The sequence below is a fragment of the Bacillus sp. ISL-55 genome, assembly GCF_018613155.1.
Classification (GTDB): Bacteria; Bacillota; Bacilli; order Bacillales; family Cytobacillaceae; genus Mesobacillus.
In genome coordinates, this window is sequence record NZ_JAGGQU010000031.1 from 95398 (window position 1) to 153068 (window position 57671).

Below are 57671 nucleotides of genomic sequence, written 5' to 3' on the forward strand. Positions count from 1 at the left end.
GTTTGGCCGATATAGCCCTTACTACATCCTATCGACACTTCTTCAAAATGAACAAAAAAACCGGCAGGATTATTATTCACATCCCACCGGTTTTTAACATTATTTTATAGCTGGTCTAGTTCAAGCAGATGGCCGCCGTCGAAGAAATACAAATACTTTTCTTCAACTGGCTGCTTCCATACTTGTTCGATTGCTTTGGCATACAGGCTGATCTGGATTCGATAGCGTTCTTCCAGGATCGGCTTTGCCTGTTCAAAGCCGCCTTTGTAGCGGTCATGGATGCCATCCGTTTTAAAATCAAGCAGGACTGTTCCTTTTTCATCCTGGAAGATGCAGTCGACTACCCCCTGGATGAAAATTGGCTCGTTTTCTCCCTGCCAATCTGGATATACCTTTTTTGACGGCAAAGACAGATAAAATGGAACCTCCCGGCTGACTTTTTCAGCTGTCAATAGCCGTTTGCCAACCTCCGTTTCAAAAAAGGCAAGTATCCATTTTTTATCTACAGCATCGCGTTGCTCCGGGAAAAGCAACTCTTTCTCCACCATCTTTTCCAGCTGTATCTCGAGTGAAGCTTCCGTTACTGGCTGGTTAAGATCGATATGCTGCATGACCATGTGCATCGCCGTTCCCCGTTCTGCAGGTGTTAGCTTTTTCTCCTGCATGAATCTTGGCCTGTTGAGGATTGGTTTTGAGAACCTCCTGACAATCTGCGTACCGCTCTCTTCATCCCTGGTTTCATGGTTGCGCTTCAGCTCGGTAACGGACTGTTTGGAACGGTGGTTTGCTGCTTCCTTGAAGTGATAAGTCCATGAAAGCTGCCTTTTCACCGTTTCTGCCAAATCTGATTCTTTATTTACAGGCTTTCCTGCTGCAACTAGGTCCATCAGGCTTTCGTGCTTTTCAGTTTTTTCGTCACCATATGAAGCGATTTCCTCTGCTTTTATGGTTTTGATTTTCCAGCGGGAAGGATGGTTTTTAATCTCCTCACCCAATGCTGGATGAAGGATACCTTCACTTCCCCGTATTGAGTCACAATCCTGGTGGCGGATCACCGCTGGGCCAATCCAGTCAATATAGCCCGAAGCTGACGCCCTTAAGTATTCATCCAGCAGCCAGTCCGGATGGCTTGCCTCGTCCTGCCATTTACTGATCGTTTTTTCAGCATCCTTGACTGATCCTATCAAGTAAAGCTTTTCCTTGGCACGCGTCAAGGCAACGTATAGTACTCTCATTTCCTCTGCCAGCATTTCCATCTTATGCTTGCGCTTGAAGGCTACCTGAGGCAAGGATGGATAGGAAATTCGCTTCTCAGGATTGATATATTTTGCTGCGAAGCCAAACTCTTTGTCCAGCATGTAAAATTTCTTCAGGTCCATCGTATTGAAATTCCGAGCAAGCCCGGCAACAAAGACTACCGGGAACTCAAGGCCTTTGCTGCTGTGGATCGTCATGATCCTGACCACATCTTCCTGTTCCCCAAGAGCCCTGGCTGCGCCAAGGTCATCTCCTCGCTCTCTCATCCGCTCAATGAATCGCAAAAAGCGGAAAAGGCCGCGGAAACTCGTGGCTTCATATTGTCTCGCCCGGTCATATAGTGCACGCAGGTTTGCCTGGCGCTGCTTGCCTCCTGGCATCCCGCCGGCAAAATCGAAGAACCGTGTTTCTCTATATAATTGCCAGATCAAATCAGAAACTGAATCCTGTCTTGCTGAAGTCCTCCAGCTCTTTAAACTTTCAAAAAAGCGACTTGTCCTCTCATGCAACCCTTCATTTTCCGGCAACGGCTTTTGAAGGCAGAACGCTGTCAGTGCTTCATAGAAGGAACCGCGTTTCTGGCTGACCCTGATGATGGCAAGCTCTTCTTCATCCAGTCCAACAATAGGGGATCTCAAGACTGCAGCGAGAGGGATGTCCTGATATGGATTGTCGATCACCTTCAACAAAGAAATCATGATCGCTACCTCTGTTGCCTGGAAATAACCAGTGGACAGGTTTGCGTAAATCGGAATCCCCTGCTGCTTGAACTCCTCCATGATTTGCGGCGCCCATGTCATCGAGCGGAGGAGGATGACGATATCACGGTAGTTGACGGGTTTTGAGGTCTTCGTCTTTGGATTGTAAACAACCCGGCGCTCTTCTACCATATCCTTGATATGCTTCGCCATCAGCCTTGCTTCGAGCTGGGATTGCTCCAGATCATCTGCGTCGAATTCATCTGCTGCCGTTTCACTATCTTCTGGAGAATCACTTTCTGATGATGAGCCCTCGCTTTTATCAACCAGGAGCAGCTCCACAGGAAACTCGTCATCCTCAGGATAAGGCGCTCCTTTTTTCAATTCAGCATTCTCATCGTAATGGATTTCGCCAACCTTGATCCCCATGATTTGCTTGAATAAATAATTGGTCCCATCAAGAATCTCCCTGCGGCTCCGGAAGTTCTTGGCCAGATCTATTTTCAAGCCTGTTCCTTCACCATTTGATGTGAACCTGTTGTATTTACCAAGGAACAGATTAGGCTCAGCCAGACGGAACTTGTAGATCGACTGTTTAACATCTCCAACCATGAACAGGTTTCCTGATACTTCACCTTCAGCAGTCACGAGCTGGAGGATCGCTTCCTGTACCATGTTTGTATCCTGATATTCGTCCACCAGCACTTCTTTGAATTTATTGCGATAGGCGAGTGCTGCCTCTGAAGGTTTAGATTCACCTGCAGACAATTCTTCTTCCGAATCCGATTTAGCTGTGAGAATTTCCAATGTATAATGCTCAAGATCAGAGAAATCAACGAGGCCACGCTCCTGCTTCACTTCTCCAAACCGTTTTGAGAATTCTTTTACAAGATCAATCAGGACAGCGATCAATGGCTTCATTTCCTGCATATCCCTCAAAAAGCTTTCAGGTTTTCGTGAAAACAGTTCCCCTCTCAAATCCTGGACGATTTTCTTTGCACGGTCCCTAAGCTTGGCTGCCTTGTCGACAAAATCCTTGTTGAAGTCATCACCGCGGCATGTTTTCGCCCTGCCAAAATTGGCCAGCTGAATCGCATCATAAAGCTCTGCCCATGATCGGTCTTTTGCAGCAAGCAAAGTATCAATCACATGCAGATCTTCTGTAAAATTAACCGCCCTTGGCGCAGGCCCTCCAGGCATCCTGGCAATCTCCATCCCTTTTTCCAAAAGCTGTTTCGCTCCCTGAAGCTGCAGCTCAATATCCGCAACAAGCACCTTCATGAAAGGCAGATCCTCCATTGCTGCGCTGTCTGCTGCATCATACATTGAAACAATTGAATCCAGATATGCATCAGGAGAAGGATTGGATCTGGCGAAATCAAAAAGGTCAACAATGATATCCTTCAATCCTTCATCGCTGCGGTCATTCGTGAACGCATCCACCAGGTTGAAAAAGTCCTGGTTATCTGCCTTTCCATATTCTTCTTCAAATAAATCCTCAATCACTTCGTCACGAAGCAGCTGTCCTTCAGTTTCATCTGCAATCCTGAAACCAGGATCTACATCGGTCAGGTAATAATATTTTCTGATCACTTCAAGGCAGAAGGAATGGAGTGTTGAAATAGACGCCCTGTTCAGCAGGCTAAGCTGCTTTTTCAAATGGGTCGAAGCCGGGTTGCTATCGATTGCTTTTTCGAGAGCTTCTCCAATCCTGTGGCGCATTTCTGCCGCGGATGCATTGGTGAAGGTCACGACGAGCAGTTCATCAACATCAATCGGATGGCTTTCCGAAGTGATTTTCTTGATGATCCGCTCGACAAGCACCGCAGTTTTACCTGAACCTGCTGCCGCTGCTACAAGGATATCCTGTCCAGAAGCCATGATCGCCTTCCACTGGTCTTCCGTCCAGGTTGCCCCTTCCGGTACTGGCGGTATATTTGTTTTAGCCAAGATCCTCTTCCTCCTCTCTTATTGATGCCTGAATATCCTGTTTCTTGATTTCTTCTAATCTATCATTTATACCTGGCAAGCCATCTTTCGCCTCAATCCCTTGATCTTGGCGTAGAGATGCTAGCAAATCTTCTTTTTTTATGACCGGAAGCTTCCTGAAATCATTCGATTCCACTCCCTGGTCAAACTGGCAGACCGGCTTGAAGGAACAGAATGTACATGGTGCCCTGTCCTTAAGCTTATACGGCGCGACATCGACGATTCCGCTGACGATCCTGTTTCCGGTCTCCACATACTTATGGCGGACAAATTGCCGCAAATGGTCAAAATCTTCCTTGCTGGCGACTTTGGAGCTTTTCAGAAGGCTTCCATCCTTTTTAAAACCTGCGGAAATAATCTGCGAACTGCCTGTATCCAGCCCCTTATCCATCATCCTGATGACATTCTCATCACCAAGCAGCAATCCATTCATTTTAAAACGTTTGAGGATTTCCTCTTCGATTTCATCAAGAGTCAGCATTTTCGATGCGTTGACAATAGGATTATGGACATGGAAATAAAGGACTCCCGCCGGGTCAGCAGGCTTGCCGACCAACAATGGCGAATGAGTGATGATGATGTCCAGGTAGGTGAGCATCTGCAGGGCCACACCATGATATACCTCAGTCAAATTGACATCCTTCACGCTCGATTTATAATCGACGACCCGCAGGTACATTCCCTGGTCATCCTCTGCTTTATCAACGCGGTCAATCCGGCCCATCAGTTCCATCCTGGTGCCATTTTTCAGCGAAAAAGCAAGCGGCGGCAGTTTTCCCTGGCGGCCGAAGCCAAGCTCCAGCCCTACCGGTGAAAATCCGCTGACCTTGGCATGCTCACTTAAAACAAGCGAAGCCCGGCTGATGATATTCTGCAGCTTCTGCCTGATATAATGATGCCTGTTCGAACTCATCAAGATCTCATTCTGCAGTTTTGGTGCCAGCTTTTGGACGGCATCCCTTGCCAGTTCTTCAGCCTGTGCTTTTGTAAGCTGGGCCCAACTGAGGTTTTGCTGCATGACGGTCTCGGCAATTTCCTTCAAAGCAGCGTGGAAGAGATCACCGATATCCGGCGCTTCAAGACGGAAGATCTGGCGGTCACGCAGCTTTAAACCATGCTGGACATAATGCGAAAATGGGCAGCTATTGAACAATTCCATCCTTGATACACTGGCCTGAATTTCATCACCGTATAGCTCCTTCGTGACTTCTTCAGACAACTGCTTCGTCCTGTTTTCGTAAAATAGACTTGAAAGAACCTTGCGTGCAGTATCAGCCCACAAATGATCGTTCAGATAATAATCGTACACATCCCACCAAAAATCATAGACTGGATAATTGCGCTTTTTCAATTGAAGCTGGGATGTCAGATAAGACAGAGCAACATTTTCACCAGCTGCGTACTCTATTTGCTCCTCTTCCGGCAATTCCGATGGATCCGGCAGGAAGAAATGTGTTTGATGTTCAGGGAAAAGATCAGAAATCCTTTTAATGAATGAAGATGGCATCAAGGCTTTTCCTTCTTCATTGGCGATCGGGTAACTGATATACAGTTGTTCCGATGGTGTCACAAAAGCCTTGTAGGCAATAAAGCTTTCGTCCAGCAGCTTCGTGCGGCTGCTTGGGGCAAGCTTTATGCCTTTTGACTGCAGGAGCTCCCGGTCATCATCCGCAAAAATTCCTTCCTCCGTCATTTTCGCAGGCAGGACACCTTCGTTGACGCCGATAACAAATGCGGCTTTAACGTCGGCAAGCCGTGTCTTTTCAAGGTCTGCAACCAATATTTGGTCAATCGCCGGCGGAATAAGGGAGAATCTCAGTGATTCAAGGCCAGCATCAAGAATCGTCACGAACTGTTTTGGCGCGACCTTGGTGTCACCAAGCATCTCGACGAACTGGTCAAGAAGGTTGATTACTGCATTCCAGGCTTGCTCATGCTCCCTCGCCTCTACCAGCTTTCCTTCCTGTTCAGCACCCATTCTCCATGACTCAAGCTTGGCTGGTATATCAAGCTCTTCCATGAATAGATAGACTGCTTCCGAAAGCTTCCTTCCCGTCTCAGCACGCTTCAAGCGGCGGGCCATCCGAAGCAGCGGAGAAGTAATCAACAGCCGCAGATCATTAAGTTCCTGTTCTGTCTGTTTTTCTGCATCTGTCTGGGCTAAACCGTCATACTCCAGGCCGCGGATTCTCCGGTATTTCCATCGTTCTTTTTTCGTCCATTTAACTCCCTGGATGCCATATGCAAGAACATAGTTCTCCAGCACATCCATCTGTTCACGCATCTTGTTTAGATTAACGCCATCCGGGAACAATAAGTCCGTTTTTACAGCCCGGAAAATCGGTTCATACCGCCAGTTACCCAATACCGTTTCAAGGCTGGAACGGACTAGCTCAATCAATGGATGATGGAGCATATTCCGCTTCTGATCAATAAAGTAAGGCAGGCCATAATCGTCAAATATCGTTTCAAGCACTTCACGGTATTCGCTGCCTCTCATCAGTACGGCAATATCGCGGTAACGGTAACCATGATCCCTTGCAAGTCCGATAATCTTGCGCGCAACTCCTTCAAGTTCAGCCCTTCTGTTGGCAGCCTGGGCGATATGGATGGCAGCCTCTCCGTTGTATTTGACAGCAGGTCTGGAATCGAATTCCCTTTCTAGATGCTTAAGGGAATCCTCCTGCCAGCGTCTCTGCTCGTTCAACACGATTTCTTCTTCCAGCTCATAGCCTTTTGTCCTGATCATTTCATGCAGTGTTGCACAGGTTTCTCCAGTTATCCTGAATAAATGCAGTTCGTCAGGCTGAGCATCTTTGAAACTCTGGTCGACGGGCAGGGCGATTGTCACCCGTTTACAAGTGCTCATCAACTGATCAATGATTATCATTTCAAGGGGTGTGAAACTGTAAAAACCATCGATGTATACTTCCGCATTTTTTAAATATTGCGAGGCAGGGATTTTCTCGGCAAGCAGTTTAAAGTAATCCTCTGAATCGATATATTTGCCGAATAGTTCATCTTCAAATTGACGATAGACTAACTCAAGATCATGGATTTTATCCTTCAGCGCTTTATTGCCTGCGGAGCTTTCCTCCATTTTTCCAGTGAGCTCATCCGGATTGATCGCATAGCGTTTGAACTCAATCAGCATCTGCTCCATCTGCTGGACAAAACCATTCTTATCCGCTGCCTTCTGGAAGATTTTCAGCTCGTCCTTTTTATCCTCAATGATTTTTCGGATCATCATGCTGATCCCTACGCTGTCCAAATGCTGGCGAGTGTACCCGCCTGTTTCCTGCAGGATTCTCCAGGCAAGGCGCGGAAAGCTGAATACCTGCGCCCTGATCATCCCCCCAAGCTCAGGGTCAGTGGACAATCTGTATTCGGAAAGGAATGACATTTGTTCCGGGACAAGATAAACTACCGGATCCCCCTGCGGGTCGGTTAGGAGCCTGTCCTTGATTTCATTTATGATCATCTCGGTCTTCCCGCTACCCGAGCGCCCGAGTACTAAACGTACAGACATCTGACTTCCCCTTTCTCTCTTAAAATATCTATCTCTGTATCACTTTTAAAATTGAAAAAGGCGCTTCAAATTTATGCGCCTTCTACCTACCAAACGATTGTTCTATATATCATTCATTATACCTTTTTTTCAGGCCATTTTGGAAGCAGGAAGCCCGTTAATTTTTCCCAAAACAACCTGCAAAATCAGCGGTGTCTGCATATCTTAGTGGTGGCAGGTGATATACATGAAATCCATGTCCTTTTTTCACAAGGCTTCCATTCTTCTGACACTTTGCGCCATCATGGTCGCAAGCAATATTTATACATTGATTCCAATTTATTCAGTCCTTGCAGATGACCTGTTGATTGCTGAATCCCACGTTGTCCTCGCCGGAGGGCTATTCACTTTTTTCTATGCCTGCGGACTGCTTTCATTCGGACCGGTATCCGATTTTACAGGCCGAAGGAAAATCCTCGTGTTCGGACTTTTGGCCTCCGCACTGACGACACTGGGCGTCGGCTTTTCTGCCGGATCTCTCAGTTTGTGGATTGCCCGTTCGCTGCAGGGGCTCACTTTGGCTACCTTCGCTTCAGTGGCTTTCGCCTACTCCTATGATGTATTCAATTTTCGCCAGAGGACCATCCTTGTTGTCCTGATCAATACCGGATTTTTAATCGCGGGAATCTTCGGGCAGGTTGCCAGTGACTTTCTTGCCGATGTTTTTTCCTGGAACAGCGTCTTCTTTTTCTTCTCAGTTGTCTATTTTATTCTATTTGCTGCTGCTTTTTTCCTGCTGAAAGAATCACCACCACAGATGGTAGAAAGCAAGCCTTTATGGAGAATATTTTTTCAATTGCTAAAAGATTCTCGCTTGATGAAATGCTATAGTATTACATTCTCACTGTTGTTTGCGATTATCGCTTTTTATGATGCAAATGGACGTTTTTTTATCGGTCCTGAATCAGATCTTCTGATGATCCGTCTTGTTGGGTTGCTTGGCGCATCTCTTTCCCTCTTCACGGGCAAACTGATGGATCGATGGGGCGAGCTAAGAACATTGATGTTCGGATTGGCCATCGGGTCAACAAGCGCGCTCCTGTTGCTTTTCTTCCAAAGCACCGGAGCTTTGATTTTCTTCTCGATCTTTTTTGTTTCTTCGATTTCACTCGTGATCCCGACCGTCATTACCTTGATTGGTTTCTATGGAAGCAGCCAGCGAGCCAAAGCATTGTCACTTTACTCATTCATCCTCCTGACCGGTGCCAGCCTCGCTCCGCCGGTCGCGGCCCTGCTTCCCTTCAGCGAAGTCATGATTCTTTTGTCTTCACTCTTCTCTGTAAACATTGTGCTTTGTATTTTGATTCAAAAAAAGGCATTCCAGTCAGCAAACGCTGGCTGAAATGCCTTTTTCATGTTTCTAGCTGCAGATTGGATATCCGACCGGAAAACTATATTTTGAAAGTGAGCCTTATTTCTTAAACTTATTTTCATACATCACAGTTTTAGCTGACTGGCTTCTGATTTTTACCTGCGATTTCCTTCAACAGTTTTTTATCGATTTTGCCTACATGTGTCTTCGGCATCTGGCCAATGGTATGGATCACTTTCGGTACTTTATAACCGCCCAGCTTCTCCCTGCAATGCTTTTTGGCTTCCTGCTCTCCAAAATCGGCTCCTTCTTCAAGAACGATGAAGGCAGTTACGACTTCTCCCCATTTTTCATCGGGTATGCCGACCACTGCCGCCTCACGGATAGAAGGGTGGGAACAGAGCCAATGTTCAATCTCCAGCGGATACACATTTTCTCCGCCCGTGATGATCATCTCTTTTTTCCTGCCGACAATATAGTAATAACCATCCCTATCCCTTTTTGCCAGGTCGCCTGTATAGAGCCAGCCATCCTTCAAGGTGTCTTCGGTGGCGCTCTTATTTTTCCAGTAAAATGAAAATGTATGATTCCCCAGGATGGCGAGTTCACCGACCTCATCCGATCCAGTCTCGTTGCCGTCTTCATTCAGGATCCTGATATTATGGAACAACATTGGCTTGCCGACTGAGCCTCTTTTTACATCCGCCTCTGAAGGGTCTATGTAAAAATTATTTGGGCCAGCCTCTGTCAGGCCATAACCCTCCTTGAAGGCGATGCCCTTCTGTTTGTAAGCATCATAGATTTCAAGCGGACACGGCGCCCCTCCTGATAAAAATAGCTTTATATCCTTGAATACTGCCTTTTGAAAGGAATCAGATTTTATAAGCATATGGTGCATCGTAGGGACAAACAGGACGATTGTGCACTTATGCTCAATTAAATTATTAATCGCACTTTCCGGTGTAAAATCATTGGCCAGGACGACGGTGCCCCCTGCCATCAGGATTGGAACGGAAAGAGCATTCAGACCCCCTGTGTGGAATAATGGTAAATATGTCACCGTTCGGTCTTCATTCGTAAGATTCCAGCTGGCGATCGTGGAAATGCTATTCCAGATGATTGCCCGTTGTGACAGAACCGCTCCTTTTGGTTTGCCGGTGGTCCCGCCTGTATAAATCATTGCCAGAGGGTCTTCTTCATCCAAATCCATTTCGCGCATTTCATGCTGGCCGGAGTCAATCAGCCTCGAGAATCGGGTACCATTTATTTGAATGCAGCGATTTTCCTCGCCCCAGATCATCGTCACTTCTTTTGTAAAACTTGAATGGAACGCAAGGATCGTGGGTTCACAATCTTTTATAATATAGGCTAATTCATCGATAGAAAGCCTCCAGTTCAGCGGCACAAAAATTGCACCAATCTTTCCACAAGCAAACAGCAAATCAAAATAACAGATTCCATTTGGCGCGAGCAAGGCTATTCTGTCTCCCTTTTTTACCCCTTCTGTTTGCAGCCACGCTGCGATAGCTTTAGCCCGATCATTGACTTCCCTGTACGACCAGTCCTGACCTGTACCTGCATCGACAACCGCAACGGCCCCCGGGGTCAAACTCGCTCTCGCTTCAAGCCAATCGAGCTCCCACCTCACCGCAATCTCTCCCTCTCTCGTCATGATGGGTTTATTTTAGGAAATGGGAGTTACAGGATAGTTACATAAAACAAAATCGCGAGCTCCCTGGTCAGCCCGTCAAGCGCTGAAGCTGGAGTAAGAAACTTTCAGGTAAAATTCAAAAAACACCACAGCATCTGCCATGGTGTCAAAAATTTATATGCCTCTTAACTCTTCTTCCGTAAATAATCCCATGCTTTTTACATGGTTCCTGGCTTCAGCATCACCCAGTTTGTAGACCATCGCGTAAATCTCCTTCATCGTAAAGTCATATTCAGCATGTTCACGGTCCGGGTCCTTGAAAGGATGAAGATGGGAATTTCCGTATGTTGCCCAGTCGGCTTTATAGTTTTCGGTGAGATACTCCCGCAAATCCTTGATTTCTTCACCTGTCGCCAGCAACGTGAATAAATGGCCCTCAGGCTCAGCTGGTGTGTCCAGAACCTCACCGCTTTCTATATTAAAGTAGTACGTCTGCTTTGTTTCTTCCATGTATAACACCCCATCCTTTTTTAATACTATTTACCACTTTTGGAGATAGGTTAATCCTAAAGAGATAATTCGGGGAATTGAAAAGGTTGGAAGTGCCATGCATCCTTTGGTATTTTAGAGCACCTTTATACCATTCGCAGAGGGAACAGTTAGTTTTAACACCGGTTAGGGGAGATTTAATACCAGTTGGAACAGTTTTAATACCAGTTGACGCATTTTTAATACGAGTGGGGTCGTTTTTAATATCAGTCGGGAGGATTTTCCAGGATTTGAGGATTTATTTTAACGGTTGTGAAGATTTATTTAACGGTTGGCTCGAATATTCATACGATTGGGATGATTTATTTAACGGTTGCAGCAAATATTCCCGGTTGGAACAATTTTATTCCCGGTTGGAGCAGATTTATTCCCGGTTGAAAGAAATTTATTCACGGTTGGAGCAGTTTTATTCCTGGTTGAATAATTTAAACTCCAATAGAATAGAAATCATTCCTTTCCCCATACCTACCCAAAATAAAAAAGCGCAGCAAGTGCGCTTTTTAAAATCACATCATGATCCCGCCATCGACATGGAGGTTGGTGCCGTTCACGTATTTGGACTCGTCTGAGGCGAGGAATAGGTAGGCATGTGCGATATCCTCTGGCAAACCGAGCCTGCCAAGCGGGACAAGCATTTTCATTTGTTCAATCACTTTGTCTGGCACCGCTGCGGTCATGCCCGTTTCGATGAAACCTGGCGCTACAGCGTTTACATTGATGCCTTTGCGGCCGAGTTCCTTTGCCCATGTTTTCGTCATCCCGACGACTCCGGCTTTTGTTGCTGCGTAGTTTGTCTGTCCCACGTTCCCATATATGCCGGAAACGGATGATGTATTGATGATTCTCCCTGAACCTTGCTGGACCATTGCTGGCACAACCGCTTGAGCGCAATTGAATACGCCGGTCAGATTGACATCAACGACCTTTTGAAAGTCCTCTGCCGAAAGCTTATGAAGCATCCCATCCCTTGTGATGCCTGCATTATTTATTAAAATATCGATTTTGCCAAAGTGTCCTAAAACGTTTTGGACCAACGAGTCCACACTGGCCCTGTCAGCAACGTTCACCTGAAAAAAAGCGACTTCATAGCCCTCAGCAGACAGTTCGGCTGCTCGTTTTGATCCTGTTTCCTCATCAAAGTCCGCCATGGCAACCCTCGCGCCTTCACTAGCAAAAGTTTTAGCTGCAGCAAGCCCAATTCCGTTCGCTGCACCTGTAATAATCGCTACTTTATCTTTCAATCTCATAAAAACACCTTCCTACTCTAAAAATCCTTCAATATGCTGCAATAGCTGGTCCAGATCATCCACTAATGGCGAGTGGCCGCAATCCTTCAATTCCACAAACCTTGCACGCCCTGCAAAGTCCTCAACAATTTCATCTGCCATCCTCTCAGTGACCACTAAATCTCTGTCACCCCGGAGCACAAGCACAGGAATCTGGATATCCTTCACCTGGCCTGTTCCATCCTTCAAGCCATTATTTAAAGCACTGATGTTGAAAGTATTAAGAGAATGGTAGACTTCAGCAAGATTGCGCTGTGTCAGCATATCATCAACATACTCGTCATAGAGACGATCTTCCGGCTGACGATCGGTATAAATCAACATATTCCACATTGCCTTTAAAAACCCTCTATTTTCCTGGTCATAGGCCGTCTGGACGGCAATCGTTTTACCAGCATCCGCCTTTACATCCTCATAAGTAACCAGACGGTTGTTAATATCCGGCAGACCTTCTGCACTCGTACCGAAGAACGGATACCCTCTCGTTGATGCAGATGCGAGCAGCACAAGTTTTTCACAATAACGTGGGTAATCTGCGGCGAACTGCATCCCTACTGCTCCTCCCGTCGACCAGCCAACAAGTGCAAATTCCTTCAGCCCTATTTCATCTACAAACATTTTTACATCATCGGAAAAATCCTTGATTGACATGATCGGCTTATGATAGCTGGATCCACCGAACCCCCGAAGGTCCACCGCAAAAACTTTATATTCAGGGTCAATCGCGTCAATCAACAAGTCCCAATGCTTGGAAGATGTCATATTGCCATGGACTAAAAGAACATTTTTGGTTCCGCCATCCCGCTCCCTATAAGCGAATGTCTCCCCATTTGGCAAGCCAGCCTTCTTCATTTCCACTGCCGTTTTTTCCATTACAGCACACCCTTTCCCCAACGTATGGTTGTTGCGCCCCACGCATAGCCTATCCCTGCACTGACAAGAACTGCTACATTCCCGTCCTTCAATTTCCCTGCCTTTTCTGCCAGTTCCAGCGACAGGATCTGGTCAATCTGTCCAATATGCCCATAGTCTTCGAGGTAGATAGAGTTTTTATCTGTAAGCCCTAGCTCCCTCAATACAAAATCATGTGCCGAACGCTTCATGTGTAACATCCCGACATAGGAGATATCCTTTTTGGAAAATCCGCTTTTTTCAATGGACCGAGAGATGACCTGCAGGAAATTTGCCATCGATTTTTGCTCGAGCCTTTCCTTCATTCCCTGTGGATCGAGAACATCAAGCTGGTACAGGCCTCGCTCCAGGGTCTCCGCAGAAATCGGATTTTTCGTTCCTCCCGCAACCACGACCACATCCTCGGAAAAAGAGCCATCCGTAATCATTTCTGTTTCCAGCAGCACATTCTCCTCATGGCCCTTTTGCAATAGAATCGCACCGCCGCCGGCCCCAAGATTATACATGAACCTTGTCCTCGGATTTTGGTAATCTATGAAATCACCATTACGATAGCCCCCAGCAAGGAGAACGGTATTGATCGCCGGGTCAGAGAGCATCATCCCTTTTGCAAGCTTCAGGGCCATCACGGTCGTTCCGCATCTTAGTGCCGTGTCAAAGGCCCAGGCATTCCTTGCACCGATTTCCTCCTGCAGCTTGATTCCTGCTGTCCATAATGGATACTCCTTGTATTCCTCACCAATATAGATGACAAGGTCAATGTTCATTGGATCCATGTTTGCTTTTTCCAATGCCATTCTTGCAGCTCTGATTCCCATCTCACATGTATGATCATCAGGACCTGGCACCGGCTTTTTCCTGATTCCCATTTTTTCTTCCACAACTTGTTCGGGAATTCCTGCCAACCTGGCAATTTCCTCTCCTGTGATATGGTTTTCAGGAAGGTAAATTCCCGTACTGACAATGCCAATCTGCATCTACTTGCCTCCTTCTAGAAAAGCGCAAGCGCCTTGGTCAGCCCCGACAAGCGCTGCCCGCCTAAAACGCCACGTCCTGTGGCTGGCGGGTCTAGCACATCCTGTGCCTCGGAGGGCCTGACAGTGAAGTCGTTCTTTGACTTCATTGGCAGGACTGAAGCGACCTCGAGCTGCTCAAAGCTAACGCTTCTCGCAAGATACTCGAGGAGGCACTCACAGCGATGAAAACTGGCTAGGCGCTGGAGCTAGACACTAATCTAAGTGCAAAAGTTTATACTTTTAAAAGAAAATCCATTCTATGAATCTCCAACAATTCCTTTAATAAATTCCATTGCCGACTCTATCGAATCAAACATGGCTTCCTTTTCTTCCTGCACATATGTTACTTTGACTCTCCAATATTTTGTGCCGCTGTCCATTTCGATGTCCGCGAGCTGGAAACGAAGGACGAATGATGTAACTTGCTTTGTTTCCATCACGTATCTCCCTGGCTGACAGTCTCTGATTCAACCGGAACAGATGCTTTCTTTTTCTTTCTGAATTTCAGTTTTTGCAAAGAACCGACGATGCCCATTGGGAAGAACATGACAGCGAGGATATAAATGATTCCGAAAAAGATGATCCATCTTTCGAAAATCCAGTGAACCTTTGCCAGTTCTGTCAGCCAGTGATGCGAAAACTCGATGATTCCCGCACCGATAATCGCCCCGACAAGCGTCCCGACACCGCCAATGATTGTCATCAGCAAGGCATCAAGTGTGATATCCATGGTAAAAACACTTGTGTTCACGAATCTTAAGGAAACTGCGTATAAAATCCCCGCAATACCAGCGATGACTCCCGATACGACACTGGCAATGACTTTATATTGCAAAACGCTGAATCCAAGCGATTCTGTCCGCTGCTCATTTTCCCGAATCGCCTGCAGGACTCTTCCAAGCGGCGAATTAGTGAATCTTTTTAATAAAATAAAGACAATGACCATCGAACCAAGGCAAATCAGGTAAAAGTCAGTCCGGTCCTTAAGGAAGTCCGGTACCCTGAAAGTGAAGCCATCATTTCCATAAGTAACAGTGCGCCATTTTTCGGCTAGCACTAAAAACAGTCCGGCGAATGCCATCGTCAGCATTGCGTAAAAATGACTTTTCAGCCGCAGTGTCAGCAGCCCGACAAAATAACTTACCACAGCAGTCAGCAGGATCGTGACCAGGACAGCAAGCAGAAAGTAGCTCGTTTCTGGTTCGAATCTTTTCATAAAGACACCAACCGTGTAAGCCCCGATGCCAAAGAACATCGCATGGCCGAACGAGACAATGCCCGTGTATCCGAGCAGGATGTCATAGCTCATTGCCAATACAGCAAAAATGAACACCTGAGAGAGAAGAATGAGCAAGCTTCTTGAATCATAGACAAAAGGAAGCACGGCCAGGAAACCGGCGACAAGCAAATATAAGATGTTCATGCGACTCGAAACCATTCTTGTCATCATTTCCTCACCCCTTTGCCCCGAATAAGCCCTGCGGCCTGAAAATTAATACCACTGCCATCAGCAGCATGTTAGCGGCCAGCGCCAGGTCTGGCACATAATAAGCCATGAAAGAACCTGACAATCCAACCAGAATCGCGGCCATCACCGAGCCTGTAAAGCTGCCCATTCCGCCAATAACCACTACGATGAATGCGAGGATCGCGAATTCCATCCCCATGTCGGCATAAATCACCCCGGAGTATGGCCCTAGCAGCATTCCCCCAAGGGCAGCCATGCCTGCCCCAATCATGAACACAAACATGAATACTCTCTGGATGTTGACGCCAAGAGATTGGACCATTTCCTTGTTCATGACGCCGGCGCGAACGACCAGGCCGACCTTTGTATTTTTCAGCAGGTATTGTACAGCAAGGAATACAGCAAATCCCACGGCAATAATGAAAACCCGGTATTTTATGATGATGATGCCGCCAAACTCCCAGCTGCCAGAAAGGTAATCAGGGGTTACCGCTGAAATCTGGTTAGGTCCCCAGACCACTTTTAACATTTCTGATAAAACAAGCATCAAGCCGAGCGTGATTAATATTTGCTGTACATGGTTGCCGTAAACCGGCTTGATGATCCAACGCTCGGTTACAATTCCAAGAATCATGCCAGTAAGGATGGCACCGATGATCCCAATAAAAAAACTCCCTGTAGACGTATAAATCCAAATGCCACTGTACGCACCCCAGGCAAACAAACCACCATGGGCAAAGTTTAGGACATCCATCAACCCAAATATCAAAGTAAGACCGGCTGCCAGAAGGAAGATCAGCATTCCCGTGGCAAGGCCGTTAAGGCTCAAGTTAATCAGTACGTCCACTCTTTCTTCCCCCTTTCCTACGCAATGCCGAGATATTTCCGTCTCATTTCTTCGTCCTCACGAAGGAGGTTCATCGAGCCGTTCGAAACCGTCCTGCCATCATCGATGATGTAAAAGCTGTCGCCAATACTGCTGGCCATCATGAAGTTTTGTTCTACAAGGATGATTGTCGTTTTATCCTTCATTTGCTGGATGGATTCCATAACCTTCTCGACAACGATTGGTGCAAGGCCTTTACTCGGTTCATCGATCAAGAGCAGTTCATTATCATTGACGTATGCTCTTGCGATAGAAAGCATCTGCTTTTGGCCTCCGCTCAAAAGCCCGCCTGGTTTTTTCCAGAACTTCTTCAAATCAGGAAAAAGATCAAGAATCCAATCCAGTCGCTGTTGGGTCTCAGCGTTCTCTTTTTTGACTGCCACCTTGATATTTTCTTCGACAGTCAGGCCGGCGAAGATCCCCTGGTCTTCTGGAACATATCCAATTCCTTTGTTTGCAATCGAATAGGTTGGCAGACTCTGTATTTCTTCTCCTTTAAATTGAACCGAACCTTTAGCAGAGGGGTTCAGGCCCATGATGGTCCTGAGTGTTGTTGTTTTACCGGCACCATTCCGGCCAAGCAGCACCGTAACTTCCCCTTTTGGCACTTCAAATGAAATACCTTGAAGGATGTGATACTGGCCAATGAATGTTTCAACTTGTTCAAGCTTCAGCAGCGTGTTCACTATGCAAACCTCCCAAATAGGCAGACTGAACCGTTTCATTTTTCATGATCTCCTCTGGCGTACCATCAGCAAGCAGTGCGCCATTGAACAGAACCATGATGGAATCAGAAAGGTCCATGATCATATCCATTTTGTGTTCAATCAAAATGATCGTCCGGTCGCCGCGTTGTTTGATTTTCCTGATTACCTCGAGGATTGCCGGAACCTCTTCCAGTGACATGCCTGCCGTCGGTTCATCGAGCAGCAGCACCTCTGTGTTCAAAGCAAGCAGCATGGCGATCTCCAGCTTCCTTTTCTCACCATGTGCAAGGTTCCTTGCAAGTGCATCCTTCTTGTCATCGAGCAACACCAGCTTCAACCACTCTTCTGCCTGCTCCTCAAATTTTTTAAAGGAACGAAAATGCCTGAGCATCTTGTAGCGGACTCCTTCATGAGACTGTACCGCAAGACGGACATTTTCCATCACTGTCAGATTGGGGAATACATTGGTAATCTGGAAGGACCGTCCAATTCCCGCCCTTGTTCTTTTAGTCGGAGAGAGCTTTGTGATATCAATGCCTTTATACATGACCTGTCCTTTCGTCGGCGCGAGCTGCCCGCTCAACAGGTTGAAGAAAGTCGTTTTCCCGGCACCGTTCGGACCGATGATTGATTTAAAATGATTATGCGGGACTGAGATGCTGACAGAGTCTACCGCGGTATGGCCGCCAAATGTAATGCTAAGCTCTTTCGTCTCGATAATTGCCGTCATGTACTTCACCACCTTTGATTGGATTACATTCGATTCAGTAAAAGCATAATGAACTTCGGCTGAGTTACCGAAGTTCATTATGAACACTTAGTTCCGGATTGGAGGAGCTGTTTCTTCTGGAGAGAGCTCGCGGATCAGGACAGGGACTGGATAGTCGACTCCTTCTTTTTTCTCCAGCTTGATTGCGTATAATGCCTGGAGTGCCTGATGGTCCTCTTCACGGAATGTCATTTTTCCTTTTGGTGATTCAAAGCTCATTCCTTCCATCGTTTCAATCAGCTTTTTGGAATCAGTGTCCCCTTCTGTTTTCTTCAATGCTTCGACGATCGCCATCGCAGCTGTCATGCCTCCTGGTGTAAATAGATCTGGCAGCTCACCGTTAAAGCGCTTTTTATGTTCATCAACAAGCCATTTATTGATGTCATTTTGCGGGAGATCATGATAATAAACAGTGAAGCCTTCCATGCCGACAAGCGGCTCCATCGTGGCAAGTGCAGCGATATCTGGTGCACCAGTAGAGATTTTGATGCCTTTTTCCTGGACCTTCATATCTGAAATCTGGTTCCATGGCGAATTCGCGCCCGCCCAGACAACAAATAAGTAATCAGGCTTTTGGTCGATGATTTTCTGGATGTTCGAAGTGAAGTCAGTTGCAGCTGGATCTGCATATTCTTCGTGGATGATTTCGGCGCCAAGTTTTTCGGCTGCTTCTTTAAACGCTGCAACGCCATCACGTCCAAAAGAATAATCCGGAGCAAGAGTCGCGATTTTCACACCATCCTTCGCGATTGCAGCAGCACCCGCAACAGCATCCTGTGATGAGTTACGCGCCGTACGGAAGATGTATTCATTGAATTCAGAGCCTGTGATGCTGTCTGCTACAGCTGGCTCGACGATCATGATTTTTTCATATTCCTCGGCAAGCGGCAGGACTGCCAGCGTGTCACCTGAGCTTGAAGATCCGACCAGGAAATCTACTTCATCCTCTTCCAGAAGTTTCGTCGCTTTCTGGACCGCTACCTCAGGTTTGGTTTCTGTATCTTCCACAATGAATTCAATTTTTCGGCCCGCGACTTCATTTGTTCCATTAGTGGCGTATTCAAGGCCGAGCTCGAACCCGCGAAGAGTCTGCTTCCCATAAGCTTCAAGACCGCCTGTCTGCGAAGCCAGCACACCAATTTTAATCGGTTCTGAGTTCTTCGGTTCTGAGTTCCCTTCTTTCTTCCCTTCAGTGCCTCCTGACTTCTCAGTTCCCGATCCACTGCAGGCACTTGTAAACAACAGTACCAAAATGAGCATAAATGATAAAACAAAATTCCGCTGACCAGCTTTCATTTCCTTTCCCCCTTTAAAATGTTGATTCCAAAGCCCATTAGCTTTGACATCATCTTAAAAAATGCCAGTTACAAATGAGTTACATCATGCAGAAAATTAGTTGTTGAAGTTCTAAAAATGAATGAAAAGTGAAACCCAAAAGAGGCGTATTCCGTATAGAGAGATACATAAAAAAGGGGGACAACTTCGATGGATTCCGTATTTTTGTTTATCCTGATCCTTTTCACACTTCCATGGATCATTACAACCATCATCATGACGCCGATCCAGTACAGATATATCAAAAGAATGGAAGAAATAAAGAAACAGAAGCAGCTTTCACAAAGTCAAATGTACGAGGAAATGCCTGTGCAGGAAGAAATCCTTCATATGAACCTGCAATCGAATATTTTGTTCATTCCGGCAAATATCATTGCAGGATTAATTTATAAGTACCGGCAACGGTAAAACACTAAATCTTCCAAATAAAAAAGTATCCCCTCCAACTTTTATGGCAATAACGTTACTAAATTGCCAAAAACATGGAGGGGATTTCTATGATGGGAATCTATTTGATCAATGAAAAGATTCATATAAATGGACACGTCCAGGATGAAAGTGTTGAAATTCAGCAAAGCCTGCTGCTTGATTTCATGAAGAAAGAGAATATTCAGCCTGTAAAATTGAATCCATACCAGCTGAACGAGCATTATACGATTCCACATGCACTGCTTTATGATTTAAAACTCCATAGAAAGCAGATTGATTGCCTGCTGATGTACTCCAATGAATCTATCGAAGATTTCGCTGCAACCTATCCTGCAAGATGGCTGATCCTGAAGAGTTATTTTGACACCGTTCTAACTGTCGCCTAAGGCAGTAATAGCATCAGTTCCAAGTCAAAAGCCGTCTGTCCCGCCAAAAGCGATGCAGTAGCCATCAAGATCTTTGACTGCAAACTCTTTCCAAGGGCCATTATTTTCATCAACCCATGGATCGATGGCGATTTGCGCACCCTTTTCCTTGAATTCTCGATATAACTCATCAAGCGAATTCCAGTCTTCCACATAGCAATAAAGGTCGAACCCTTGCTGCTCCCCTGATGCCGGCGGATTAGGCCTCACTTCCTTGGGGTCGCTGGCTTCCAGCAGTTTTATTGCCAGTCCTGAAAATCCATCTCGGATGGCCCACCAGTCGGTCACCTCACAGCCTAGTACATCACTGTAAAACTTCCGCGATTTTGCCAGGTCCGATACCAATAAAACCTTCAATGAACTGTGAATCTGTCTTTTTGTTTCCATTCCATCCTCCTGTAAGTCTATTGATTTTGTCCTTCAATAATCATTTCATACATATGCTTGGTTGGATCGAGCGGAGTGACTCCAAGTTCTTCCTCCAGCACTTCACTGCATTTATTATACCAGCGGATGGCTTGCGGGCGATTGTTCTTCCGATAATAGCAAAACATCAGCAATCGATAGGCTTCCTCCCATGTTCTGTCTCTGTGGAGGATTTTTTGGCACCAATGAATGGCAGCATCATAGTTTTCACGCCTTACATTTAGCTGCGCCAGTTTCTCTGCACTTCGCAAAAAGTAAACAAGCAGCCTTTCTCGCTCATTGAGGCACCAGTCCTCATATCGTCGTTCAGGAAGATAATCCCCATTATACAAATTCAATGCACGCTCTAGTTCTTCCATTGATTTTTCCGTATTCTTCTCTTCAAGGCCGGCTTCTGCCCATTCTTCAAATATACGCGAATCCAGTTCGATTGCTGCCTGGGGGTTAACTCCGTATCCCGCTCCTTCCCTGATAATGAAAAATGGGGCGGATCTCGCTTTGCGCGAAGGCTCCAGGACATTATTCAAGGCATTCAGGGCAACTTTAAAATCTCTGTCTGCATTCTTTTCCTCATGGGTCGGCCAGAGAATCTGGAAAATATCCTCCTTCATCAGGAACTGGTTCCTCCTTGTCAAGAAAAGCTGGAACAGCTCTTTTGCCTTTCCCCTCTGCCAATCCCTGTCCTCCACTTCCCTGTCCCCCAGCCAGAGCCGGAACTGGCCAAGCGTTTGCACCCTTAATGTATAGCCAGGATGAGTACTCAGGCGATGAATCTTCAAATCCTCCAACAGCTTCTCTGCATATCCTGGCACAATGGATTGCTTTACCGCTTCAATGAGCATAGGTATGAACATTTGCAAGTCCCGCGGCCCAAATGTCGTCCGCTTCTTCAGGAAAAATTCATATCCGCCTGTCTTCATCAATTTTAAAAAGCTTGAAAATGCTGATCTGAATTCCTCTTCTTCATTCAATGAAAAATAATAATAGGACTTCCAAAACGACAGCAGCATCCTGCCATATTCATCACCACACTGGTTGATCAGCCCCTCTGCTTTATGAAGGTTCTCGCACGCCTCCTTGTGCCTGTCATTATAAATTGACGCAATCGCCAGGCAAAGCGTTATAAGTGCTGAAAGCCAGACATCCTTCACCTGTTCTGTTTCAAGCAGCGCCTTTCGTCCAGCCTCAGCAGCCCGCTCATATTCACGCCTTGAGCCGTAAAGAATACACAATCCCATCAGCGGCTCTGCCTTCCCTCGTTCGATGCTCAGACGTCCCATGATTTCAAGTGCCGTTTCATAGCATTTTTCAGCCAGGGTCAGATCGTACTGTTCAATGAGTTGAACGGCATGCCCCATCCTGATCCATCCGCAAGCCTCCACAAACGGAGCTTGGATATCAATCCCATACTGTATCCCTGATTGTGATAAAGTTTTTGCCTTCATGCCATTGCCTGTAAAAGCTTCAATCAATGCCAGAAGAAGATCTGTCTCCCTGTGTGATTGCGGCAAATGCAGTTTTTCATCCAGATGGCCAATCGCCTTTGCATCCGTTAAAATCCTTCTCGTTTCTTGAAATCGGCCGGTCCTCAAATATAACCGGGCTTCCAGGTTTCCATCCTCTATAAGAACCCCCATCGACCTTGCCCGTTCAATCCACCTTTCTGCCTTCAATGCCTGCCCGGAATTGATCAGGTTTTCAGCAAGCAGGCGATAGAGCCTTCCCGTTTCCTCCGCGGCATCTTCAAGCATCTCCGCTTCCCGAAGCTCAATTGCCTGAGCTAAGATGCGCTCAGCTTTAAGCGGCTGGATTGTATCAAGATAAATTTTTGCTTTGCCCTCAAGTGCCTTGCTTTTCCAAACTGCATTTCCCATCCTGTCAGCTGTCTGTATTGCCTGTTCATAGCATGCTTCCGCTTGCTTGTACAATGAGCGATAGCGGTACACTTCTCCCTCAAGAAATAAAAGGGAACAATAGCGGCTTTTGTCTTCCAGTGGGATTCTCGCTAGCCGCTCCTGCAGATTCTCGAGCTTCCCCATTTCGAGAAGCTCCATCCCCTGTTCGTCCATTATCGCTGCAGCAGCGCTGTATTGGCCAATTTTCTCATAACAGTATAATGCCTCTTCCCACTGCCCCTTTTTTTCAAAATAATGGGCACTGTTCATCATTAATCCTTTGTATTGACCAGGCTGGCTAGTAATCAGCCTGTTCTCGAGGAATTCTCGAAAAAGCGCATGATACCTGAACTGGCTGTCGCCTATCTGCTGGATGAAAAGATTTTTCGCATTCAGCTGCTGCAGCATCTGGATGGAACCGTTCATACCGAGGATGTGATCGCAGATATCCGTACTTATTTCCTCAAAGATACTTGTCTGTTCAAGGAATTGCTGGATCATTGGAGGCTGTTTCGAAAACACTTCATGAACCAGGTATTGAAACAGGTCCTCAAGCGACTTTGCCGGCTCTGCCAGGAGATCATCCAGGCTTTGCAGGTGAGGAAGCTGCTGAGCGATCATTCCAATGGCAATGACCCATCCTTCTGTAATTTGATACAACTGGTCGATCTGTTCGTCACTGATAGCAAGCTGATAATAATCAGAAAGGAGCAGTTCAATTTCTTCTTTGCCAAAAATCAAATCTATCTTTGATATCTCATTCAATTCATTTTTAGCCCTTAACTTAGCCAGCACTTTCCAGCCGGGCTTCGTCCTCGTCGAAATAACAAGATGGAGATGTCCCGGCATGTGCTCCAGCAGTTTTTCTATCCAGACGTTGATATGGTAGGAATGTTCGATTGCGTGGAAATCATCCAGGATGACAACGATCTGTTCAGGTATTTGGAGTACCTCATTGATGAAAAGCGAAGAGAGCATGCTAAGTTCCTCTTCTCTTATATAACGGTCCATTTTTTTCATATAAGAGATTAACTCATGGCCAAAATCCGGGAACAAGGTTTGAATCGAGGCTGTCAAATAGGATAGAAACGGGAGAATATCGTCATCCGAAGAAGTGATTGTATACCAGCAGCATGACTGGTTCTGATCCTTGACATGCAATGCGAGAGCTGTGCTCTTTCCATAACCGGCACCTGCCTGGATGATGGTCAGCGGCTTTTGAGTAATCGCTTTCATTTTTTTCGATAATCTGGCCCTTCTGATCCATTGATCCTGTAAGCCAGGAACAATTAATTTTGTTTTGATCAATGGCAATGTTCCCTGCATATAATCTCCGCCCTGGTTTTATTATAATGATGCAAGTCTAACATAAATGAATTAAAAAAAGACTCGAAAATTGACGAGTCTTTTCACTTCTCTATATGTATAGTTAGAAAGATACATCCATTTCCTCGAGCGGCCAATACCTCAGATTCACTTTGCCGACGACCTGCTCTTCTGAAATGAACCCAAACTGCCTGCTGTCCCAGCTGCCCAGACGGTTATCGCCAAGGACGAACAATTTCCCTGCCGGCACTCTTTCAACCCCGGTCAAATCCTCAAGGGTAAAGTCGCCGGTCAAATAGCCGCCGGGTGATTGCTCGCGGTAATGCTTCAAAAAAGGTTCCTTCAATTGTTTGCCATTGATGAATAACATGTCTTCACGATATTCAACTTTATCGCCTGGCAGACCGATGACGCGTTTCACAAAGTCTTCCTCTTCATTCGCATGGAATACGATTACGTCAAACCTTTCGAGATCTTCTGTTTCGTATCCCAGCTTATTGACAACGACCTTATTCCCATCTTCCAGTGTAGGAAGCATGGATTCTCCTTCAACAACATAATTGGAAAAAAAGAAAATCCTAATAAAGACAAATATGATCATTCCGAGAGCAAAAGCCTTGATCCATTCGAGCCCTTCCCTTTTCACGATTTCTCTCATTGACTTCCTTCACCACCTGTTTTCCTGCTATCTGTCATTATCGTCTTTTCCAACACTCATATTCATTTTTACTTCAATTCTTTTGCCGATATACCACAAGATAGCGATTACTGCCAGAACGATAGCCGTTCGCGCGGGATTAGTGATTAAAGACCTAATATCATAACCTACAAAGCTGATAGTAAAAATCATCACCATTTTTCCCGTTATCACTGCAAGCATATACTGTGCCATGCTGATTTTTGAAAGCCCTGCTACAATATTAACGAGGGCAGATGGAGTGAAAGGGAAGCACAGCATCAGGAAGATCGGTCCAAAACCATGGCGTTCAATCCAGTTCATCCCTTTCTGGACTTTTGGATGGCGCTGTAAAAACCTTAGGATCCGTCCCTGGCCGTACCGTCGGAAAATCAAAAAGACAATCAACGCCCCGAGAACAGCACCAATCCAGGAAAAGAGAAACCCAAGCCACAGCCCAAACGCATTCGCATTTGCCATAACAAATAAGAACAACGGCAGGAACGGCAAAAACGCCTCAAGCATGGGCAGAAGAATGCCGGGAATCGGTCCAAAAGAACGATATTGATTGAGCAAATCCATAATGTTTTCGGTTGTAAACCATTCTTTCAATAATTCAACATCCATTGAGATCTCCTTGTCCAAAAACACTCGGCAACCAGAATTCAACAGAGTTCTGATTACCTTATCCTATTTACCTCTTAGAGATAATTGTACACCTCTAATTCTTAATTTGGGTAATTTTTAACAAGCTGTCTATTTAGTCAAAAAATTCTGGAGCGCGGTACTGTTTTCTTCAAAATCTATCGCCAGTACTGCTCCTGCACCGCTCACTCTCTGGTTCTCGAATGATCCTTCAACTGGTATCCTCATTGTTTCGATATTCCGATTATCCTTTGAAATCAGACCTTTTCCCATAAATAAGATATCGCCTGTATCCATATTGGTATTAATAAACGGCGTAACTACTCCAACCAATTTAGGAAGCTTCGGCAAAGTCTGGATGCTGGCGAATTCCTTTCCAACCTCCTTTATGACTTTTTGCTGGCGTTCAACACGGCCAAAATCACCGACTGCATCCTGACGGAACCGGACATACCCAAGAAGATGTTTCCCATCCAGTCTTTGAACACCCGGTTCGAGTGTGACACCTATTCCCTCGGACATTCTCTTTTCAACGTCGACTTCCACACCTTCTGGGAATGCTTCATCAATCAGACGGACGAACCCCTCAAAATCAACGATTGAATAATATTGAAGGCTCACATCAAAGTTTTGCTTTATTGTCTGCCTCAACAATTCCGGTCCGCCAAGCGCAAATGCAGCATTGATTTTATTCATCCCGTGTCCCGGAATCTCCACATACGTATCCCTCATGATTGAGGTCAATTTATATGACTCTGTATCTGGATTATAGCTGGCGATCATGATCGTATCTGAGCGCGAGGTTTCCTTCCCTCTTGCATCACTGCCAATCAACAGGATATTCGTCAGGCCATTGCGGTCGCTCTCGCCATTGAAATGGTATTCCTGCTTGTTTTCTTCCGTTGCCTTTTCAGATTTATTGACACCTGACCGGAACTGCATGAAGGAATATAACGCAACAGCTCCGACCAGAAGGAACAGCAGTAAAAAGATACTCGACCACCTGATCCTCTTTTTTCTTTTTTTGTGTTGATGCCTATCAGATCTCATTCGAAAAACCCTTCCGGTTTATAGATATTGATACAACATGATTTTATTAAGTCCTTTTTGTTAACTTGTTTCTTTTTCATTATTTTGATTCATGAGCGTGCTGGATGATGTCCTTCTTAAGTCCAATTCAGCCACATAAGGGAACGGTACAAGCGAAAACGAACCCAAAAGCAACATCTAAATATAACTTCATTCCTCTATTACTATTTTCCTTCTTTACCTATAACCTTAAACTTCTCTGGAGAAATTTTCAAAAAATAAACCCACGGCAGTGCATGCCGTGGGTAAGGATGTTACAGATGGCTATTGAACCAATCAACAATGGATGCCAGCCTGCTGAGTCGCAGATTAGGCTTACCGCTTCTTGAAAGCTCGTGGTTGGACTCTGGGAAGCGAATGAACTTCGTTTCCTTTCCCTGTCTCTTCAAGGCAATAAACAGCTGTTCAGCCTGTTCGATCGGGCAGCGATAGTCCTTTTCGCTGTGAAGAATCAGTAATGGTGTATTGATCTTATCCACATAGGCGAGAGGTGAATGCTTCCACAATCTTTCCAAGTCGCCGAGGTCAGCTTGAATCTGCCATTCTGTAAAATAGTAGCCGATATCGCTGACACCATAAAAACTGATCCAGTTTGAAATCGAACGCTGTGTGACGGCTGCCTTGAATCTGTCCGTATGGCCGACAATCCAGTTTGTCATGAACCCGCCATAGCTGCCGCCGGTCACTCCCAATCGATCCTTGTCGATGAAATCGAAATTTTCCAGCGCGTAATCAATAGCGTCCATTACATCCTGGTAGTCTCCGCCGCCATAATCGCCTCGCACGGCATTGACGAATTGCTGTCCGTAGCCATGGCTGCCACGCGGATTAATGTAGAGGACTCCATATCCTTCAGCCGCCAAAACCTGAAATTCATTGAAATACGAGTTCGCATACATGGCGTGCGGTCCCCCATGGATTTCAAGAATCAACGGATATTTCTTGCACTCTTCATATCCCGCCGGTTTCATGATCCAGCCGTGCAGTGGTGTACCGTCACTGGCCTCGAAGGAAATTGGCTGTGGCTCTGATAAAGTGACCGATTCCAAAACCTTCTCATTCACGGACGTCAGCTGTTTCATTTCACCAGTGGTGACTTTAAGCTGGAACAATTCTCCTGGAAGGACTGGATTGCTTATGGCCGCTATAATCCTCTGGTTTTTGCGGTCCAATGTGTACCCATATACATGCTGCTGGTCAAGTAGTGCCGGGTACACTTCGCCAGCAAGGTTTGCAAAATATATAACAGTATTGCCCTGGTCGGTCGCAAGGAAATAAAAGCTCTCACTATCTTCGCCCCAGATTAACCCAGGACTGTGCGCTCCCTGATGGAAATCTGCGGCAACAGCGTCTCCTGCAAGGATATCCATATTTTCTGTTACACATTGGATGTTTCCAGAATTGAGCTCCTGAATCCAAACCTGGGTTAACGTTGCATTTTCAAACTCTCTTTCATGCCCCGTATAGCCAAGGTATTTTCCATCAGGTGAGAATACAGCATTGCCAAAGTAGCCAGTTCCGTTTGTGAGCTTCGTTTTGTTCCCTGTCTCAATATCCATCAGCCATAAATCACTTTTGAATGAGAAATCGCGTTCAGGTGACTCATCAGCCGACAATACAAGACTTTTGCCATCAGGAGACCAGCACTGCAGGTGGTAATCCACTTCGCCTTTTGCGACTACTTCTGCCTTGCCATCTGCAAGATTCACAATGGCAGTCTGTCGATACTTTCCGTCCCAGAAACCAGATGCATCTGATTTATATTTCATTTCCTGTGCTGCGAATGGTTCCAGTTTCTTGTCATCCTTCTTCTCTTCTTCTTTTTCAAGCAAATCTTCATCCGGCTTCAAGGATACGGAGCAGGCGATTCTTTCCCCATTTGGAGACCAAACGGGACCATTCGCACCATTCTTGAAATCAGTAGCCTGCCTTGCTTCTCCGCCAGCAGCATCCAGTACAAATATCTGGTTCTTGCCACTGCGGTTTGAAACGAAAGCAAGCTTCGTTCCATCCGGTGACCATCTTGGGGAATGATTGCGATCTTCACCGTAAGTCCATTGCTTCGGCTCTCCGCCATCTTCAATGTCAATTATGTATAAATTAGAGGCATAATCATTCTTTTTCTCCAGCATCTCTGTCTGGACAAACACACACTTCTTTCCATCAGGTGAAAACTGTGGGTCCGTAACGGACTTTAATTCAAATAAATCCTCTGCTTTTATAAATCTTTTTTCCATTTTGGGAGCCATCCTTCCAAAGTTAAGTTGTTACTTTATATTTCGATAACAGAAATAAATATCCTGCTTTTACTTAAATGTTTTTCTGAAGAAAGCCTACAATCCAACAGCACTGCAAGTTTCCTTTTATTTTGGAGAAGATAGTGAGAGGAAAATTTTTTAACCCTCTTGAAATCCTCCCAAAAATCCAGTACGATAATTACGAACAGATGTTCTTATTATAATTTGAAGGGACAGAGCAAAATGACAAGGATTCCTGAAAAAGACCGCGATATTATGGAGCAGGCCATCTATTTGCCGATGGTACTGGTCGTGCTCAATCGGGATCTTTCTGTCGTTGAAAATAGTCCATTTAAACTGAAGAAGCCTTATTTGGAACTAATTGAAGAAACAATGAAAGCAGTCCAGAAAGAACTCGCCATCGTGAAAAGCTACCTCAAAAAGAATAACCTTAAGGTTGAAGAAGTAAAACGGGACGACGCCTTCACCATGTTCCTCTTTATCTACAAAGGCTACGAAGAACAGCATAACTACTTCAATCCCCGTATCCGCAATAAAGTCCAGGAATTGATGGTCCACTACCTTTTCAAGCGGTTTAAAGCAGAACAAAAAGCGCAAGCGCCTCGTTCAGCCCCGACAAGCGCTGGAGGGCCTGACAGTGAAGTCGTTCTTTGACTTCATTGGCAGGACCGAAACCGAAATGTGTAGCCGACTGCCCAGAAACGCAGAAACTGGAGACTCCGACAAAGAAGCGCTTTTTGCTTCTGCCGGCGGAGTTGAAGTTTCGGAGTTTCTAGGAGGCAAAACTAGACAAGCGTCTCGAGGGGCTAGGCGCTGGAGCTGGATTAAGAAAACTTTATATAAAATCATTTAATAATTCTGGACAGCAATTGAAAAAGAATCCGGCTGAAAAACCGGATTCTTTGATTTAGTCTTTATATACCTCACTGACGAGACTGGCATGAGGATATCCTTGTGAGTCATTGTATCTTGGACCATGGAGAAGGTATAGAGCTTTTCGTTCGGTTTCTTTCATCCGCTGCATGAATTTGGTGCGCAGCATGGAAGTCCTTAGCAGCTGGTTTTCAAATGAATGATGGGATACTGGCAGAATCATGGATTTCTTATTCCTGAAGGTAACCTCTGTACTGTGGGCATCCACCTTCTTATGGAATAATACATGCTCATGTGAAACCCATATGCAGTCCGGTTTTGTAGGCGAGCTTGTAGGCATGAAATATATGGAGCTTATAGGGTCAACAATGATCGGGGTTTTATGGGTAATCCCGGTAAGCTGTTTTGTTCCTTCTTTCCTGCCTTCGTAGCTGCTTCCAAAATACTTGCAGCTTTTCTTGATAATATCTATTGGTCTGAATGGGGATAAATACTCCTCCTCCAGCTCGATCACCCTGGAGTATATCCTGCTGCCGTATTCTTCAGGAATAATTATCATGGTAAAAGGATTTATTTCGTACTCTTCTACTAAGTTCCTTGTGTTTCCTGTCATTCCTTCACCTCCTAAAATACCTTATACCCTATTTTACCATAAGTGTTTAAATTTTCTTTACTTATAGAAAAAGTTCTATTTTTAGCCACAATTATTGTCCTAATATAAATTTTCTAAAAATTATAAAAATTTAGTTGATTATCTTTTCAATAATCCATATAATATAAAAAAGGTCTAAGAGGTGAGGTCAGTGAAAGAAAAACCGTATTCTGAAATCATGAAGGCCAGTGTGATGAAACGCATTAAAGCCAAGGAATCTTTTGTTCTGGACCTGTATGTTGACATGCTTATTTCCGAAATACAGCTGAATACTAAAAAAGAAAAACTGATGTCAAAAATTGATAAAGCAATCGATGACCGCGACAAAATTCTCTTTTTAACATTGACAGAGGAATTGAAGGATCTCAACAAACAATTCGGCACTTAGATGAGTGATATCCCCTATATAGGGGATATTTTATTATTCCGAAATAAAGACAGCTATCGATTTGACTTTAAATGATTTTTACCAGCAGCCGAGTATGTATTGAATAAATCTGATTTGAAATTAGTTGCTGGCAAAAAAGAAAGCCCTCCTAGTCGAGGGCTTTCCTGCTTAATATTCATCTTCCTGTTCATTCCTCTTCTCAACTTCATAATCTTCGAGTCGTGAAATCCGTTCCAGCATCGTCGGATGTCCATAACGGAAAATTTTCACCAGCCATGGTGGATTTACCTGACTGAGCCCAGCCTTGGTCAATTCCTGGAAAGCAGAAATTGCCGCATTGGTGTTATCCGTCATTTCAATGGCATATCGGTCAGCCCTTGTTTCCTGGTAGCGGGACACGAGGTTCGACACAGGGCTTGCCGCAAACATGATCATCGACAGGAACATCAGGAACAACGGAAGCGATCTTAAGTCACCAGGGTGCTGCAGCTTGAATTCCTTGCCCCAGCGGCTGATTGCCCAGTTCATCAGTCTCGAGACAAAGTACAGGCCGAACAAGGACAGGACCAGGTAACCGGCAATTCCAATATACAAATGCTTCTCCACATAATGAGCCATCTCATGTGCCATGATGAACAGGATCTGGTCATCGTTCAACCTGTTCAATGTCGTATCCCAGAGAACGATCCTCGAATTGGAGCCAATCCCCGTAACATAAGCATTAAGAGCGTTTGTTTTTTCAGCCATATCCACTTCAAATACATGCTCAGCCGGAATATTGGCCTGCCCCGCGATATCAAGGATCTTAGACTCCAACTCTTTATTTTTCAAAGGAGAAAAATCATTGTACAGCGGGTCGATCACAACAGGCTGCAGGAACATGATAAATAAAGTGAACGGTACAGAGAGCATCCACGCAAACAGCCACCAGAATCTTTTGAATTTGTTCATCAGCCAGTAAAGGACAATGACAATAACGAACATCATCGCATAATTGATCCAGAAATCAATTAGCTCATCCTTCATCCACGAGGCGAATGACTGTGTTGATATATTATAGGTCTTGGACAGCGTATAACTGATGTAACTTAGAGGGAAGGTCGCGATATAAGCAAAGAATGAGAGCCAAATCAAATAAATCGCTGTTTGGCCATACTTATTTTTCGCCGTATCTTCTCCCCATTTCTTAAAAGCTTTTGATAGTCCCAGGAGTAGTATTAAAAAGTAAAACAGCCATTCAAAAGGTGTCGACAGGAAAAATAATAAATTTCTAACTTTTGAGTATTCTTCGCTCAGCATTAATTCTCTTCCGTTCAAAAACGTTGCCGGGTCAGCCTTCGAACCTTCGAACTCAAATGGAAGACTACTATCTGCAAAGTAAAATAAATACCAGTAAACCGCGAAACCATAGAGCACATAGGCGATCACACCATAAAAACCCATCTTTCTCGCCATAGCTTCTCCCCCTTTTACGTACAACCATGTCTATAACTATTTTAATCCTTTGTCCTAAAAATAGAACAAGTTATTGATGAGGCTGGGGAAATGCTTAGCACGTTTATGTGACCTTTAACTAGGTTCCGGCACTTCCAAGGTCACATTATACCCTTTAACGTGACCTTTAACTGACTTTCGGTGCTGCTAAAGGCACATTAATCCCTTTTATGTGACCTTTAACTGACTTTCGGCACTGCAAAGGTCACATTATACCCTTTTATGTGACCTTTAACTGAGTTTCGCTTGCGCTAAAGGCACATTAAGCCCTTTTATGTGACCTTTAACTGAGTTTCGCTTGCGCTAAGGGCACATTATACCCTTTTATGTGACCTTTAACTGGGTTTCGGCACTGCAAAGGTCACATTATACCCTTTTATGTGACCTTTAACTGAATTTCGCTTGCTCTAAGGGCACATTAATCCCTTTTATGTGACCTTTAACTGAGTTTCGCTTGCGCTAAGGGCACATTATGCCCTTTTATGTGACCTTTAACTGGGTTTCGGCACTGCAAAGGTCACATTATAATCTTTAATGTGACCTTTAACTAACTTTCGGTGCTGCAAAGGTCACATTGAGCTCCGTATTCTGTATCCTAAGTATCTCCACCTAAATTAGTATTAACAACAAATAAGGTACCAGGAAATCTGACTCCTGGTACCCTGTGGCTTTAATTTAGAAAGCTATCATCAATCAGTGTTTTGAAATCTGGCTTATCCTTAAGGAACTTCAATGCGTAAGATGAATCCGAGAAGTCCTGGATTGACTGTGCATCGACTTCATGTGTAAAGCCAATTCGTTCCCATGCCAGCTCGACTACATCTTTTTCAAGCTCTTGCCCTGTTGTTTCTTTGATGTCTTTAATCGTAATTTCCTGTGCTTCAGCTGGGTTTTCGTTAATGAATTTCACAGCATCTTTATGTGCGTCAATAATCTTTTGGACAGTTTCCGGGTTTTCCTCAATCATTTTTCCGGAAGTGACCATTACGGATGCAGGAAGCGTTTCGCCAAAGGACACTTCATCCCAGCCGATGACGACTTCTGCTCCTGTTTCTTTTTCAATTACCGCTGCCCATGGTTCAGGTGCTACAGCAATATCCACCTTACCTGCCTTCAGCATAGCAGCGTATTGTGCCGGCTGGCCAGTAAGGTGTTTCATTGTTCCGCCAATCCGCTGCGATGTGATGCCCTCAGCTTCAAGATATGTTTCGTACTGAACATCATGTGTGCAGCCTACGCCAGGTGTAATGAATGTCTTGCCAGCGAAATCTTCGACTGAGTTAATCTCGACTCCTTTTCTTGCTAAAACAACTGTCCCGCCTGTTGATGCGCCTGCAATAATTTTAACGTCCGCGCCTGTTGAGTAGTTGTTCATCGCTGGTCCCGGTCCAACAAGACCTGCATCAATCTCACCCGTTTTCAGTGCAGTCATGAATGAACCGCCTTCAGCGAAGGTTTTGTATTCGATGGTTGTTCCATCACCAAGCTGCTGTTCAAAATAACCTTTGTCTTTTGCCACCATCGCAGGTACGTGGTTGATGTTCGGGAAGTAGCCGATGACGATTTTTTCCTTGCCTGCTGAAGTAGATGTTGAGCTGCTTGAACCGCAAGCGGCGAGTACCATTGCAGCTGTAAACAACATTGTTAAAATTAAAATGGCCTTTTTCATGAGTTTTTCCTCCTTTTTTTATAATTCCTGTTTTCGTGAAAAATCCTATGAATCAAGTCCCCATCGATTGAGCACTGATTTTTCGATACGCTGGAAAATTAACTGATCTACAATTGTTCCAATGACACCAATAATGATCATGACCCCGATTACAAGACCCATATTACCGAAATCCGAAGCGTATCGAAGGGTATATCCGAGACCGGGCCCCGTACTTAAAAGTTCCCCTGCCATCAGGGCCCTCCAGGCAAATGCCCATGCCAGTCTTGAGCCGGTTACCACATAAGGGATCGCTGCCGGAAAAATAACCCTCTTATATAAGTTCCATCCGGTCACTCCCATCGTTTTTGCCGCCTTTATGAATAAAGGTGAAACATTTTTAATGCCCACTCTGATATTAAGTGTCATCACAAATGTTCCTCCTAGAACCACCACGAAAATAACAGCTTTTTCATTCATACCGAACCACATGATCGCTAGCGGAAGCCAAACAATGCTCGGTACACTTTGAAACGCGAGGACGATAGTTCCAAGTGTTTCATCCGCCGTTTTTGACTTAGCGAGCAGGACTCCAAGTCCAGTTCCGATTACCAGGGAAAGACCGAGACCAATCGCGAGTCGTTTGAAGCTGGCAATCAGGTCATAGATCAGTGTTTTATCCTCAAAGCCTGTTATAAGTGCCTCGAGGACTTTTTCCGGGGACGGAAGGATGATGGGCATCCACCATTCGAGCTTGCTTCCGGTGTACCAGAATGCGATGATGGCAGCGAAAAATATAATTCTCTTAATGTGCGGATTCATCTGCAAGCTCCTCCCTGATGACTTTATCGATCTCCTTCTTCAGATAACTCATAATATATTCTTCCAGTTCCACCATCTCTTTTTTATGCTCATGGCGAGGTCTTGGGATCGCTACTTTAATATCCTTAAGGATCACTCCCGGCTTCGTTCCCATCACAATGATCCGGTCTGATAGTTTGATGGATTCAGAGATGCTGTGAGTGACGAACAAGATCGTTTTCTGTGTTTCTGCCCAGATCGTCTCCAGCTGCTCATGTAATCGCGAACGCGTTTGTTCGTCCAGAGCGCCGAATGGTTCATCCATCAAAAGGATCTCCGGATTCATCGCAAGCGCCCTCGCAATCGCGACCCGCTGCTGCATTCCTCCTGATAGCTCGTGAGGATAGTGGGAAAGGTATTTGCTAAGCTGAACCTTTTGCAATTGTTTTTTCGCTTCCGCTTCAGCCTGTTTCTTCGGCATTTCCTGTTTTAGCGGGAAAAGAACATTCTCGAGGACGTTCAGCCATGGAAACAGCGCTGCCTGCTGGAAAACCATCCCCCTGTCCTTTCCCGGTTTATCTATCTTTTTGCCAGAGACAATTATTTCGCCGCTACTTGCGGGAGTTAGTCCAGCCACAATCGAGAGAAGCGTCGATTTACCGCAGCCTGATGGACCAAGAATCGAAACAAATTCCCCTTTATTCACTCCTAGATTAATATCTTTTAAAACATCAACCTGGTGATTATTTTTGTCTCCATACTGTTTGTGTATATTGATGATGTCTATAAACAATTTAACCACCCTATTCTCATAAAACTTATTAGTTTAGTCGGAATTAATAAAGTTAATTATAATGTATTCTGTCATCTTGTCAACATTTCATTCTTTTATAAAATCTGGCAGCCCTTTTTTCCTCAGCTGCTTTTCGCGAGCTTCAATTTTTCGGCCCAACCACTCTTGCAAAAGAAAATAGACCCGCATGTTTGCAGGTCTAGAAAAAATATGAATATAAAGTTAAAACGGAAATGGAGCCAATGACGACAACAATGACGTTAGCTCCCATAAAAGCAACGATGAATGCTGCGGCAGCCCCGATAAGCCCATACCAGATATCTTCCTGGATAAAAAGGATTGCAGGAAAGATCAGCGCTCCGAGAGTGGCATAAGGAACATTTTTCAGGACACCCTGGAGGAATGGCGGCAGTTCTTTTCCCCGAAACATCACAAACGGCAGCATCCTCGGAATGTAGGTTACGATTGCCATACCTATGATCATGATGACAATTTCTTTACTCATCTGTTTCTGTCCCCCTGCCCTTCTTGAATGTTTCAACTGCTTCTACGAGAATCGCTGATAGCAGTGTTGCCAGCACGATAGCCCAGCCAGTGGACATAAGTTCAGCCATCGTAAAAATCGAATTGAATGCCGCTGCGAGTACGGCAAGGTATACAACTTTCACATTGCCTTTCATCGACGGAACTAGCAATCCCACAAACATGGCATACAAAGCGACTGACATACTTTCCTGAAGGGTCTGCGGTAATCCTGCTCCAATGATGAAGCCTAACCCCGAGAAAACAACCCAGCTTGAGTAAGCAGTAAGGTTCAAGCCGAACATATAACGGGCATTGATTGTACCATCGCGTGTCGCTGCGACTGAAAATGTCTCATCCGTGATCCCGAATGAATAGCCCATTCTCGCTCCCAAGGTATCCTCTTCTGCTTTTTCATTCAAGGACGCAGACATGAGAAAATGGCGGATATTCACGATAAATGTGGTAAGTATGACCTCAAATATCCCGATTCCCTGGGCGAGGAGACTTAACGAAATATATTGTGCGGCTCCCGCAAACACCAGCAAGCTCATCATGACCGTCTCGCTAAGTGCAAGTCCCGTTGTTTTGGCAATCAAGCCAAAGGTAAGCGCAATCGGCATATAGCCTATCGCAATACTGATGCCCGATTGAACCCCTCTTTTAAAATCCGTTGCCTGCTTAACAGCCAATGTGCTTTCCATTCGCTTCCCGCCTTTCTATCACTATGTAAAAAACAGATTCCTTTAATCAATTAAAATATATTATACATACTTCCAGCACCTTGGAAAAGTATTTCTTTTACCGAAATAATTAGTTGAGTGAAAAGGTTTATGCATGGAGGCTGCTAATAAAGCAGTTGGTCGAATTATTGTTAATACCGTAAATTCCACAGTCAATAGTGATAGATAATAATAGATATTTGCTTTATTTCGGGTCAGGCAACATCAATCTTGGCTGCATAAATCAACAAAAAAAACACGGCCGCGGCCGTGTTCAGTTACTTTCCTTTAAAATTCGGCTTCCGTTTTTCACTGAAGGCGGCCAGTGCTTCGAGGCGGTCTTCTGTTGGGATTGTGACTTCGTATGCTTTGCGCTCGATTTGCAATCCTGTCTGCAGGTCTGCGTTCATCCCCTGCTTGACGGCGTATTTTGCCTGCTGCAGGGCCACTGGGCCATTTGCCAGCATCATGTCAGCAAATTTCATGCATTCATCAAGCAAGCTTTCTTTTTTGACGACAGCTGTGACGAGTCCGTATTCAAGCGCTTCCTCAGCTTTCAGCCGGCGTGCGGTCAAAATCAGCTCAAGTGCTTTTCCTTGCCCGATCAACCTTGGCAGCCGCTGTGTGCCTCCTGCACCCGGGATAATCGCCAGGCTTGTTTCTGTCAATCCCATCTGTGTACCTGCAGCGGCAACACGGAAATCGCAGGCAAGGGCAAGCTCCATTCCGCCCCCGAAGGCAAATCCATTGATGGCGGCGATTGTCGGCTGTGGAAGCTGGTCAACCATCGTGAAGACTTCGCCGATTTTATAAATATTCCGCTTTACGTCCTCGTCGGATAAAGTACGGCGCTCCTTTAAATCAGCTCCGACACTGAATGCCTTTTCACCAGCTCCAGTAAAAATGACGACCCTGGCATCACGGTTAGACCTGATTTTTTCAATAATTAGCTGTAATTCTCCGAGTGTATCATAGTTAAAGGCATTTAATGCGTCCGGACGATTCAGCGTGACAATTGCCGTATGCCCCTCTAATTGAAAATCGATGTTTCCCATAATGATCAACTCCTTCTCCATTGACATTCTAGTCAAAAGTGCAAATATCCTCCCATTTAAGAAAAAAGAGGCAGGCATGGGCGCCTGCCTCTCATCATTAGGATTGTTGTCCCTGTAATACCTGATTTTTCAGCGCTCTTCTTAAAATCTTTCCGGTTGTGTTTTTCGGAAGTTCTTCGAGGAACTCGATCGCACTTGGTACCTTGTATTTGGCCAGGTGTTCGCGGCAATATTCGAGCAGCTGCTCTTCTGTCAGGTCAGGATTCTTGCTGACTACATAGCACCTTACTGCTTCACCGAGATTTGGATCCGGAACCCCAAGAACTGCTACCTCGACAATGTCAGAATGGTTATATAAGACTTCCTCTACTTCACGTGGATATACATTATATCCGCCCACAATAATCATATCTTTCTTGCGGTCGACAATGTAAAAATATCCTTCTTCGTCCATGCGGGCGAGATCTCCTGTATACAGCCAGCCATCCTTTATCGTGGCAGCTGTCTCTTCTGGCATCTTATAATAGCCTGCCATAACATTCGGACCGCGGACGATCAATTCACCAACTTCACCAGGAGCTACTTCATCTCCCATTTCATTGACAACCTTGTTCTCTACATTCACGATTGAAGTTCCGATTGAACCAGCCTTGCGCGGACGGTCAAGTGGATTGAAGCATGTAACTGGTGCTGCCTCTGACAAACCGTATCCCTCTGAAACCATTACATTGAATTTACGCTCAAAATTTTGAAGAAGCGCAACCGGAAGTGAAGCACCGCCAGAAATACACAGTCGAAGTGACTTAAGGTCATCCGGATTTCCTTCTGGATACTGGATCAGGAAATTGTACATTGTTGGTACCCCGGCAAATACAGTAGCCTCGTATTCCCGCGCAATCCTGAACACTTCCGCCGGGCTGAATCTTGGAACAATCAACAGTGTTCCACCATTCATCAATGGCGCATTAAGGGCAACGGTCAAGCAGAAAACATGGAACATCGGCAAGGCAGTGATCACCTTATCATCTTCGTTCATTTTAAGGTAATCGCTTACATCTTTAGCGTTGCTGTAAAGATTTTTGTGTGTAAGCATGGCCCCTTTAGGCTTGCCTGTTGTTCCAGACGTATAAAGAATGATTGCTACATCATCATCGCTCAGCTCAGGGCCCTTGAAATCAAGATCTCCGGAACCAACGACATGTGTAAACGGTTTCAATTTTGAGCCTAAAGAAAGCTTGGACATTTCTTCTTCAGACATCTGGTTCTGGCCTGTCTCCGCAATTACGAAGTGTTCGACCTTTGGCAGATGCTGATGCATTTTTTCTGCAAGCGGCAGCATTAAATCCAGTCCAACGACAAGTTTTACATCGCCGTTATTCAGGATATAGCCGATTTCATCTGCGGTGTAAATTGGATTGATGGGAATGACTGTTGCACCGAGTCTAAGGGCTCCGTACAAACTGATGACAAAATGTGGAGAGTTTCCTAGCAACAATGCGATATGATCGCCTTTTTTTACCCCTAATTTCTCAAGACCAGAAGCAAACTTTGTTACTGCAGCATCAAGCTCTGCATAGGTACTTGCTTTGTCCATGAAAAAATATGCCGGCTTATCGCCCAGCATTGAGGCAGTGTGATGAAGCTGTGATGAAAGATTCATTAACTCCCTTCCCCCTTTGCGGTGACAAGAGTCACCAAACTTTGAATAAAGTTTTCTAAATATATTATATTGAAAGAAAATTATGGATTCAAGGAAAATATGTCGGAATTCTAACAATTTTACTTTTAGTAAATTAAAAACGCGGTGTCATCAACACCGCGTCCATTTGTTTAATATATTAAGTTAATGAAATCTTCTTTAGAAATATTTCCAAAATAATGTTGGAAATCTACATCTTTCAATGCAGCGGCAATTTGGGACTTCTCATATTTAAGCCCTGTAAGTTTGTCCTCGATTTCGGTAACATCGCCAACACCGAAGAAATCTCCATAGATTTTGCAGTTTTCGATGATTCCTTTATTGACCTCAAAACGCACATCAATTTGCCCCACTGGGAATCGATGTGAATGCTGCAGGTTGAATTTAGGCGACTTTCCATAATTCCAATCCCAGTTCTGGTATCTTTCCTTTGATAGCTCGTGGATTTTTTCCCAGTCCTGCTCTGTTAAAACATACTCAGGAATTTCATCCAGTCCCTCAAAGATGTTTTTTAACAGAAGCGACCGGAATTGCTCAATTGTAACTTTTTCTGAGAGAAACTCGGAGATATTCGCAACCCGGCTGCGGATTGACTTGATGCCTTTAGATTCTATTTTGTCTTTTTTTACGTTAAGCGCAGACACTACGCTCTCGATTTCTGAAGCAAACAATAAGGTACCATGGCTAAACATCCGCCCTTTTGTGGAAAATTGAGCGTTTCCGGATATTTTTCTTCCCTCAGCCATCAGGTCATTCCTTCCGCTCAATTCGGCATTGACTCCCAGTTTCCTTAAAGCATTCACCACTGGCTCGGTAAACTTCCTGAAATTGTGGAAGCTTTCTCCGTCGTCCTTTGTTATAAAGCTGAAATTCAAATTGCCAAGGTCGTGGTACACGGCTCCGCCTCCGGATAAACGGCGGACGACATGAATCCCATTCTTTTCTACATATTCAGTATTGATTTCTTCAATTGTGTTCTGGTTCTTGCCAATGATGATGGATGGTTCGTTTATATAGAAAAGAAGGTAGGTTTCATTGATATCCAGATTCTTCAAGGCATATTCTTCGTTTGCCAGGTTGATCCTCGGATCCGTAATACCTTTATTATCGATAAATAACATGGTTGATTCTCCTTTTATAAGGTTATTTCAAGACCTTCCCTGGCCAGGGTGACCGGGCCGGAAAATAGTGTTGAAGCTTCGGAAACGAGCTGATCGATTTCACCATAATGAGGCAGGTGAGTCAATACCAGCTGCTTCACTCCCGCCTGGTTAGCGAGCTTTCCATTATCATAGCTGTTCATATGCCCTGCACCCTTGCCGTCCTGGTTACCATAGAAATTGCATTCTGAAAGCAATAAGTCAGCACCGGAAGCAAAAGGAATGAACTCTTCCTTAAAGGATGTATCAGCTGTATACACCAAAGACTTGCCGCCAGCTTCGATTCGCATTGCATAGCATGGAACTGGATGGACTGCAGGGATAAAGGAGATGGTGAAAGGTCCGATTTCAAGTTTTTTTGCCGGGTCGTAGACCACTCCCTTTGTGATGTTTTTATATGTAAGTTTTGCGAACTCCTGCTTGTCCAGTGCATGACCGTAAATCGGCAGCTGAGGCGATTTCTTTCCCAAAAACCCCTGGATCAGGCGTGCATGCTGCAGTACGCCGATGTCGGCAACATGATCAGGATGATAATGTGACAGCACCATCGCATCCAGTTCTTCAGGCTGCACGAAATTTTGGAGCTTCGCGAGCACGCCGCTGCCAAAGTCTATCATGAGTTTAAAACCTTCATGTTCAAGCAAATATCCTGTGCTGGCTTCATTCACTTTGGGATATCCGCCCCAGAATCCTATTATTGTCAGCTTCAATGAATGCCCTCCTAAAATCACACGTTTTCTTTCACTATACTTCATTTTGCCCATTTTTTCACTTTAGTCGTTTTTTCAGAAAATTATGATTGACTCTTTCCAGACTGTTATAATACAATATAGTAAATAATAAGTCTGTACCAAAACAACTACTCAATTGGAGGGAACATCATGATCGAAAATGTTGTAGAATTCTTTCGTAATTTGCCAAAGAAGCAGTGCATGGAGTGTGGAGAAACAATTGATGAACAGCATGAATGCTATGGAAATAAGTGCGATGGATGCATGGACCCTGGCAAACTATAAAAACTGAATCGTTTTCCTTCCCCGGTAATCCGGGTGTAATACAATCCCTTTCCCGCAGTTCCTAAACTGCACATGAAAAGCCAGCTCGTTCATTGAACGGCTGGCTCTTTTTTCATTATTCCTGCACTAAAACAGCAAATCTTCGCTTAAACATCCAATGAAAATAAACTGCTGTGCCTGCAGCCAGGACTGCAATATATCCGCCTAAAATTGCTGCATTTTGCCACATGAAACCGAAATCCCCGCTTGAGATGACAGCTTTGAATCCTTGGACTGAATAAGTCATTGGCAAGTATGCGTTAAACTTCTGCAGGAAGCCCGGAATCAATTCCAATGGGAATGTTCCTGCGCTTGTCGTAAGCTGTAAAATCAGGATGACGATGGCAACAAAACGGCCAGGGTCTCCTAACAATGTCACAAGGAACTGAATCAGTGCGATAAAAGTCAGGCTTGTGATAATGGAGAAGACCACGAAAAGCGGAACACTTTCTACGTCTAGTCCCAGCCCCTTGAGAAGGATGGCATCAGCTGCAAGTGCCTGCAATATTCCAATCCCTGTAAGGATGCCGAATTTGCTGAAGAACCAGCTTGCACCGCTTGAAGGGACTCCAGCCGGTTCCCTTAATGGGAATACGATCGAAAGCAGCAATGCACCGACAAATAACCCAAGAGATAAGAAATATGGTGCAAATCCTGTTCCATAGTTCGGAACTCCCTTGAATGTTTCATTCGCCAGCTTTACTGGTGCAGCAAGCATATTGTAGGTTTCCTCATCTGGGTTCACCTTTGCTTTTTCTGCTCCATCCTTAAGCTTTTCAGCAAGCTCGGAGGTTCCATCCGCCACCTTGGTGTTTCCTTCAGACAATTTTCCGGCACCAGATGCCAGTTTGTCTGCTCCGTCGGTCATGGCTGCAGAACCAGCTGCCAGCTGATCGATTCCGCCAACAAGTTTGGAACTTCCATTCGCCAGCTCAACAGAACCCGCTTTCGCCTCACTCAGCTTGTCACCGAACAGCTGAAGACCCGAATGGAATTCTTCTTGGCCGGCTGCCAGTTTTGCAGCACCAGTTTCCACTTGTCCGCTACCTGCTGCAAGCTTCGAGACTCCCTGCTGCAGCTCACCCTGTCCAGCAATGACTTTATTCAAGCCGGCTGATAATTCCCCAGAACCTGCAGCCAGTTTACCCGCTGAGTCTGAAAGTTGCGATGTCCCATTCTCAACATCTGCACTGCCTGCTTCAAGTTTGGCAAGCGCTGCGGCAAGCTCATTTTGTTTTTCAGGATAGGCACTTAATAAAGGCGCCATTGCCACCAATTGTTTTTGCAGCTCTTGAATGCCGGCATGAACTTGAGCTGCTCCGCCAGACGCCTTGTCAGCCCCTGCTTTCCAGGCTGTCAGATTTTGGCCAAGATTCTCTGATCCCTGTTCGATTTGTTTAGTACCCTCAATCAATTCTGGGATCTTGCTGTTTGCCTGGTCTAAACCTGCTTTTACTTGTGAAGCACCTGCCTGTAAATCTTTCTGGCCTGCCAGAAGTTGGCCCGAAGCATCCTCGAGCTTCGTTTCTCCTTCTTCCAATTGACCAAGTCCACCAGCGAGCTTTGCTGCTCCATTTGCCAACTCTTTGGCACCGGAATCAGCTGAGTTCATTCCCTGATTGAAGTCAATCGACTTGCTGGCTAGCACGGATAGATTGTCATAAAGCTCCTGGCTTCCATCCTTAAGCTTCACCGCACCGTCATTCAGTTCGGAAGCTCCGTCGCTCGCCTGGCCAAGTCCATCTGCCAGTTCGCTGATTTTGTCAAACATCGTTTCCGCATACGTTTCAGAAACCTTTTCGGACACGGAAGCCTTGATTTTTTCTGCTGCTGTTCCGCCAATCTGAGCAGATAGGAAGTTGAAGCTTTCATTAGGAATATAAACGAGTTCAAGCTTTTCTGGATGTTCATCCATCAAAGTTGTTGCATTTTCAGAGAAATCTTTCGGGATTCTGATGAGCATATAATATTTTTGCTGCTCAAGTCCTTTTGTCCCTTCTTCCTCCGATACAAAGTCAAAACCAAAGTCGTTGCTTTCCCTCAGTTTTTCTACAAGGTCATTACCGAGGTCAAGCTTCTCGCCGTCAATCGCTGACCCTGAATCACTGTTGACAACAGCTACAGGAAGATCGGAAAGGTGTTCATACGGATCCCAAAATGCCCATAGGAACATTCCACTGTAAAGAACCGGAATGAACAAGACGGCAATGATTGGAATGAGAAGCTTCTTATTTCGAAAAATAGAAAGCAATTCTTGGGTGAATAGATTTTTTTTCATTTTTAGTCCTCCATGATGTAATTAATGACCATTTCGTTCATTTGGTCATTTTATTGTTAAAAATAAGGACTATCCTTAATCAGACAATCCTTTGAAGATATAAAACTCAAACAAATCAGAGATTTTTTCTTTTTCGATTGGTTCGTTCTTCTTTTCCCAGTCAAAAATCAGTGCGATATAAAGCTTCATCATGATAAACGATGTGATTTCCGGGTCGCATTCCTTTATTTCGCCCTTTTCGATTGCCTGGATGACTTTATCCTTAATGAAACCGAGGATGGCAGATTCAAGCTTATCCATGACTTCCACAACAGCAGGGGTACCGATGTCCCGTGCTTCCTGGGAAAGCTTGATCGTCAGCTGATGTTTCTTACGGAACTCCAACAGCCGATATAAAGCTCTGTGGACATTTTCATAAAAAGAATCTGCTGGATTCACAGCCTCATTTGCAACCTCTCTCATTTCTTTGATCAGACCATTAATAATTTCATCAAAAAGCTGTTCCTTATTTTTAAAAAAAGTATAGATTGTGCCTTTCCCGACATTCGCCAGCTTTGCGACCTGATCTATCGTTGTTGCTTTATAGCCGTAGAGCGAAAAAGAATTATTGGCTGCCTCAATAATCTGCTGCCTCCGGTCGATTGCCATGACTACACCTCCATAAAATGACCGAATGAGAAAAATGGTCATTTCGTCACAAATTAATTTATCACATCTTTTACACTGTGGCAAGTGTGTAAAATAAAAAAACCCTTAAAAAGGGTTTTTTATTGATTAAGCTGTAAAAATCCAAGAATTTTTTCGACCGCGGCTTCTCCCTGGTCTATGCAGTCAGGAAGCCCGACTCCTTCAAAAGAGCTACCTCCAACAAAAATGCCGGGAAGTTCCCTTTCAAGGTCACTCTTCAGATTGGCCACTCTCTGCTTATGTCCGACCGTATACTGCGGCATTGCCTCTTTCCAGCGGGAAACAACGGCAAATTCTGGTTGCGCCTGGATATCCATTGTTTTATTTAAATCCACAAGTGCGATTTTGATGATTTCATCGTCCGAAAGCTCAACAATCGCCTCATCACCTGGCCTGCCGACATAAAGACGGAGCAATACTTTTCCTTCCGGAGTAGTATGCGGCCATTTTTTATGTGTCCAGGTGCAGGCAGTGATTGTATAATCACTATTCCGTGATACAACGAATCCAGTACCGTCAATATCTTCTTTTATGACACTTTCCGGAAATGCCATCGCAACTGTCGCCACGGATGTTGAAGGCATATTTCGGAATGGATCAAAAATATGTTCATGATCTGAGAACATATGAAGTGCAGCTTCATGTGGTGCAGATACGAGGATACTATCGGCATCCACTGTTTCCCCGCTGCTCAGCCTCATACGGTAGCCATTTTCCTGCTTGCTTACTTTATCGACCCGGATCCCTTTTATCACAGAACCTGGTTCAAGTTTCGACTCAATTGCATCGACAAAAGATTGCAAACCTGAAGTTACCGTCAGGAACATTCCCTTTTTCTTGGCCTGCCCGGTTTCAGCAGGTTTCTTTTTCGCCGAGGGAGTCGTTTTCTTTGTACCAAGAATCAGGCTCCCGTATTTCTGCTCGACCTGATAGAATTGCGGAAAGGTTGATAATAGACTCATGTTATCAATGTCCCCGGCATAGATTCCGGAGAGCAGAGGCTCGATCAGATTTTCAACGACTTCATCGCCAAGCCTGCGGCGGAAAAATTCACCTAATGACTGATCGCCTTCCACCTTGGAAGGCGGCATAAAGAAGTCCCCTGCAGCCCGGAACTTACCTGGCCATGAAAACAGACCGGTTGTAACAAAAGGGGCGATTTGTGTAGGAATCCCCATCACTGATCCTCCAGGCATAGGGTGGAGCTTGTCCTTCACTAACACATATGATTTCCCCGTACTGTTATTGACTAATTTATCTCCTAGTCCTACTTCCCTGGCCAGTCGTCCTGCACTCTCTTTTCTTTCCAGGAAAGAATCCGGTCCTCTTTCAATGACAAAGCCATCTTTAACATACGTTTGCATTTTCCCGCCAACACGATGAGAGGCTTCGACCAGTTTCACATCAAGCGGAAGCTGGTTCTCCCTGGCATGCTTTTGCAAATAATATGCAGCCGCCAAACCAGTTATGCCCCCACCTACGATTACAACTTTCTTCTTTTCTGTCACGGTAAATCGCCTTCTTTTACTAGATTTAGCTTGAAGATGACAGCTTCTTTAAAATGACATCTGCCATTGCGTCAATAAATTCCGGCTCTGCATTCGGCATTGGCGGTCTGTAATAGCTGGCCCCGATTTCATCCGTCACGACCTTGCATTCATAGTCATTGTCATACAGTACTTCAAGATGTTCGGACACAAATCCAGCCGGCACATAAACGAATGCTTTATAGCCATGCTCCTCGAACAGCTCTCTCGTCAAATCCTGGACATCCGGCCCAAGCCATGGTTCCGGTGTGTTACCGGCGCTTTGCCAGCCTACTGCGTAATTCTTTACACCGGCCTGCTTGGCGATCAAGTCAGCTGTTTCCTTTAATTGTTCAGGGTATGGATCGCCCATCTGGAGGATTTTCTCCGGAAGGCTATGGGCAGAAACGATCAAAACTGACTTTTCCTTCTCATCAGCAGGCATCTCTGCAAACGTTTTTGCCACACGGTCAGACCAGTACTTGATGAATTTCGGTTCATCATACCAGCTTTCCACGGAGACGATCTCAGGTCCGCCAAGTTTGGCAGCTTCTTCCTTCGCCCGGCCATTATAGGACTTCACACTGAAGGTTGAAAAATGCGGAGCTAGGACGATGCTGACCGCCTCTTCAATTCCGTCTTCATGCATTTGCTTAACAGCGTCTTCGATAAAAGGCTCAATATGCTTCAATCCTAAATACATTTTGAATTCCACTTCATCCTGGATACTGTTCAAATGCTGTTCCAGTTTCTCGCCTTGTTCCACCGTGATTTTCGCAAGCGGAGAAATGCCGCCAATCGCTTCATACCGATTTTGCAGGTCTTCAAGCATTTCCGGTGCCGGCGGACGTCCGCGGCGGATATGTGTATAGTAACGTTCAATATCTTCTTCTTTGTAGGGTGTGCCATACGCCATCACAAGCAAACCCATCTTTTTCTTCGTCATGATTGCACCTCTTCTTCCAGTCTCTAAGCTTTTATTCTGCCAAAAACAGCTCTAATTTACCAAATCTAATGCTCTGATAGGGAATAGAAACTATTTGCCCAGCTTTGAAGCAGAATACTCATGGATAAATGCAGTCAATTTTTTCAGCGTATCAGGGTTCACCGATGGGAAGACACCATGTCCCAGGTTGAAGATGTAGCCTGGCTGTGCCATACCCTGATCAAGGATTGCTTTCGCCTTTTCTTCAATTACGTCCCAAGGTGCAAGCAGGATCGCCGGATCGAGATTTCCCATGACCGTTTTATTAATGCCTAGCTCACGGGCTTCGCTTATCTGCAAGCGCCAATCAAGGCCTACTACATCAAGTGGAAGGTCATGCCATTCCATGGCAAGGTGGCTTGCACCCACACCAAACATGATCAAAGGCACATTCTCGTTTCTCAACTCAGAGAAAATTCTGTTCATGACTGGTTTGATGAATGTGCGGTAATCCTGGACATTCAATGCGCCAACCCATGAGTCAAAGATCTGGATTGCTTTAGCTCCAGCCTTGACTTGGGATTTGACATAGGTAATCACCATATCGCCAAGCTTGTCCATCAGTGCGTACCATGCTTCCGGCTGGGCATACATGAAAGCCTTTGTCTTATTGTAGTTCTTTGAAGGTCCGCCTTCGATCATATAGCTCGCAAGTGTGAATGGCGCTCCGGAAAAACCGATCAATGGAACAGACAGCTGCTCTTGTGTAAGAAGCTTGATTGTATCAAGAACATACGGAATGTCAGACTCAGGATTAATGGTGCCCAATTTCTCCACATCCGACAGTGATGTGATTGGATTTGAGATTACTGGCCCGATGCCTGATTTGATTTCAACGTCAACACCCATCGCAGGGAGCGGAGTCATGATATCTTTATAAAGGATGGCAGCATCAACGCCATACTGTTCTACCGGCAGCCTTGTGACATAGGCGCAAAGTTCAGGCTGATGGGTGATCTCGAACAGGGAATATTTTTCTTTGATTTCTCTATATTCAGGCTGGGAACGGCCAGCTTGTCTCATATACCATACAGGGACATGGTCCGTTTTTTCCCCTCTGGCTGCTTTTAGGAAAGTATCATTGATTATCTTGCTCATTAAGTGTGGTCCACCTTTCAGTAATGTCTGTATTCCATTGTAATATAAAAAGATTCAAATAAAAAACACCTATTTTCCAATGAGAAAACAGACTTCTTCATTTTTATAAAAAAACAAACTATATACACTATATCGTTTTTACGCTCCTATTTCATAGCAAACGCTTTAAATTGTTGAAAATTAGACGTTTTTTTGTTTTTAGCTTCTCTAAAAGAGGGAAAATAGATTAAGGTGTGAAATCAATATAATAGAAGGAAGTCAGGCTCTGTTGAACAAGGCTGTTGATTTTCGTTCCAGGCGCTTCGCTTTCCGCAGGAAGAATATGAAAAAGACCAACTACCGTCTTTTTCATAATCAATTCTTCCTCGGGGCTGGCGCTGAGCCTCCTCGTCGCTTTGCTCCTGCGGGGTCTCACCTGACCAGCTGCGCCCGCAGGACATTGATTTGGCTTCCTTGAACCTGCCCACGCACGAAGGAAATGCGTTGGCATTTTCGAGGAGTCTACGCGCCTTCCACTACAATCAACAGGCGTAAAAACAACATTTGGCTTTAACAGAGCCAATAATTTAAATGAGGTGAAAAGATGAATCTATTCATTACATCAGGAACAGCAGATTTTCTATTGAAATTAAAAGAGAAGCACCAGGGCGAAAAAATGGTCCTGATGAACAACAACGAATCATCCATCCTTGTCCATGAGACTGAAGGGAAGACTTTATTCAGTTCGCCAAGGAAATATGAAGTGATCGATTCTGCCGGCACTCTCGGCCATGAAGGATTTGCTGTCTTTAATAATATCCCTGTAACGGATGAGGGAAGGCCGCTTTTTGAGGACCGATTTTTGAACCGGCCAAGGATGATTGAGAACGAACCGGGATTTGTGGCCATACGCGTACTGCGGCCATTGAGCTCCAATACCTACATCATCATGACCATCTGGGATAAAGAGAGCTCATTTGAAAACTGGCAAAAATCAAAGGCCTATGCCCATGCACATAAGAATCGCGGTACAGAGGCTGGAATTGATGGTGCAAAGCCAAATATTTTTGAGAGCGCATCGTATGTATCAAAATATTATATTGAAGGCGAATGATGTTGCCTTTTGGCGCCTCCATTTATGTGATGGATGGCGCTTTTTTTATTCCCTGCTCCTTTTCATTCCTAAATCACAGCTGAGAATAGGCCCCATAATAAAGAGGATGCCATTTCATGACACCCTCCCCTCCTTATGGCATCTTGATCAATCCGTTTCGATTCGCATAAACGGCAGCCTGCGTCCTGTCTGTTAAACCTAATTTTCCTAGTATGTTTGAAACATGAGTTTTTACTGTTTTCACGCCGATGAATAATTCTTCGCTGATTTGCTGGTTTGTCATGCCTTCACCAATACATTTCAGGACATCTAGCTCCCGTTCTGTCAGTTCATCGTGGGGCTTGCGTTCCTGCGGTCTTAGTCTTTTCATCATCCTATTGGCCACTTTTGGTTCAATGACGGTTTCCCCTCTGGACGCTTTTTCAATCGCCATGATGACTTCAGAAGCGGACGCTGTTTTTAGCATATAGCTGAATGCTCCTGCTTCGATGGCCGGAAAAACCTGTTCATCGTCATAAAAGCTTGTGATGATGATAATTTTGCATTCTGGATAAAAGCTTAAAATCTCCCTGGTTGCATCAATACCCGATCCATTCTCCATTAACAGGTCCATCAGGACAACATCCGGTTTCGTTTCCTTTACAAGTGAAACTGCCTTATTACCACCATCCGCCTCCCCGACAATCTCGATTGCTGGTTCAGTCTCCAAATAGGAAATGATGCCTTTTCTGACCATTTCATGATCATCTACTACCACAACCCTAATTTTCCCCATTACTCTTCCCTCCTCAAAGCCGGTATCCGTATTTCAATATATGTTCCTTCGTTTGCTTTTGAACGAATATTATATGTACCGCCAATTTGTTCGCATCGTTCCCTCATCGTCTTAAGACCGTAAGAAGCCATCTTTTCTTCGTGGATGTCAAAGCCTTTGCCGTCGTCACCAATATACAGATGAATATATTGATTCTCTTCTGCAAGCACCAATTTCACTTTTGTCGCATCAGCATGGCGCAGTATATTAGATAGCGCTTCCTGGACAATCCGGAAAATATGCTCCTCTGCAGCTTGCGAAAGATTTTCGATTTCATCGACACTTGCTTCGAATGCGAGGTTCGTTTTTTGCTTCAGTTCCCTGATCAGTTTAATGATACCTTCACATAAGCTTTCCCCGCTCAACTGGACAGGCCTGAGGTGAAGAAGGAGGGCCCTCATTTCCCCCTGTGCTTTGCCGGCTATCTCAGATATTTGCTCCAGCTGCTTCCTGGCCTTCTCTGGATCCTGGTCAAACCATCTTAGTGAAGCAGATGACATCATGCTCAGCGCGAATAGCTGCTGGCTGACTACGTCATGCAGATCCCTGGCGAGCCTTTGTCTTTCCTCCATGGTCGCGGCGGACTTTGCCGTCTTTGACAGCTCCGTTTTTTCTTCTGCAAGCCGCTGCAATGAATGAACCTGGTCCTGGAGATATTCAGATAACTGATTGAGTTCCTCGGAAATAAGCCCGATTTCATCTTTTTCATCCGTTTCAATTCTTTCCGTGAACTTACCTCTGCGCAAAGTAGCGATGAATAGTAATATATCGCCAAGGCGCCCTTTGATTACGTAGCTTCCTCGTAAACTGAAATAAAATCCGACCGCTGCCATAATGACAAAGCTATACAGCCAAAACCAGAAGGTCATTGAAGTAGAAAGACCACTGTCGGGCACAATGAATATAAATATCTGAAGCCCGATGAAGAGGATGAGAGAAGTTATGAAAGCCATCATCAAGAACGTTTGAATGAACCATAATCGGATACTTGTCATTTCCTTCTCCCCTCCTACACTCGATCAATCCTGACAGAACCGATCTTCAATTCAATAGTAATATTCAACTTTCTTACTGCCTGGTCATAATCATCGGATTTATAAGCGACGACATGTTTTATTTGTTCCTGAGCATAATCAAAGAGCTTCACTTCACCGACACCAATGACAGCATCAATCTTTACAGGCACATCCTCGGGAATGAGCATTTTCACTTCACCAACCCAGCCTCGCACCCTTATTGGCGTCTCCCTGTCAGGAATGAAGCCTTTGCTGAAGTCGATAAAATATTCTCCTACCATATTGTATAAATCCATCGGTTCGACTGCCCAGTTTTGCTTTTTGAATGTCACTTTTCCAATCGATACCCCTCGGATCTTCTTCAAGGTAGTTTCGGCACCCGGGGTATTATCAATCTGCTGCGCTGATGGAAAATCCGATTGGTAAATCACTTTAATTTTTTTATTCCTAAACAGCATCGCGAATCCAAAATAAATCAGCAATAGAGGCCAAAGCTTCCATACATCAAGAAAATGAAAATCTATCACATTAAACCGGTCCAGGATCAGCAAGGATGAAAATAGGACGATGAATCCCCCCCAGCCAAACTGGCTCTTCAGTAAGACTACTAATCCATACACTATTAATAAAAATGGATAGGTTACGACAAAAAGTTCTTTTATTTCCAAGGAAATGACACCTAAATTGACTAACAGAAGAATAACTCCTAAACCTGATAGTATGACAGCCGCAGCTATCTGATTCATCGATCGTGTACGCAAAAGTTCCCCCTTCTTTCTTCCTATCATATTCACTTATTCTTTTCCTGCTGGGAAAATCCCTTTTTTAAGGTTAAACATGCTGTTACTCCAGATATGAATTATAACTTCATATTAAAATATGGCTCGGCATTTTACGCCCCTCTGGAGAAGCTTTTCCCCTCCGTCTCCAGACCGAGAAAAAATTTCCCGATACCGCTCACACCTTTCCCCGGCCATCATATCCTGTAGTACTCAATTAGGAAATTTGCCTATATAAAGCAAACGGACACAGCATGTCATTTAGAGAGGAGGATTATTCCATGGTCATAGAATTAACGGCACTTCATTGGATATATGTTTTATTCATTTTCCTGATTATCGGTTTCATGGTCATGAAAAGGGACACAACCCTTATATCAATTATCGGTATCTTTTTACTGGCAATTGTCGCAACCGGATCTTTGAGTGGATCGGTCAGCAGTATATTCAATAGTTTCATATATGCGATTACCGAGCTTTTGCCTACTATTCTTGTTATTTCAATCATCGTAGCGATGAGCAGGACACTTACAGTGACAGGGATCAACGATGCGATGATCTCCCCGTTTGCAAAGCTTATCAAAACACCGGCCCTTGCTTATTGGACGATTGGTATTGTCATGATGGTCATATCCTGGTTCTTCTGGCCTTCCCCGGCGGTGGCCCTGATGGGAGCAGTGCTTTTACCGGTTGCTGTCAGAGTCGGACTGCCTGCGTTAGGGGTAGCCGTCGCAATGAATCTTTTTGGGCACGGAATTGCGCTGTCAGGTGACTTCGTTATCCAGGCTGCTCCAAAACTTACAGCGAAATGACCTCGGCGTGGCGCTGGCTTCTGTCGTCCCACTCAGTGCTGAAGTTGGAGCCGTGACCCTCACTGCTGTCGGGGCAATTACGGGTCTCGACGGGTCGGGCTTTTCCGGAATCTCCCTTGCAGGATCGGTAGCGGGGATTTTCTCGGCTGCCATAGGTGCAGGAGCCGCTACTCTGACCGCTCTTGGTCAAATTGCTGCCATATGGGTCGGCGGCGGTACCCTTGTTCCATGGGCATTGATTCCCGCAGCCGCAATTTGCGGAGTCGATCCGTTTGAACTAGCCAGAAGGAATCTGCTTCCGGTTACAATCGGCCTGATTGTCACCACAATTGTGGCAATGTTCCTGATTTAAAATACTGGTTGCCTATACATGGCTCCATTTATATACGAAGCTCCCTTTTGGGAGCTTCTTTTGCTATCAAGCTAAAATGTTATTATTCTATTTATGTGCTATAATTATCCCAATTATCAAACTATTTTACATAAGGAGTGAATCAATTGCAGGATCAGCTTTTTAAAAAAATCGAAAACCTTTATCCGGAAATGGTAGAAATCCGCCGTTATATGCACCAACATCCTGAATTGTCTTTCCAGGAAGTGAACACAGCACAATATATCCAATCGTATTACGAAAAACTTGGGGTTGAGGTCCGCGCCAATGTAGGTGGAAATGGTGTAGTCGCAAAAATTCACGGTGCCCTACCGGGAAAAACGGTCGCACTTAGAGCTGATTTTGATGCCCTGCCGATCCAGGACGAAAAGGACGTTCCATATAAATCATTAGTTCCAGGTGTGATGCATGCATGCGGCCATGACGGACACACAGCGACATTATTAGTGCTTGCAAAGGTATTGTATGAAGCAAGGGGGTATTTGCAGGGAACTTATGTGATGATTCACCAGCACGCTGAGGAGTACGCTCCAGGCGGCGCGATCTCGATGATCGAAGATGGCTGTCTTGAAGGCGTAGATGTGATTTTTGGCACCCACCTGTGGGCTACTGAACAGACAGGCACCATCCAATACCGGATTGGACCAATCATGGCAGCTGCTGACCGATTTGAAATCGCGATCCAGGGAAAAGGCGGGCACGGCGCGCAGCCACATAAGACAAAGGACGCCATAGTTGCTGGAGCACAGCTTGTTTCAACTTTACAGCAAATAGTCAGCAGACGTGTTGATCCAGTCGATTCCGCCGTTGTGACCGTAGGTTCATTCGTAGCAGAAAATGCCTTCAATGTAATTGCCGATAAAGCAAAACTGATTGGCACAGTCAGGACATTCAACGAATCAACCCGGGATTTCATCGCAGCTGAAATTGAAAAAGTAGTCAATGGCACCTGCCTGGCAACAGACTGCACCTATGATTACCTGTATGAAAAAGGCTATCCAGCCGTTGTCAACCATGCTGCAGAAACAGAATTCCTGATTGACTGTTTAACAAAAGTACCGGAAGTGACAAAGATTGAAGAAAGTGATCTTCAAATGGGCGGCGAGGACTTTGCCTACTACCTTCAGCATGTAAAAGGAACCTTCTTTTTCACCGGTGCGAAGCCAGAAACAGAAGGGTCGTACCCACACCATCACCCTAGATTCGATTTTGACGAAAAAGCGATGGTCATAGCGGCAAAAACTCTTTGCGCAGCAGCACTGAACTTTCAAAACCAGGAACAGTATAAACAAGAAAAACGTGAAACATTAGCATAAAAAACAATAATCACCAGCGCCTTGTTCAGCCCCTGGAGCCGCTGGAGCCAGATTAAGAACACCCTAAAAAGTCACCCATAACATAATTATTTAATCATGCAAAACACCTCCGCAGCTTATAGTTGCGGAGGTGTTTTCAGGATCCTGATCCTATAGGCGTTCATCGCTGTTTCACCTAGCTGGTCGAGCAGATTGTAATTTGCGTAAGCTCCTACAACAGCCCCAATACCTGGCATTAGCTGCAGCATTTTGGCAAAGTCGATATAGTCTCTGTATTCCTGCTGAAATTGCTGCCAATCCAGCTCCGACAATTCAGCTTTTCTTGCTTCCCAGTTCTCAATCAAGTCCAGCGTCTGCTTTCGATGCTCATCACTTGAAAAAGCCAGCTGGAAAACATAAAGGATAAAAAGCCTTTCTTCATATCTTGAAGGGTCATAACCATATACAGATGCAGCCTCGAAAAGAAATTTCATTTTAATCGATAAAAGCAATGGAAAATCCGCCATTCCGAGCAGTATGCCCCCGGCTCCAGTTCCGGCCCCTTCCACAGCCGCCGTCCTCTTATATGCAGACAGCTTTTTATGAAGCTCCTGGTCTTTCTCAGCAAGTGAAAGCCCTGTTCCCTGCTGCTTTTTCGTCGTGTAATTTGATCCCGCCAGAGTCGCCTTGACCATGTTCTTAATACTTTCCGTCAAGAATTGATGTACTCTGTCTGGAATCAACTGATTCACTTTCGTCTGCGCTTTCTTTGAAGCACGAGCCAAAAGGCTTGAACGTTTATTCAGCTTTCGCTTCCAGGTGAGAACCTCTTCATAAGCCTTCAGTTCATAATCATTCAATGTTTTCACCCCTTGTTTTTTACTATTACGTCTCAAACACAAAAACGATTCAAAAAAATCCTTTTCATAAAAGCTTAAAGCGATTACGAAAAGGATTTCCAAATTATGATTTAAGCTTGCTCTTACTGTAAAAATAAACAAAAAATAGTGAAAATGCAATTCCAGAAGCTAATACAATCGCTCCTAATATCAGTTCCCCTTTAATGAAAACTGTCCCTGAAAAAACAGCTGCCTGAAAAATCATGATTCCCAATAGCAAGCTCGTAAAGGATTTTTTTCTTGCATTCTCCGGCACAGGGTACAGACGGACCCATAGCTTGTTTTCGTGATGGTTCCATAACGGCAAAAGCTGAAACCCTGTCAAATACATGAAAAGCAAAGCAAACAAAATTTGTCCTGGCCCATACGATAGGAAATACAGCGCTGCTCCTCCTATTAACGTAAGGCGGACAAGCAAACCGAAATAATCCCCGGATCTTGTGAAGGTCCTTAAGTAAAGATGGCTGAAGGCTAGGTCCTGCTTGTATGGAATGATGTTAACGAGCCAATCAAGCCATTTCCTTCTTTTCGTGCGGACCCGCAGCTTTGGAACATCCGTAAACATATTAGCCACACGGTAAAAAGCATTCATCCGTCTTTCTTCGTCCTCGATCAACCGCTCCCACTTCAACCCTTTTTCCTTTGTCTGCTTTTTATAGTAAAAATACAGCATGATTAAGACAGCAGCTGGGACTGCTGCAAAAATCAGCTGAGCTCCAGTAAAGACAAAATACAAAAGCACAACATTGATACAAAAACGAATGATGCTATCCGTCAATTTTACATTTTTCTCGATAAAGTACTGCACATTCCAGCGTATCAATATATTGATCCATTTTATCAGGATGACTGCGATTAAAAGCACGAAAAACGATTTGAAATCGGCACCGTGTATTTTTACATGAAGCGGCATGAGCACGGCTAGTATAAGCAGCAATAAATAGGACTGCAGGCTCAGGCTGTATGTGATTGATTTCCGGAAATAATCATCCAATCTGGTTTCAAGCGGCAATAAGAATATTTTATCCGCCTCGGTCAAGAATGTCTGAATTGGACTATATGTAAGCACGGCAGCAAGAACCAAGGCGATGATCCACGCTGCCGGGAAGTCCGGCTTTAGCGTCTGTATCCACTCTTGATAGTAAAAAGCCGCTGTTCCTAATAAAAATAGGACGACAATCACTAAATGGCCGTTAAAAATGTAGCGCAGGTAGCTTCCGGTTTCCTTGGCAAAAGTACCGAAACGCTCCTTCCATAAATGCTGCGAATTAAACATAGTCTTCTTCCTTTGTCAGCTGGATATACAGGTCATCCAGTGTTGCGCCAGGCATCTTGAACTGGTCCCTCAACTCTTCAAGGGTCCCGTGTGCCCTTACCTCTCCATTATGAAGAATGACGAAACGATCGCAATAACGTTCTGCCGTTGCGAGGATATGCGTCGACATTAAAATGCCAGCCCCATTTTTCTTCATCTTGTCCATCAGATCCAACAAAGATTGAATCCCGAGTGGATCAAGACCGACAAATGGTTCATCGACGATATAAAGTGAAGGTTGAACCAAAAATGCGCACATGATCATTACCTTCTGCTTCATTCCCTTTGAAAAATGAGCAGGGAACCATTTCAGCCTTTTGCTCATCCTGAATTCTTTTAATAAAGCATCAATTCGCTGCTCATATTCTTTTTCCTCAAGGCCATAGGCCATCGCTGTCAGCCGCAGATGCTCTTCAAGAGTCAGTTCATCATAAAGAATAGGGGTTTCAGGCACAAAGGTGAACTGCTTCCTATATTCCTCCTTGCCTTCCAAGAAGGTCCTGCCATTAATTTTTATATCGCCCTTATGAGGTTCCATCAAGCCGATTACATGTTTGATCGTTGTACTCTTTCCAGCACCGTTGAGGCCAATCAAACCAACGATTTCATTTTTATTAACGGTGAAACTTACATTTTTTAAAACCGGATTCCTCGTATATCCGCCGGTTACCTGGTTAATTTCCAATAAAGACATGAACAACGCCCTTCCAGTTCGTATTCTGTACCGTTATTTTAACAAATCCAACTCATTTAGGAAAAGCTTCACCTTTTAATAAAACTTTTTTGCATATAACCCGATAATCGGGGCATCATAATTTTTGAAGGGGCAACAAGCAATAATTCGAAATGAGGTGTCTGTTAAAGACATATTATTCGATTTATAAGCACACTGATTTCAACGTTCATACAAGGGGATGGTTGCATTGCGTTACGTAAATGTTAACCCAGCCGTTCAGTAACATCACTCCACATTTTGAAATGAGGTGTGTGTCGCAGATCACTTCCCGCTTTATAAGTTGTGAAACCGATTAAAGCTGATAAGGGGATGGTCCGATTGAACCAGGTACTGAATAACCCATCATTTTTATAATTCAAATGAATTGAAAATGAGGTGTTTATCAAAGGTAAACCTGCTAAAGAACGTCAATGAACAGTAATTAGTTCCCCTTCAGGGACAGGATTCCAAGCGGATCCTGTCCTTTCTTTCTTTATGTTTATTGGCAAAATGTGATAAAATACCATAAAAAAG

The 57671-nt window shown here is 44.8% G+C and carries 51 protein-coding genes and 1 pseudogene; 10 read left to right on the forward strand and 42 right to left on the reverse strand.

Features of this window, described 5'->3' with window-relative positions; translation table 11 throughout:
• Nucleotides 1–104: 104 nt before the first annotated feature.
• Both addA and addB read right to left on the reverse strand, forming a co-directional pair.
• Nucleotides 105–3905, reverse strand: a complete 3801-nt coding sequence (addA, locus tag J7E32_RS15235; protein ID WP_214908819.1) for a helicase-exonuclease AddAB subunit AddA — start codon at nt 3903–3905, stop codon at nt 105–107.
• Nucleotides 3898–7473 carry a helicase-exonuclease AddAB subunit AddB gene (gene addB / locus J7E32_RS15240; protein ID WP_214908821.1) on the reverse strand — a complete coding sequence of 1192 codons (3576 nt, stop codon included), beginning with the start codon at nt 7471–7473 and terminating at the stop codon, nt 3898–3900. The genes addA and addB overlap by 8 nt, the downstream gene beginning before the upstream one ends.
• 226 nt (nt 7474–7699) lie before the next feature.
• Between addB and J7E32_RS15245 the strand changes: the two genes are divergently transcribed.
• Nucleotides 7700–8854, forward strand: a complete 1155-nt coding sequence (locus J7E32_RS15245; protein ID WP_286183291.1) for an MFS transporter — start codon at nt 7700–7702, stop codon at nt 8852–8854.
• A gap of 103 nt (nt 8855–8957) precedes the next feature.
• Here the strand turns inward: J7E32_RS15245 and J7E32_RS15250 are convergent, their stop codons facing one another.
• The 11 genes from J7E32_RS15250 to J7E32_RS15300 form a co-directional block, all read right to left on the reverse strand.
• On the reverse strand, nt 8958–10496 hold the full coding sequence (locus J7E32_RS15250; protein WP_286183292.1) for a class I adenylate-forming enzyme family protein: 1539 nt from the start codon (nt 10494–10496) through the stop codon (nt 8958–8960).
• A gap of 153 nt (nt 10497–10649) precedes the next feature.
• Entirely contained in the window at nt 10650–10985 is a 336-nt protein-coding gene (locus tag J7E32_RS15255) for a hydrolase (RefSeq protein ID WP_214908823.1), read from the reverse strand.
• A gap of 545 nt (nt 10986–11530) precedes the next feature.
• Entirely contained in the window at nt 11531–12271 is a 741-nt protein-coding gene (fabG, locus tag J7E32_RS15260; RefSeq protein WP_214908825.1) for a 3-oxoacyl-ACP reductase FabG, read from the reverse strand.
• Nucleotides 12272–12283: 12 nt separating this feature from the next.
• The gene (gene phaZ, locus J7E32_RS15265; protein WP_214908827.1) at nt 12284–13183 is read right to left on the reverse strand and encodes an intracellular short-chain-length polyhydroxyalkanoate depolymerase; all 900 of its coding nucleotides are present in this window, start codon (nt 13181–13183) and stop codon (nt 12284–12286) included.
• On the reverse strand, nt 13183–14199 hold the full coding sequence (locus J7E32_RS15270; protein ID WP_214908829.1) for a 3-oxoacyl-ACP synthase: 1017 nt from the start codon (nt 14197–14199) through the stop codon (nt 13183–13185). The genes phaZ and J7E32_RS15270 overlap by 1 nt, the downstream gene beginning before the upstream one ends.
• Nucleotides 14200–14495: 296 nt before the next feature.
• Nucleotides 14496–14675, reverse strand: coding sequence for a hypothetical protein (locus tag J7E32_RS15275; protein WP_214908831.1), 180 nt, complete (start codon nt 14673–14675; stop codon nt 14496–14498).
• Nucleotides 14675–15688, reverse strand: a complete 1014-nt coding sequence (locus tag J7E32_RS15280) for a branched-chain amino acid ABC transporter permease (RefSeq protein WP_483297612.1) — start codon at nt 15686–15688, stop codon at nt 14675–14677. Before J7E32_RS15280 ends, J7E32_RS15275 begins: the two co-directional genes overlap by 1 nt.
• Nucleotides 15689–15692: 4 nt before the next feature.
• Nucleotides 15693–16553, reverse strand: a complete 861-nt coding sequence (locus tag J7E32_RS15285; RefSeq protein WP_214908833.1) for a branched-chain amino acid ABC transporter permease — start codon at nt 16551–16553, stop codon at nt 15693–15695.
• A gap of 17 nt (nt 16554–16570) precedes the next feature.
• Nucleotides 16571–17278: an ABC transporter ATP-binding protein gene (locus J7E32_RS15290; protein WP_214908835.1), complete on the reverse strand. Its 708-nt coding sequence runs from the start codon at nt 17276–17278 to the stop codon at nt 16571–16573.
• Complete coding sequence (locus J7E32_RS15295; protein ID WP_214909008.1) at nt 17256–18029, reverse strand: ABC transporter ATP-binding protein; 774 nt, start codon at nt 18027–18029, stop codon at nt 17256–17258. The genes J7E32_RS15290 and J7E32_RS15295 overlap by 23 nt, the downstream gene beginning before the upstream one ends.
• 87 nt (nt 18030–18116) lie before the next feature.
• The gene (locus J7E32_RS15300; protein WP_483297613.1) at nt 18117–19328 is read right to left on the reverse strand and encodes a substrate-binding domain-containing protein; all 1212 of its coding nucleotides are present in this window, start codon (nt 19326–19328) and stop codon (nt 18117–18119) included.
• A gap of 225 nt (nt 19329–19553) precedes the next feature.
• On the opposite strand from J7E32_RS15300, the gene J7E32_RS15305 reads away from it, so the two are divergent.
• Nucleotides 19554–19811 (forward strand): DUF3949 domain-containing protein, encoded by a 258-nt coding sequence (locus tag J7E32_RS15305; protein ID WP_214908839.1) that lies wholly within the window; start codon nt 19554–19556, stop codon nt 19809–19811.
• 89 nt (nt 19812–19900) lie between these two features.
• On the forward strand, nt 19901–20218 hold the full coding sequence (locus J7E32_RS15310) for a hypothetical protein (RefSeq protein WP_214908841.1): 318 nt from the start codon (nt 19901–19903) through the stop codon (nt 20216–20218).
• A 24-nt stretch (nt 20219–20242) separates the two neighbouring features.
• Here J7E32_RS15310 and J7E32_RS15315 read toward each other — a convergent pair whose 3' ends face one another.
• The 6 genes from J7E32_RS15315 to J7E32_RS15340 form a co-directional block, all read right to left on the reverse strand.
• Nucleotides 20243–20644, reverse strand: a complete 402-nt coding sequence (locus tag J7E32_RS15315; RefSeq protein ID WP_214908848.1) for a VOC family protein — start codon at nt 20642–20644, stop codon at nt 20243–20245.
• Between the two features lie 17 nt (nt 20645–20661).
• On the reverse strand, nt 20662–23904 hold the full coding sequence (locus tag J7E32_RS15320; protein WP_214908850.1) for an AfsR/SARP family transcriptional regulator: 3243 nt from the start codon (nt 23902–23904) through the stop codon (nt 20662–20664).
• A gap of 103 nt (nt 23905–24007) precedes the next feature.
• Nucleotides 24008–24562, reverse strand: coding sequence for a signal peptidase I (gene lepB / locus J7E32_RS15325; protein WP_214908852.1), 555 nt, complete (start codon nt 24560–24562; stop codon nt 24008–24010).
• 27 nt (nt 24563–24589) lie between these two features.
• Nucleotides 24590–25207 (reverse strand): TVP38/TMEM64 family protein, encoded by a 618-nt coding sequence (locus J7E32_RS15330; protein ID WP_214908854.1) that lies wholly within the window; start codon nt 25205–25207, stop codon nt 24590–24592.
• 129 nt (nt 25208–25336) lie between these two features.
• Complete coding sequence (locus J7E32_RS15335) at nt 25337–26275, reverse strand: LCP family protein (protein ID WP_214908856.1); 939 nt, start codon at nt 26273–26275, stop codon at nt 25337–25339.
• A 293-nt stretch (nt 26276–26568) separates the two neighbouring features.
• Entirely contained in the window at nt 26569–28551 is a 1983-nt protein-coding gene (locus J7E32_RS15340; protein WP_214908858.1) for a S9 family peptidase, read from the reverse strand.
• Between the two features lie 243 nt (nt 28552–28794).
• Here J7E32_RS15340 and J7E32_RS15345 point away from each other — a divergent pair, with 243 nt between their 5' ends.
• Together J7E32_RS15345 and J7E32_RS15350 are read left to right on the forward strand one after the other, a co-directional pair.
• Nucleotides 28795–29226: a YhjD family protein gene (locus J7E32_RS15345; protein ID WP_214908859.1), complete on the forward strand. Its 432-nt coding sequence runs from the start codon at nt 28795–28797 to the stop codon at nt 29224–29226.
• A complete protein-coding gene (locus J7E32_RS15350; protein WP_214908861.1) occupies nt 29210–29425 on the forward strand; it encodes a hypothetical protein in 216 nt (71 codons plus the stop codon). Before J7E32_RS15345 ends, J7E32_RS15350 begins: the two co-directional genes overlap by 17 nt.
• Before the next feature lie 54 nt (nt 29426–29479).
• On the opposite strand, the gene J7E32_RS15355 is transcribed toward J7E32_RS15350, so the two are convergent.
• On the reverse strand, nt 29480–30058 hold the full coding sequence (locus J7E32_RS15355) for a competence protein ComK (RefSeq protein ID WP_214908863.1): 579 nt from the start codon (nt 30056–30058) through the stop codon (nt 29480–29482).
• A 190-nt stretch (nt 30059–30248) separates the two neighbouring features.
• Here J7E32_RS15355 and J7E32_RS15360 point away from each other — a divergent pair, with 190 nt between their 5' ends.
• A complete protein-coding gene (locus J7E32_RS15360; protein WP_041966757.1) occupies nt 30249–30485 on the forward strand; it encodes an IDEAL domain-containing protein in 237 nt (78 codons plus the stop codon).
• A 168-nt stretch (nt 30486–30653) separates the two neighbouring features.
• On the opposite strand, the gene J7E32_RS15365 is transcribed toward J7E32_RS15360, so the two are convergent.
• The 10 genes from J7E32_RS15365 to J7E32_RS15410 form a co-directional block, all read right to left on the reverse strand.
• Entirely contained in the window at nt 30654–31940 is a 1287-nt protein-coding gene (locus tag J7E32_RS15365; protein ID WP_214908865.1) for a M48 family metallopeptidase, read from the reverse strand.
• A 709-nt stretch (nt 31941–32649) separates the two neighbouring features.
• Nucleotides 32650–33648: an aliphatic sulfonate ABC transporter substrate-binding protein gene (locus tag J7E32_RS15370; protein ID WP_214908867.1), complete on the reverse strand. Its 999-nt coding sequence runs from the start codon at nt 33646–33648 to the stop codon at nt 32650–32652.
• A 45-nt stretch (nt 33649–33693) separates the two neighbouring features.
• Nucleotides 33694–34449, reverse strand: coding sequence for an ABC transporter permease (locus tag J7E32_RS15375; protein ID WP_214908868.1), 756 nt, complete (start codon nt 34447–34449; stop codon nt 33694–33696).
• Nucleotides 34433–35221: an ABC transporter ATP-binding protein gene (locus J7E32_RS15380; protein ID WP_214908870.1), complete on the reverse strand. Its 789-nt coding sequence runs from the start codon at nt 35219–35221 to the stop codon at nt 34433–34435. The genes J7E32_RS15375 and J7E32_RS15380 overlap by 17 nt, the downstream gene beginning before the upstream one ends.
• Before the next feature lie 199 nt (nt 35222–35420).
• Nucleotides 35421–35726, reverse strand: a complete 306-nt coding sequence (locus J7E32_RS15385) for an AzlD domain-containing protein (RefSeq protein ID WP_102261771.1) — start codon at nt 35724–35726, stop codon at nt 35421–35423.
• Nucleotides 35719–36447, reverse strand: coding sequence for an AzlC family ABC transporter permease (locus J7E32_RS15390; protein ID WP_214908872.1), 729 nt, complete (start codon nt 36445–36447; stop codon nt 35719–35721). Before J7E32_RS15390 ends, J7E32_RS15385 begins: the two co-directional genes overlap by 8 nt.
• A 296-nt stretch (nt 36448–36743) precedes the next feature.
• Complete coding sequence (locus J7E32_RS15395; protein ID WP_483297614.1) at nt 36744–37541, reverse strand: enoyl-CoA hydratase-related protein; 798 nt, start codon at nt 37539–37541, stop codon at nt 36744–36746.
• A gap of 76 nt (nt 37542–37617) precedes the next feature.
• Nucleotides 37618–39180, reverse strand: coding sequence for a fatty acid--CoA ligase family protein (locus tag J7E32_RS15400; RefSeq protein WP_214908874.1), 1563 nt, complete (start codon nt 39178–39180; stop codon nt 37618–37620).
• Between the two features lie 170 nt (nt 39181–39350).
• Nucleotides 39351–40340, reverse strand: a complete 990-nt coding sequence (lplA, locus tag J7E32_RS15405; RefSeq protein ID WP_214908881.1) for a lipoate--protein ligase — start codon at nt 40338–40340, stop codon at nt 39351–39353.
• Between the two features lie 14 nt (nt 40341–40354).
• The gene (locus tag J7E32_RS15410) at nt 40355–41089 is read right to left on the reverse strand and encodes an MBL fold metallo-hydrolase (protein WP_214908883.1); all 735 of its coding nucleotides are present in this window, start codon (nt 41087–41089) and stop codon (nt 40355–40357) included.
• Nucleotides 41090–41260: 171 nt separating this feature from the next.
• On the opposite strand from J7E32_RS15410, the gene yhfH reads away from it, so the two are divergent.
• Complete coding sequence (gene yhfH, locus J7E32_RS15415; RefSeq protein ID WP_214908890.1) at nt 41261–41395, forward strand: protein YhfH; 135 nt, start codon at nt 41261–41263, stop codon at nt 41393–41395.
• A 115-nt stretch (nt 41396–41510) separates the two neighbouring features.
• Here the strand turns inward: yhfH and J7E32_RS15420 are convergent, their stop codons facing one another.
• The 6 genes from J7E32_RS15420 to J7E32_RS15445 all read right to left on the reverse strand — a co-directional run bounded on the left by J7E32_RS15420 (nt 41511) and on the right by J7E32_RS15445 (nt 48498).
• Nucleotides 41511–43712, reverse strand: a complete 2202-nt coding sequence (locus J7E32_RS15420) for a YhgE/Pip domain-containing protein (RefSeq protein ID WP_214908892.1) — start codon at nt 43710–43712, stop codon at nt 41511–41513.
• A 75-nt stretch (nt 43713–43787) separates the two neighbouring features.
• Entirely contained in the window at nt 43788–44360 is a 573-nt protein-coding gene (locus tag J7E32_RS15425) for a TetR/AcrR family transcriptional regulator (RefSeq protein ID WP_214908894.1), read from the reverse strand.
• 119 nt (nt 44361–44479) lie between these two features.
• Nucleotides 44480–45907 (reverse strand): protoporphyrinogen oxidase, encoded by a 1428-nt coding sequence (gene hemY / locus J7E32_RS15430; protein WP_214908896.1) that lies wholly within the window; start codon nt 45905–45907, stop codon nt 44480–44482.
• Between the two features lie 25 nt (nt 45908–45932).
• Entirely contained in the window at nt 45933–46871 is a 939-nt protein-coding gene (gene hemH / locus J7E32_RS15435; protein ID WP_214908903.1) for a ferrochelatase, read from the reverse strand.
• Between the two features lie 90 nt (nt 46872–46961).
• Nucleotides 46962–48008, reverse strand: coding sequence for a uroporphyrinogen decarboxylase (hemE, locus tag J7E32_RS15440; protein ID WP_214908905.1), 1047 nt, complete (start codon nt 48006–48008; stop codon nt 46962–46964).
• Nucleotides 48009–48234: 226 nt separating this feature from the next.
• Entirely contained in the window at nt 48235–48498 is a 264-nt protein-coding gene (locus J7E32_RS15445; protein ID WP_214908907.1) for a glycosyltransferase family protein, read from the reverse strand.
• 93 nt (nt 48499–48591) lie between these two features.
• Here J7E32_RS15445 and J7E32_RS15450 point away from each other — a divergent pair, with 93 nt between their 5' ends.
• A complete protein-coding gene (locus J7E32_RS15450; RefSeq protein ID WP_214908909.1) occupies nt 48592–49101 on the forward strand; it encodes an antibiotic biosynthesis monooxygenase family protein in 510 nt (169 codons plus the stop codon).
• Nucleotides 49102–49234: 133 nt separating this feature from the next.
• Here the strand turns inward: J7E32_RS15450 and J7E32_RS15455 are convergent, their stop codons facing one another.
• The 3 genes from J7E32_RS15455 to liaF are packed head-to-tail and all read right to left on the reverse strand — an operon-like array spanning nt 49235 to nt 51719.
• A complete protein-coding gene (locus tag J7E32_RS15455; RefSeq protein ID WP_214908911.1) occupies nt 49235–49876 on the reverse strand; it encodes a response regulator transcription factor in 642 nt (213 codons plus the stop codon).
• Nucleotides 49876–50910, reverse strand: coding sequence for a HAMP domain-containing sensor histidine kinase (locus J7E32_RS15460; protein ID WP_286183297.1), 1035 nt, complete (start codon nt 50908–50910; stop codon nt 49876–49878). The genes J7E32_RS15455 and J7E32_RS15460 overlap by 1 nt, the downstream gene beginning before the upstream one ends.
• Before the next feature lie 14 nt (nt 50911–50924).
• Nucleotides 50925–51719: a cell wall-active antibiotics response protein LiaF gene (gene liaF, locus J7E32_RS15465; RefSeq protein ID WP_286183298.1), complete on the reverse strand. Its 795-nt coding sequence runs from the start codon at nt 51717–51719 to the stop codon at nt 50925–50927.
• 272 nt (nt 51720–51991) lie between these two features.
• On the opposite strand from liaF, the pseudogene J7E32_RS15470 reads away from it, so the two are divergent.
• Both J7E32_RS15470 and J7E32_RS15475 read left to right on the forward strand, forming a co-directional pair.
• Nucleotides 51992–52874: pseudogene (locus J7E32_RS15470) on the forward strand (hypothetical protein).
• A gap of 146 nt (nt 52875–53020) precedes the next feature.
• Nucleotides 53021–54229, forward strand: coding sequence for a M20 family metallopeptidase (locus tag J7E32_RS15475; RefSeq protein ID WP_286183299.1), 1209 nt, complete (start codon nt 53021–53023; stop codon nt 54227–54229).
• A 116-nt stretch (nt 54230–54345) separates the two neighbouring features.
• Here J7E32_RS15475 and J7E32_RS15480 read toward each other — a convergent pair whose 3' ends face one another.
• From J7E32_RS15480 to J7E32_RS15490, 3 genes are all read right to left on the reverse strand, one after another.
• Nucleotides 54346–55068, reverse strand: coding sequence for an EcsC family protein (locus J7E32_RS15480; protein WP_214908913.1), 723 nt, complete (start codon nt 55066–55068; stop codon nt 54346–54348).
• A 103-nt stretch (nt 55069–55171) separates the two neighbouring features.
• Nucleotides 55172–56383 carry an ABC transporter permease gene (locus tag J7E32_RS15485; protein ID WP_214908915.1) on the reverse strand — a complete coding sequence of 404 codons (1212 nt, stop codon included), beginning with the start codon at nt 56381–56383 and terminating at the stop codon, nt 55172–55174.
• Nucleotides 56376–57116, reverse strand: coding sequence for an ABC transporter ATP-binding protein (locus tag J7E32_RS15490; RefSeq protein WP_214908917.1), 741 nt, complete (start codon nt 57114–57116; stop codon nt 56376–56378). Before J7E32_RS15490 ends, J7E32_RS15485 begins: the two co-directional genes overlap by 8 nt.
• Nucleotides 57117–57671 lie beyond the last annotated feature (555 nt).

What these genes read in the sequence shown, in the direction of transcription:
- addB (WP_214908821.1), bottom strand. Translation starts at nt 7,473, where the DNA reads ATGTCTGTACGTTTAGTACTCGGGCGCTCGGGTAGCGGGAAGACCGAG.
- J7E32_RS15245 (WP_286183291.1), top strand. Translation starts at nt 7,700, where the DNA reads ATGAAATCCATGTCCTTTTTTCACAAGGCTTCCATTCTTCTGACACTT.
- J7E32_RS15250 (WP_286183292.1), bottom strand. Translation starts at nt 10,496, where the DNA reads ATGACGAGAGAGGGAGAGATTGCGGTGAGGTGGGAGCTCGATTGGCTT.
- J7E32_RS15255 (WP_214908823.1), bottom strand. Translation starts at nt 10,985, where the DNA reads ATGGAAGAAACAAAGCAGACGTACTACTTTAATATAGAAAGCGGTGAG.
- fabG (WP_214908825.1), bottom strand. Translation starts at nt 12,271, where the DNA reads ATGAGATTGAAAGATAAAGTAGCGATTATTACAGGTGCAGCGAACGGA.
- phaZ (WP_214908827.1), bottom strand. Translation starts at nt 13,183, where the DNA reads ATGGAAAAAACGGCAGTGGAAATGAAGAAGGCTGGCTTGCCAAATGGG.
- J7E32_RS15270 (WP_214908829.1), bottom strand. Translation starts at nt 14,199, where the DNA reads ATGCAGATTGGCATTGTCAGTACGGGAATTTACCTTCCTGAAAACCAT.
- J7E32_RS15275 (WP_214908831.1), bottom strand. Translation starts at nt 14,675, where the DNA reads ATGGAAACAAAGCAAGTTACATCATTCGTCCTTCGTTTCCAGCTCGCG.
- J7E32_RS15280 (WP_483297612.1), bottom strand. Translation starts at nt 15,688, where the DNA reads ATGATGACAAGAATGGTTTCGAGTCGCATGAACATCTTATATTTGCTT.
- J7E32_RS15295 (WP_214909008.1), bottom strand. Translation starts at nt 18,029, where the DNA reads ATGACGGCAATTATCGAGACGAAAGAGCTTAGCATTACATTTGGCGGC.
- J7E32_RS15300 (WP_483297613.1), bottom strand. Translation starts at nt 19,328, where the DNA reads ATGCTCATTTTGGTACTGTTGTTTACAAGTGCCTGCAGTGGATCGGGA.
- J7E32_RS15305 (WP_214908839.1), top strand. Translation starts at nt 19,554, where the DNA reads ATGGATTCCGTATTTTTGTTTATCCTGATCCTTTTCACACTTCCATGG.
- J7E32_RS15310 (WP_214908841.1), top strand. Translation starts at nt 19,901, where the DNA reads ATGATGGGAATCTATTTGATCAATGAAAAGATTCATATAAATGGACAC.
- J7E32_RS15315 (WP_214908848.1), bottom strand. Translation starts at nt 20,644, where the DNA reads ATGGAAACAAAAAGACAGATTCACAGTTCATTGAAGGTTTTATTGGTA.
- J7E32_RS15320 (WP_214908850.1), bottom strand. Translation starts at nt 23,904, where the DNA reads ATGCAGGGAACATTGCCATTGATCAAAACAAAATTAATTGTTCCTGGC.
- lepB (WP_214908852.1), bottom strand. Translation starts at nt 24,562, where the DNA reads ATGAGAGAAATCGTGAAAAGGGAAGGGCTCGAATGGATCAAGGCTTTT.
- J7E32_RS15330 (WP_214908854.1), bottom strand. Translation starts at nt 25,207, where the DNA reads ATGGATGTTGAATTATTGAAAGAATGGTTTACAACCGAAAACATTATG.
- J7E32_RS15335 (WP_214908856.1), bottom strand. Translation starts at nt 26,275, where the DNA reads ATGAGATCTGATAGGCATCAACACAAAAAAAGAAAAAAGAGGATCAGG.
- J7E32_RS15340 (WP_214908858.1), bottom strand. Translation starts at nt 28,551, where the DNA reads ATGGAAAAAAGATTTATAAAAGCAGAGGATTTATTTGAATTAAAGTCC.
- J7E32_RS15345 (WP_214908859.1), top strand. Translation starts at nt 28,795, where the DNA reads ATGACAAGGATTCCTGAAAAAGACCGCGATATTATGGAGCAGGCCATC.
- J7E32_RS15355 (WP_214908863.1), bottom strand. Translation starts at nt 30,058, where the DNA reads ATGACAGGAAACACAAGGAACTTAGTAGAAGAGTACGAAATAAATCCT.
- J7E32_RS15365 (WP_214908865.1), bottom strand. Translation starts at nt 31,940, where the DNA reads ATGGCGAGAAAGATGGGTTTTTATGGTGTGATCGCCTATGTGCTCTAT.
- J7E32_RS15370 (WP_214908867.1), bottom strand. Translation starts at nt 33,648, where the DNA reads ATGAAAAAGGCCATTTTAATTTTAACAATGTTGTTTACAGCTGCAATG.
- J7E32_RS15375 (WP_214908868.1), bottom strand. Translation starts at nt 34,449, where the DNA reads ATGAATCCGCACATTAAGAGAATTATATTTTTCGCTGCCATCATCGCA.
- J7E32_RS15385 (WP_102261771.1), bottom strand. Translation starts at nt 35,726, where the DNA reads ATGAGTAAAGAAATTGTCATCATGATCATAGGTATGGCAATCGTAACC.
- J7E32_RS15390 (WP_214908872.1), bottom strand. Translation starts at nt 36,447, where the DNA reads ATGGAAAGCACATTGGCTGTTAAGCAGGCAACGGATTTTAAAAGAGGG.
- J7E32_RS15395 (WP_483297614.1), bottom strand. Translation starts at nt 37,541, where the DNA reads ATGGAGAAGGAGTTGATCATTATGGGAAACATCGATTTTCAATTAGAG.
- J7E32_RS15400 (WP_214908874.1), bottom strand. Translation starts at nt 39,180, where the DNA reads ATGAATCTTTCATCACAGCTTCATCACACTGCCTCAATGCTGGGCGAT.
- lplA (WP_214908881.1), bottom strand. Translation starts at nt 40,340, where the DNA reads ATGTTATTTATCGATAATAAAGGTATTACGGATCCGAGGATCAACCTG.
- yhfH (WP_214908890.1), top strand. Translation starts at nt 41,261, where the DNA reads ATGATCGAAAATGTTGTAGAATTCTTTCGTAATTTGCCAAAGAAGCAG.
- J7E32_RS15420 (WP_214908892.1), bottom strand. Translation starts at nt 43,712, where the DNA reads ATGAAAAAAAATCTATTCACCCAAGAATTGCTTTCTATTTTTCGAAAT.
- J7E32_RS15425 (WP_214908894.1), bottom strand. Translation starts at nt 44,360, where the DNA reads ATGGCAATCGACCGGAGGCAGCAGATTATTGAGGCAGCCAATAATTCT.
- hemH (WP_214908903.1), bottom strand. Translation starts at nt 46,871, where the DNA reads ATGACGAAGAAAAAGATGGGTTTGCTTGTGATGGCGTATGGCACACCC.
- hemE (WP_214908905.1), bottom strand. Translation starts at nt 48,008, where the DNA reads ATGAGCAAGATAATCAATGATACTTTCCTAAAAGCAGCCAGAGGGGAA.
- J7E32_RS15445 (WP_214908907.1), bottom strand. Translation starts at nt 48,498, where the DNA reads ATGCCAACGCATTTCCTTCGTGCGTGGGCAGGTTCAAGGAAGCCAAAT.
- J7E32_RS15450 (WP_214908909.1), top strand. Translation starts at nt 48,592, where the DNA reads ATGAATCTATTCATTACATCAGGAACAGCAGATTTTCTATTGAAATTA.
- J7E32_RS15455 (WP_214908911.1), bottom strand. Translation starts at nt 49,876, where the DNA reads ATGGGGAAAATTAGGGTTGTGGTAGTAGATGATCATGAAATGGTCAGA.
- J7E32_RS15460 (WP_286183297.1), bottom strand. Translation starts at nt 50,910, where the DNA reads ATGACAAGTATCCGATTATGGTTCATTCAAACGTTCTTGATGATGGCT.
- liaF (WP_286183298.1), bottom strand. Translation starts at nt 51,719, where the DNA reads ATGATAGGAAGAAAGAAGGGGGAACTTTTGCGTACACGATCGATGAAT.
- J7E32_RS15485 (WP_214908915.1), bottom strand. Translation starts at nt 56,383, where the DNA reads ATGTTTAATTCGCAGCATTTATGGAAGGAGCGTTTCGGTACTTTTGCC.
- J7E32_RS15490 (WP_214908917.1), bottom strand. Translation starts at nt 57,116, where the DNA reads ATGTCTTTATTGGAAATTAACCAGGTAACCGGCGGATATACGAGGAAT.